At 62.4% G+C, this 55960-nt stretch carries 49 protein-coding genes and 3 pseudogenes; 35 read left to right on the plus strand and 17 right to left on the minus strand.

Annotated elements, in window-relative coordinates; genetic code table 11:
- The 10 genes and pseudogenes from modB to AC5P5V_RS15680 all read left to right on the plus strand — a co-directional run.
- On the plus strand, positions 1 to 678 hold a 678-nt coding region (gene modB / locus AC5P5V_RS15635; protein WP_495215940.1), incomplete at its 5' end, for a molybdate ABC transporter permease subunit.
- Positions 668 to 1327, plus strand: a pseudogene (locus AC5P5V_RS15640) (ATP-binding cassette domain-containing protein); the annotation flags it as partial. The gene modB and the pseudogene AC5P5V_RS15640, both read left to right, overlap by 11 nt.
- Positions 1328 to 1661: 334 nt before the next feature.
- Positions 1662 to 2684 carry a bestrophin family protein gene (locus AC5P5V_RS15645; protein ID WP_495215941.1) on the plus strand — a complete coding sequence of 341 codons (1023 nt, stop codon included), beginning with the start codon at positions 1662 to 1664 and terminating at the stop codon, positions 2682 to 2684.
- A gap of 85 nt (positions 2685 to 2769) precedes the next feature.
- Positions 2770 to 4167 (plus strand): sigma-54-dependent transcriptional regulator, encoded by a 1398-nt coding sequence (locus tag AC5P5V_RS15650; protein ID WP_134967714.1) that lies wholly within the window; start codon positions 2770 to 2772, stop codon positions 4165 to 4167.
- Between the two features lie 9 nt (positions 4168 to 4176).
- On the plus strand, positions 4177 to 6231 hold the full coding sequence (locus AC5P5V_RS15655; protein WP_134967713.1) for a sensor histidine kinase: 2055 nt from the start codon (positions 4177 to 4179) through the stop codon (positions 6229 to 6231).
- Complete coding sequence (locus tag AC5P5V_RS15660; protein ID WP_134967712.1) at positions 6228 to 7133, plus strand: DnaJ C-terminal domain-containing protein; 906 nt, start codon at positions 6228 to 6230, stop codon at positions 7131 to 7133. Before AC5P5V_RS15655 ends, AC5P5V_RS15660 begins: the two co-directional genes overlap by 4 nt.
- A complete protein-coding gene (locus AC5P5V_RS15665; RefSeq protein ID WP_134967711.1) occupies positions 7130 to 7408 on the plus strand; it encodes a chaperone modulator CbpM in 279 nt (92 codons plus the stop codon). Before AC5P5V_RS15660 ends, AC5P5V_RS15665 begins: the two co-directional genes overlap by 4 nt.
- 19 nt (positions 7409 to 7427) lie before the next feature.
- A complete protein-coding gene (locus tag AC5P5V_RS15670; protein ID WP_134967710.1) occupies positions 7428 to 8378 on the plus strand; it encodes a Dyp-type peroxidase in 951 nt (316 codons plus the stop codon).
- Between the two features lies 1 nt (position 8379).
- Positions 8380 to 8925 (plus strand): mechanosensitive ion channel family protein, encoded by a 546-nt coding sequence (locus AC5P5V_RS15675; RefSeq protein WP_231352722.1) that lies wholly within the window; start codon positions 8380 to 8382, stop codon positions 8923 to 8925.
- A 118-nt stretch (positions 8926 to 9043) separates the two neighbouring features.
- Positions 9044 to 9694 (plus strand): DUF1345 domain-containing protein, encoded by a 651-nt coding sequence (locus tag AC5P5V_RS15680; RefSeq protein WP_181357837.1) that lies wholly within the window; start codon positions 9044 to 9046, stop codon positions 9692 to 9694.
- Positions 9695 to 9712: 18 nt separating this feature from the next.
- Here the strand turns inward: AC5P5V_RS15680 and cls are convergent, their stop codons facing one another.
- The gene (cls, locus tag AC5P5V_RS15685) at positions 9713 to 11200 is read right to left on the minus strand and encodes a cardiolipin synthase (RefSeq protein WP_134967707.1); all 1488 of its coding nucleotides are present in this window, start codon (positions 11198 to 11200) and stop codon (positions 9713 to 9715) included.
- Between the two features lie 321 nt (positions 11201 to 11521).
- Between cls and AC5P5V_RS15690 the strand changes: the two genes are divergently transcribed.
- A complete protein-coding gene (locus AC5P5V_RS15690) occupies positions 11522 to 11947 on the plus strand; it encodes an organic hydroperoxide resistance protein (RefSeq protein WP_134967706.1) in 426 nt (141 codons plus the stop codon).
- Between the two features lie 50 nt (positions 11948 to 11997).
- Here AC5P5V_RS15690 and AC5P5V_RS15695 read toward each other — a convergent pair whose 3' ends face one another.
- Positions 11998 to 12867 (minus strand): hypothetical protein, encoded by an 870-nt coding sequence (locus tag AC5P5V_RS15695; RefSeq protein ID WP_134967705.1) that lies wholly within the window; start codon positions 12865 to 12867, stop codon positions 11998 to 12000.
- Between the two features lie 331 nt (positions 12868 to 13198).
- Here AC5P5V_RS15695 and AC5P5V_RS15700 point away from each other — a divergent pair, with 331 nt between their 5' ends.
- Both AC5P5V_RS15700 and AC5P5V_RS15705 read left to right on the plus strand, forming a co-directional pair.
- Positions 13199 to 15769, plus strand: a complete 2571-nt coding sequence (locus AC5P5V_RS15700) for an ATP-binding protein (RefSeq protein WP_231352723.1) — start codon at positions 13199 to 13201, stop codon at positions 15767 to 15769.
- Positions 15770 to 15906: 137 nt separating this feature from the next.
- Positions 15907 to 19164: a hybrid sensor histidine kinase/response regulator gene (locus tag AC5P5V_RS15705; protein WP_231352724.1), complete on the plus strand. Its 3258-nt coding sequence runs from the start codon at positions 15907 to 15909 to the stop codon at positions 19162 to 19164.
- 17 nt (positions 19165 to 19181) lie between these two features.
- Here the strand turns inward: AC5P5V_RS15705 and AC5P5V_RS15710 are convergent, their stop codons facing one another.
- Positions 19182 to 19835, minus strand: a complete 654-nt coding sequence (locus AC5P5V_RS15710) for a response regulator (protein ID WP_134967704.1) — start codon at positions 19833 to 19835, stop codon at positions 19182 to 19184.
- An 88-nt stretch (positions 19836 to 19923) separates the two neighbouring features.
- Between AC5P5V_RS15710 and AC5P5V_RS15715 the strand changes: the two genes are divergently transcribed.
- The 9 genes from AC5P5V_RS15715 to AC5P5V_RS15755 all read left to right on the plus strand — a co-directional run bounded on the left by AC5P5V_RS15715 (position 19924) and on the right by AC5P5V_RS15755 (position 28743).
- Positions 19924 to 20583: a LuxR C-terminal-related transcriptional regulator gene (locus AC5P5V_RS15715; protein ID WP_134967703.1), complete on the plus strand. Its 660-nt coding sequence runs from the start codon at positions 19924 to 19926 to the stop codon at positions 20581 to 20583.
- Positions 20584 to 20674: 91 nt separating this feature from the next.
- Positions 20675 to 20905: a hypothetical protein gene (locus tag AC5P5V_RS15720; RefSeq protein ID WP_134967702.1), complete on the plus strand. Its 231-nt coding sequence runs from the start codon at positions 20675 to 20677 to the stop codon at positions 20903 to 20905.
- Positions 20906 to 21059: 154 nt separating this feature from the next.
- Positions 21060 to 21998: a hypothetical protein gene (locus tag AC5P5V_RS15725; protein WP_134967701.1), complete on the plus strand. Its 939-nt coding sequence runs from the start codon at positions 21060 to 21062 to the stop codon at positions 21996 to 21998.
- Between the two features lie 69 nt (positions 21999 to 22067).
- Entirely contained in the window at positions 22068 to 22751 is a 684-nt protein-coding gene (locus AC5P5V_RS15730) for an outer membrane protein (protein WP_134967700.1), read from the plus strand.
- Positions 22752 to 22917: 166 nt separating this feature from the next.
- Complete coding sequence (locus AC5P5V_RS15735) at positions 22918 to 23442, plus strand: fimbrial protein (protein WP_134967699.1); 525 nt, start codon at positions 22918 to 22920, stop codon at positions 23440 to 23442.
- Positions 23443 to 23503: 61 nt separating this feature from the next.
- On the plus strand, positions 23504 to 24241 hold the full coding sequence (locus tag AC5P5V_RS15740) for a fimbrial biogenesis chaperone (protein ID WP_134967698.1): 738 nt from the start codon (positions 23504 to 23506) through the stop codon (positions 24239 to 24241).
- Positions 24242 to 24336: 95 nt separating this feature from the next.
- On the plus strand, positions 24337 to 26913 hold the full coding sequence (locus AC5P5V_RS15745; RefSeq protein ID WP_134967697.1) for a fimbria/pilus outer membrane usher protein: 2577 nt from the start codon (positions 24337 to 24339) through the stop codon (positions 26911 to 26913).
- Positions 26914 to 26929: 16 nt separating this feature from the next.
- Positions 26930 to 27994: a fimbrial protein gene (locus AC5P5V_RS15750; RefSeq protein WP_134967696.1), complete on the plus strand. Its 1065-nt coding sequence runs from the start codon at positions 26930 to 26932 to the stop codon at positions 27992 to 27994.
- 11 nt (positions 27995 to 28005) lie between these two features.
- Positions 28006 to 28743 (plus strand): fimbrial biogenesis chaperone, encoded by a 738-nt coding sequence (locus AC5P5V_RS15755; protein WP_134967695.1) that lies wholly within the window; start codon positions 28006 to 28008, stop codon positions 28741 to 28743.
- A 24-nt stretch (positions 28744 to 28767) separates the two neighbouring features.
- Here the strand turns inward: AC5P5V_RS15755 and AC5P5V_RS15760 are convergent, their stop codons facing one another.
- From AC5P5V_RS15760 to AC5P5V_RS15795, 8 genes are all read right to left on the minus strand, one after another.
- Complete coding sequence (locus tag AC5P5V_RS15760) at positions 28768 to 29472, minus strand: fimbrial biogenesis chaperone (RefSeq protein ID WP_134967694.1); 705 nt, start codon at positions 29470 to 29472, stop codon at positions 28768 to 28770.
- 46 nt (positions 29473 to 29518) lie between these two features.
- Positions 29519 to 30505 carry a fimbrial protein gene (locus tag AC5P5V_RS15765; RefSeq protein WP_134967693.1) on the minus strand — a complete coding sequence of 329 codons (987 nt, stop codon included), beginning with the start codon at positions 30503 to 30505 and terminating at the stop codon, positions 29519 to 29521.
- Positions 30506 to 30995: 490 nt separating this feature from the next.
- Positions 30996 to 31595, minus strand: coding sequence for a hypothetical protein (locus AC5P5V_RS15770; protein WP_134967692.1), 600 nt, complete (start codon positions 31593 to 31595; stop codon positions 30996 to 30998).
- A 19-nt stretch (positions 31596 to 31614) separates the two neighbouring features.
- Complete coding sequence (locus AC5P5V_RS15775) at positions 31615 to 32220, minus strand: fimbrial protein (RefSeq protein ID WP_134967691.1); 606 nt, start codon at positions 32218 to 32220, stop codon at positions 31615 to 31617.
- Positions 32221 to 32285: 65 nt separating this feature from the next.
- The gene (locus AC5P5V_RS15780; RefSeq protein ID WP_134967690.1) at positions 32286 to 32930 is read right to left on the minus strand and encodes a DUF1120 domain-containing protein; all 645 of its coding nucleotides are present in this window, start codon (positions 32928 to 32930) and stop codon (positions 32286 to 32288) included.
- 99 nt (positions 32931 to 33029) lie between these two features.
- Positions 33030 to 35447, minus strand: coding sequence for a fimbria/pilus outer membrane usher protein (locus AC5P5V_RS15785; protein ID WP_231352725.1), 2418 nt, complete (start codon positions 35445 to 35447; stop codon positions 33030 to 33032).
- A gap of 41 nt (positions 35448 to 35488) precedes the next feature.
- Complete coding sequence (locus tag AC5P5V_RS15790) at positions 35489 to 36190, minus strand: fimbria/pilus chaperone family protein (protein WP_134967688.1); 702 nt, start codon at positions 36188 to 36190, stop codon at positions 35489 to 35491.
- Positions 36191 to 36737: 547 nt separating this feature from the next.
- Positions 36738 to 37175 (minus strand): DUF3693 domain-containing protein, encoded by a 438-nt coding sequence (locus tag AC5P5V_RS15795; protein ID WP_495215944.1) that lies wholly within the window; start codon positions 37173 to 37175, stop codon positions 36738 to 36740.
- Positions 37176 to 37307: 132 nt separating this feature from the next.
- Between AC5P5V_RS15795 and AC5P5V_RS15800 the strand changes: the two genes are divergently transcribed.
- The 9 genes from AC5P5V_RS15800 to AC5P5V_RS15840 all read left to right on the plus strand — a co-directional run bounded on the left by AC5P5V_RS15800 (position 37308) and on the right by AC5P5V_RS15840 (position 42859).
- Positions 37308 to 37535, plus strand: coding sequence for a hypothetical protein (locus tag AC5P5V_RS15800; RefSeq protein WP_163353246.1), 228 nt, complete (start codon positions 37308 to 37310; stop codon positions 37533 to 37535).
- Complete coding sequence (locus AC5P5V_RS15805; protein ID WP_157806053.1) at positions 37532 to 37708, plus strand: hypothetical protein; 177 nt, start codon at positions 37532 to 37534, stop codon at positions 37706 to 37708. The genes AC5P5V_RS15800 and AC5P5V_RS15805 overlap by 4 nt, the downstream gene beginning before the upstream one ends.
- Positions 37698 to 38795 (plus strand): replication initiation factor domain-containing protein, encoded by a 1098-nt coding sequence (locus AC5P5V_RS15810; protein ID WP_495215945.1) that lies wholly within the window; start codon positions 37698 to 37700, stop codon positions 38793 to 38795. Before AC5P5V_RS15805 ends, AC5P5V_RS15810 begins: the two co-directional genes overlap by 11 nt.
- Before the next feature lie 15 nt (positions 38796 to 38810).
- On the plus strand, positions 38811 to 39113 hold the full coding sequence (locus AC5P5V_RS15815) for a single-stranded DNA-binding protein (protein WP_495215946.1): 303 nt from the start codon (positions 38811 to 38813) through the stop codon (positions 39111 to 39113).
- Between the two features lie 308 nt (positions 39114 to 39421).
- Positions 39422 to 39556 (plus strand): hypothetical protein, encoded by a 135-nt coding sequence (locus AC5P5V_RS15820; protein ID WP_051007159.1) that lies wholly within the window; start codon positions 39422 to 39424, stop codon positions 39554 to 39556.
- Positions 39557 to 39606: 50 nt separating this feature from the next.
- Positions 39607 to 39744, plus strand: coding sequence for a hypothetical protein (locus tag AC5P5V_RS15825; RefSeq protein ID WP_495215948.1), 138 nt, complete (start codon positions 39607 to 39609; stop codon positions 39742 to 39744).
- A gap of 6 nt (positions 39745 to 39750) precedes the next feature.
- The gene (locus tag AC5P5V_RS15830; protein WP_080052984.1) at positions 39751 to 40023 is read left to right on the plus strand and encodes a hypothetical protein; all 273 of its coding nucleotides are present in this window, start codon (positions 39751 to 39753) and stop codon (positions 40021 to 40023) included.
- 1140 nt (positions 40024 to 41163) lie between these two features.
- The gene (locus tag AC5P5V_RS15835) at positions 41164 to 41562 is read left to right on the plus strand and encodes a hypothetical protein (protein ID WP_412703390.1); all 399 of its coding nucleotides are present in this window, start codon (positions 41164 to 41166) and stop codon (positions 41560 to 41562) included.
- A 4-nt stretch (positions 41563 to 41566) separates the two neighbouring features.
- Positions 41567 to 42859 (plus strand): zonular occludens toxin domain-containing protein, encoded by a 1293-nt coding sequence (locus tag AC5P5V_RS15840; RefSeq protein WP_495215949.1) that lies wholly within the window; start codon positions 41567 to 41569, stop codon positions 42857 to 42859.
- A 455-nt stretch (positions 42860 to 43314) separates the two neighbouring features.
- Here the strand turns inward: AC5P5V_RS15840 and AC5P5V_RS15845 are convergent, their stop codons facing one another.
- Entirely contained in the window at positions 43315 to 43653 is a 339-nt protein-coding gene (locus tag AC5P5V_RS15845) for a DUF3653 domain-containing protein (RefSeq protein WP_101765456.1), read from the minus strand.
- Positions 43654 to 43857: 204 nt separating this feature from the next.
- On the opposite strand from AC5P5V_RS15845, the gene AC5P5V_RS15850 reads away from it, so the two are divergent.
- The 4 genes from AC5P5V_RS15850 to AC5P5V_RS15865 are packed head-to-tail and all read left to right on the plus strand — an operon-like array spanning position 43858 to position 49411.
- Positions 43858 to 45078 carry a site-specific integrase gene (locus AC5P5V_RS15850; RefSeq protein WP_032960048.1) on the plus strand — a complete coding sequence of 407 codons (1221 nt, stop codon included), beginning with the start codon at positions 43858 to 43860 and terminating at the stop codon, positions 45076 to 45078.
- 19 nt (positions 45079 to 45097) lie between these two features.
- Entirely contained in the window at positions 45098 to 46609 is a 1512-nt protein-coding gene (locus AC5P5V_RS15855) for a site-specific integrase (RefSeq protein ID WP_049449467.1), read from the plus strand.
- Positions 46606 to 48939, plus strand: a complete 2334-nt coding sequence (locus tag AC5P5V_RS15860) for a hypothetical protein (protein ID WP_032960046.1) — start codon at positions 46606 to 46608, stop codon at positions 48937 to 48939. Before AC5P5V_RS15855 ends, AC5P5V_RS15860 begins: the two co-directional genes overlap by 4 nt.
- Positions 48932 to 49411 carry a hypothetical protein gene (locus AC5P5V_RS15865; protein ID WP_005409644.1) on the plus strand — a complete coding sequence of 160 codons (480 nt, stop codon included), beginning with the start codon at positions 48932 to 48934 and terminating at the stop codon, positions 49409 to 49411. The genes AC5P5V_RS15860 and AC5P5V_RS15865 overlap by 8 nt, the downstream gene beginning before the upstream one ends.
- 37 nt (positions 49412 to 49448) lie before the next feature.
- On the opposite strand, the pseudogene AC5P5V_RS15870 reads toward AC5P5V_RS15865, so the two are convergent.
- From AC5P5V_RS15870 to AC5P5V_RS15890, 5 genes and pseudogenes are all read right to left on the minus strand, one after another.
- A pseudogene (locus tag AC5P5V_RS15870) lies at positions 49449 to 50073 on the minus strand (histidine phosphatase family protein).
- Positions 50074 to 50095: 22 nt separating this feature from the next.
- Entirely contained in the window at positions 50096 to 51097 is a 1002-nt protein-coding gene (locus AC5P5V_RS15875) for a restriction endonuclease (RefSeq protein WP_005409646.1), read from the minus strand.
- Between the two features lie 19 nt (positions 51098 to 51116).
- Positions 51117 to 54164 carry a type ISP restriction/modification enzyme gene (locus AC5P5V_RS15880; protein WP_495215950.1) on the minus strand — a complete coding sequence of 1016 codons (3048 nt, stop codon included), beginning with the start codon at positions 54162 to 54164 and terminating at the stop codon, positions 51117 to 51119.
- Between the two features lie 20 nt (positions 54165 to 54184).
- Complete coding sequence (locus tag AC5P5V_RS15885) at positions 54185 to 55159, minus strand: helicase-related protein (RefSeq protein ID WP_495215951.1); 975 nt, start codon at positions 55157 to 55159, stop codon at positions 54185 to 54187.
- Positions 55157 to 55825 (minus strand): annotated as a pseudogene (locus tag AC5P5V_RS15890) (IS3 family transposase); the annotation flags it as partial. The pseudogene AC5P5V_RS15890 and the gene AC5P5V_RS15885, both read right to left, overlap by 3 nt.
- Positions 55826 to 55960 lie beyond the last annotated feature (135 nt).

Genomic DNA, 55960 nt, shown 5'->3' on the forward strand with positions numbered 1-55960 from the left:
CTGGACTGGAGCGCACTGTGGTTGTCGCTGAAGGTGGCCGGCTGGGCCACCGCGATCAATCTGGTGCTGGGCGTGGCACTGGGCGCTCTGCTGGCGCGTCGGCGCTTTCCTGGCCGTGAGCTGCTGGATTCGCTGCTGACCTTGCCGATGGTGCTGCCACCGACGGTGCTGGGGTACTACCTGTTGGTGCTGATCGGCCGCAATGGCCCGGTCGGCGCGTGGCTGCAGTCGTGGTTCGGCATCAACCTGGTGTTCACCTGGCAGGCTGCAGTGATCGCGGCGGCGGTGGCTTCGCTTCCGCTGGTGTTCAAGCCGGCACGCGCGGCGTTCGAGGAAGTGGACAGGCAGTTGGAACAAGCCGCACGCACGCTGGGTGTGTCCGAAGTGGCGGTGTTTTTCCGCATCACGCTGCCACTGGCGTGGCGCGGCATCCTCGCCGGCCTGCTGCTGGCGTTTGCGCGCGCGATGGGCGAATTCGGCGCGACGCTGATGGTGGCCGGCAGCATTCCGGGCCGGACGCAGACGTTGTCGATCGCCATCTACGAGGCGGTACAGGCCGGCCAGGACGGCAAGGCCAATGCGCTGGTGATCCTGACCTCGGTGGTCTGCATCGTGATCCTGTTGCTGGCCGCGCGGTTGGTGGGCGGACGTCGCCGGGAGCTGCGTGATGTGGCTTGACCTGCAGGTGCAGCGCCGCCTGCAGGCGGCCGGCCAGGATTTCGTGTTGGACGTATCGCTGCAGTGCACGCAGCGGCAGGTGGTGCTGTTCGGCCCCTCGGGCGCGGGCAAGAGCCTGACCCTGAAGGCGGTGGCCGGGCTGCTGCGGCCCGGGCAGGGACATGTGCGCGTGCAGGGGCAGACCCTGTTCGATGCGGCCACCGGCGTGGATCTGCCGCCGCAGCGCCGCCAGCTGGGCTATGTGTTTCAGGATTACGCGTTGTTCCCGCACCTGAGCGTGCGCCAGAACGTGGCGTTCGGGCTGGAGAAGGGGTGGTTGAATCCACGGAACCGCCAGCGCTTCGATGCGGTGGAGCAGTGGTTGCAGGCCTTCCGCATCGACACGGTGGGGGATCTGCTGCCATCACAGATTTCCGGCGGGCAGCGCCAGCGCACCGCACTGGCGCGGGCGCTGGTGACGCAACCGCAGGCGCTGCTGCTGGACGAGCCGTTTTCCGCGCTGGACCACGACCTGCGCCAGCATCTGCGCCAGGAGTTGGAGGCAGTGCTGGACAAGACCGGGATCCCGTTGTTGTTGATCAGCCACGACCCTCAGGACATCCGCTTCTTCGGGCAGCAGGTAGTGCATATGGAGTCGGGCCAGGTGGTACACGGAAAGGAAGTCAGTGTAGATCCGGACAGTAATGTCCGAATGGTCCAGCCGGCAGCCCAGGCTTATCCACTCTTGCCGCCTTGCAACCTCTCGGTAGAGGCCTTTACACCCAACGCTTCCACGTGCCTTCCCCTGTCCGTCAATGCGCATGCAGGGTTTGGGGAAAGGTGTCGGGACGAACAGTGAATCCAGTTCCCTCAAGTGCACCTTACTCCTGCAACTGGTGCTTCCCAAGTGGCTCAATTGACATGATCATTCCGTCAACAAGCGAAAGCTCTCCCCAGGCTACCGGCCTGCACACCTGCCTGACCATCGTGGGAAGAGTGCAGCCATGTCGCTGACCACAAGCCCCTACTGTGGCGCGGGGCGTTACGGCAGTCCCATTGACGAGCAAGAGGTCGACATGAGGAACGTACGCCAGGACGTCGAAATGAGGATGCGGCGCCAACCGACGATGTGGGACATTGCGTTTGCGGTCAAAGGCACGATTCTTCCGAAGATCGCGAGGCATCTGATGCTGATCGCGTTGATCAGCATCATCGCCATTCTTGCGTCGCTTGAGCACCCGGGCATCTTCGCCCGGTTCGGCTCCGTCCCGTTCACGCTGATTGGCATCGCGCTGTCGGTGTTCATGAGCTTCCGCAACAATGCCTGCTATTCCCGATGGTGGGAAGCAAGGCATCTATGGGGAGAACTGATCATCGCCTGTAGATCGCTGGCACGGCAGACGGCGGCCTTAGCCCCTGAGGATCGAACGCAGATCATTCATGGCCTCTGTGGATTCACGGCAGGCCTGACGGCCAGGCTGCGGAGAAACAGCGAGGCCGACGCAATCAGCCTTTGGTGCAATATCGGAGCCGCCGCAAAGGGTCCCAATCCAACAAATGCGGTCCTTGAAAGTATCGGAAATCGATGCCTGCAACTCGTCAGGAGCGGCAAGATCGACTCGATCCAGTACTCTGTCCTTGACGGCCAACTCAGCACGCTAGCTCTTATCCAAGGGGGCTGCGAGCGCATCCTCAATACCCCGGTGCCGTTCTCATACTCATTGCTCCTGCACCGCACTGCCATCGTGTTCTGCACCATGCTGCCGTTCGCACTGGCTGGGTCACTCGGCTGGTGGACGCTATTGCCAGTGTTGATAGTGGCCTACACGTTTTTTGGTCTTGATGCACTCGGGCACCAGCTGGAAGAACCCTTCAGCCTTGCACCCAACGCGCTCCCACTGTATTCGCTGCGGCAGATAGTTGAGCGCGAGATGATGTCGATCCTGGAGCTCGCCAACACCGACGCCGGCAGCGCAAGCGGTGGCGAGGAACTTGCCAGCGAGCGGGCAGAACGATCACTGAGATGAGGCGACGAAAGTGGCAGGCCCCGTGGCACGTCTCCGATTGAAATCACACAGCGTTTAACGCAGCACATACAGAACCGAGGGAAATATGACGCCCAAGAGCGCCATTCATGCAGCCGAAGAGCACGCCGGTGGCGATGTCGCTTGGCCGGATCTTTCAGATTCGTCGATCCTGATCGTCGACGACGAGCCAGGTATGCGCAGTTTTCTGGTGCGTGCCCTGCGGCCAAGATGCAAGGCTGTGGAAGCGGCTGCAGACACTGAAGAAGCCGAGAAGCATCTGGCCGAGCGCCACTTCGACATAGTCGTTGTCGACAACGTGATGCCTGGGAAGAGTGGGATCGTCTGGTTGGAGGAGCAGCGCCGGGAGGGTACGTCGGCTGACTTCATTCTGATCACCGCCTACGCGGACCTGGACTCGGCCATCGGTGCGATCCGCGCAGGCGCCGCTGACTTCCTACTCAAGCCATTCCGAACCAGCCAGCTGCTGGCGGCCCTGTCTCGCTGTCTGGAGCGCGGTCGGCTGCAGCGCGAAAATGCTGTTCTACGCCACGAACTGCATGGATCGGGCGCGCCTTCACCACTGCGCGACAAGCTCACCGGCAGCTCGCGAGTGATCCAAGCCACTCGCGACCTGATCGCAAAAGTGGCGCCCTTGCCCAGCAGTGTTTTGTTCACTGGAGAGTCCGGCGTGGGCAAGGAGGTGGCGGCACGATCGTTGCATTCGCTCTCCACGCGCGCCTCCAACCCCTTTATTCCTATCAACTGCGCAGCGATCCCGGCCGAGCTGATCGACAGTGAACTGTTCGGCCATCTGAAGGGGGCGTTCAACTGGGCGCAAGCATCACGCCAAGGCCTGGTGTCATATGCCCAAGGCGGGACGCTGTTCTTCGATGAGGTCGCCGACCTGCCACTGGCGTTCCAAGGCAAGCTTCTGCGCATGCTCGAGGATAGGCGGATACGCCCGGTCGGCGCAGAGCGCGAGACTCCCATCGACGTCCGTTTCGTCTTCGCGACCAACAAGAATCTGGTCTCGGCAGTGAAGGACGGCACCTTCCGGTCCGATCTCTTCTATCGGATCAATGTCCTGGAGGTGCAGATACCACGCCTGCACGACCGGGGGACGGACGTACTGGAACTAGCGGCCGGATTCATGCGCGAACTGGGGCTGCAGCTTGGTCTACATCCCATTCCGTTCGATGAACGAACCCGTGCCTATCTCCAGCACTACTCTTGGCCGGGCAATGTCCGCGAACTGCACAACTACGTGGAGCGCAGCCTGATCCTGGGCCATTTTCCGTCGCATCTTGAACGGCTCGAATCTCTGTCTGATCCGCGCAGTCGACTTCTGTCCGAGGTCGAGCGTCGGCACATCCTGGCGGTACTACGCGAAACGGGTGGAGATCGCGAACAGGCAGCCGGCATTCTGGGGATTTCGCGGAAGACCATCGACCGCAAATGTTCCAGCTGGAACGTATCAGCTTAGGGAACCGCAATGAAACGAGTGCGCTCCGTCCGCCATCGCCTGCTACTGATCGCGATCCTTCCGATGGTCGTGATCCTGCCAATGATCGTTGGCGTGCTCATCTATAAGTGGGACAAGCGTTTCGATGAACTGCTGTCCTCCAAGGTCGGCAGTGATCTGAAGATTGCTGGGCAGTACATGAACCAGTTGCTGATCAATGACCGTGCATCACTTGCTGCCATCGCTGACTCGGAGAGCTTTCATAGCGCAGTTGGTGGTGACAGGGACGCTCTCAGCACATTGCTTGCATCGAAAGCCCGTCCAGGTGCATTGGACTTCATCGCGCTGCTTGATCGAGATGGCCATCTCCTGGCCAGCAGCGAACCGTCATCGCAGAAGGCCGTGTTGCTCAAGTGGCCAGTGATTGAGAAGGCCTTCAACGGCGTCTCCGACGTGCAGGTAGGCGTAGTGCAAGAGGATGACCTGCGAGCGCTCTCGCCCCAGTTGGCGGCGCGTGCCGAGATAGTCCGTCTGCCAGAGCCGGGAGAGCAGGCGCCGCCGAGCACATATGAACGGCGCGCACTGATGATCCAGGCTGCTACTCCAGTGAACTTGCCCGGCCAGCAGCCAGGAGTGCTGGTCGCGGGCACGCTGCTGAACCACAACACGCACTTCATCGACCAGATCACGGACTTGATCTATCGCGACAACGGCATGCGCACCGGAAGTGCCGGTATCGCGTCCCTTTTCCTTGGCGATACCCGCATCAGCACGAATGCCAAGCTGCCCGGCGGGCGCCCAGCGTCCGGCACAAGAGCGTCAGCGGAAGTGGCCGCAGCGGTTCTTGGTCAAGGCAAGACGTGGTTGGCAAAGGCCTTCGTGGTCAATGACTGGTATGTGTCAGGCTATATGCCGATTCGGGACGGTGAGGGTGTGCCGGTCGGCATGCTCTTCGTTGGGTTTTCGGACGAGCCATTCGCTACCGCGCGACGGAACGCCATCGGAATGATCGTCCTCGGTTGCCTGCTGGTTGCGGCAATTACCGTCCCTCTGTTTCTGTATATCGCCCGTGGCGTGTTTCGTCCGCTGGAAAAGATGGACGCAGCCATTGCGCGGGTCAACGCCGGCGATCGCAACGCCCGCGCAGGCGCGCGTGGTTCCAACGACGAGATCGGGCGACTGGCATCGCAGCTGGACCAGATGCTCAACCAGCTGCAGGACAACGAGCGGCAGCTGGTGGCCTGGAACGAGGAGCTCAACACGCGGGTAGAGGAGCGGACGGCGGGACTGCTGCTTGCCAACCGTCAGTTGGAGGAAGCAACGCAGCACCTGATTGTGAAAGAGAAGTTGGCAACTATTGGCGAGATCGCCGCAGGTGTCGCACATGAGATCAACAATCCGCTCGCAGTGATGCAGGGAAATCTGGAGCTCCTGCGTGAAGCCGTGCTCCAGGATTTCGGACCAGGCGGCAAGGACGAGTTTGACCTCATCGAGGATCAGATCCAGCGTATCAGTACGATCGTGTCCAAGCTGCTTCAGTTCTCAAAACCCAGCGAGCACGCAGCGGGATACGAGCTGTTGGAACCTTCATCCCTGCTGCTGGAAACGCTACCGCTGGTACAGCACCTGACCAAACGCCAGCCCGTCATGATCGAGAAGAGGTTTCATTCCACCCGACTCATCAGGGCCAACAGAGGGGAAATCCAGCAGATCCTGGTGAACATCATGATCAATGCACTCCATGCCATGCCGGGCGGCGGTGTCCTGGGACTAGCCACCGAGGACACGGATGACATCCACGGTGCACCTGGAGTGGCGCTGCGGATCTCCGACGCCGGCGGCGGCATCCCGCAGGACATCCTGGAGCGGATCTTCGAGCCCTTCTTCACGACCAAGCACCATCAGGGCACCGGGCTCGGCCTTTCGATCAGCCAGATGTTGGCGTCGCGGCATAGAGGAAACCTCTCTGTGGCGAGTACGGGGCCAGCCGGGACCGTCGTTGAACTGTGGATGCCAGAGGCGGCCGAGGACCGTCCCAGCGCGTTGAATTCCTCAAATGACATGAACGAATGGAGGTTGGAGTGAGCAGTCCATACGAAACACTGGGTGTTGCCAGTGACGCCACGACGGATCAGATCAAGAAGGCGTACCGGAGGCTGGCCAGGAAGCTGCATCCCGACCTGAACCCAGGCGACAAGGCCGCGGAAGAAAAGTTCAAGGATGTCGCCAATGCTTACAGGCTGCTCATCGATCCGGAGAAGCGGGCGCTGTTTGACCAAGGGGCGATCGACGAAACCGGAGCGGAGCGCCCGCGCCGCGAGTACTACCGCGACTATGCCCAGGCCGATGCCGGCTATGGCGACGGCGGCTTTGGTGGCTACGCGGACTTTGCCGAAGCCGGTGATCCGTTCGCCGAGTTCTTCCGCCGCACGTCGAATGCCCGTGCAAACCGCCGTGGCCAGGACCTCCGCTATCACCTCGAAATCAGCCTGGCGCGCGCCATCGAGGGAGGCGCTGAGCGCGTGGTCCTGGGCGATGGCGGCACCCTGGATGTGAACATTCCACCGGGCGTCACCCAGGGGCAAACACTCCGCCTCCGAGGCAAGGGCGCAAAGGGTGCTGGTACGGGGGGAGACGGCGATGCCTTCATAGAGCTGGAGATTGCACCAGACCCACGCTTCCTTGCCGAGGGCGACTCGCTCACGATTGATGTGCCCATCTCCTTGAAGGAAGCCGTGTTGGGCGCACGCATTACCGTGCCGACACCAACCGGTCACGCCGAGGTGGGCGTGCCGGCTGGCTCAGATGGCAACACCCGGCTTCGGCTGAAAGGGCAGGGCATGCCACTACGCTCCGGTGGCCGAGGCGATGAGTTCGTCCGATTGAAGATTGTTCTACAGAAGCCTATGGACGCGGAGCTGGCCCAGTTCGTGAAGACCTGGGAGTCGGGCGCGTCCTTCAATCCGCGGGAAGGAGGTGCAGCATGAGCGCATTGAATGAGGTTGTCAGTGTTCAGGATATCCTCGACCAGGCCGGCGTCGAGGAGGCTGTGCTGAGCCATTGGGTCCAGCTGGAGTGGATCTCTCCACAGCAGGGTGAGGATGGGCTGGTCTACACGCGTGTCGATCTCAGTAGAGCACTTTTGGTTCGCGACCTTATATTTGAAATGGAGGTCAATGAGGCAGGGGTGGACGTTGCGCTTCAACTGATCGAGCAGGTGCATGGATTGCGGCGGGTGCTGCTGGCCATGCGTGATCGGTGACCCACTCCAGGAGCGTTCAATGAGCTACGCGACGCCGCAATCCCCCGAACCGCAACCGATCGATGCACCACTGTCGATCGCTGCATCCTTCCTTGTTCTTACCATTGAGCGGGACGCCTCGTCCCTATCTACCGTTCGAACGGTCCTGGGCAGCCTGGACGATCTGATCAAGAACGTGCTCGTCAGAGATGTGACCGGCACCTTTACCTGCAACGTCGGGATTGGCGCGAACGTATGGGGCTCGCTCCTTGGCACGGCTCCGCCTGCTGAGCTACGTCCGTTCAAGGAGATCCGAGGCGCAGCGCATGCGGCAGTCTCCACGCCAGGCGATCTCCTGTTCCATATCCGCGCCAAGTCGATGGATCTGATTGTCGCGTTCCAGCAGATGCTCTTCGAGGGCTTGGATGGGGCAGTTGCAGGGCAGGACGAAGTCAGTGGATTCAGATACTTCGATGGTCGCGATCTGCTGGAGTTTGTCGATGGCACTGCCAATCCAGTTGGTTGGGCGCTTCCCGAGGCGACCATCGTCGGAAGCGAAGATCCCGCGCACGCGGGTGGAAGCTACGTTGTCACACAGAAGTACCTTCACGATCTCAAGGCCTGGAAGGGCCTTAGTACTGAAGTCCAGGAGCAGATCATCGGTCGCAGAAAATTTACGAACACCGAGCTTCCAGACGCATCAGAGGCAGATCAGAAGTCGCACAAGACGCTGTGTACCATTACAAAGGATGGGATCGAACACGACATTCTGCGGGACAATATGCCTTTTGCAAGACCGTCACATGCCGAGTACGGGACCTACTTCATTGGCTATTCAAGACATCTCTGGGTGGTCGAGCAGATGCTTGAGCGAATGTTCATCGGCAACCCGCCGCCGCTTCACGACCGAATTCTTGATTTCTCAAGAGCCGTGACTGGCAACGTCTTCTTTGTTCCGTCCAGAAGCGCACTCGCGGCAATGGCAGGTTGATATGCAGACTACTGTCAACGCTTTATTGGATCCGTCATCTGTCGTAGGCGCAGTAGCGATTGGGGCGCTCATCGCGCTTCTCGCCACGATCATTGCCGCATTTCTCAGGAGGTCAGCTCGTCGTATCGGTGCACGGCTTACGGATGGGACCACGCTCCAGTTTGCAAGCGTACTGGGACAGTGGTTGATCTACCTGCTGGCCGTCGGCCTCTATGCGCACCTTATCCCCGAGCTCAGGACCCTCGGGTCGACGATGCTTGCGGGGGCGGGCATCCTTTCGGTTGTAGTTGGTCTGGCGGCGCAGGACACCCTCGGTAACCTGATTGCAGGATTCTCGCTTCTCATGTCAAAGGCGATGCGCGTGGGGGATACCGTCCGCGTGTATGCTCCCAATGGGGTCATCGAAGCCCGGGTGGAGGGCATCTCTCTTGGTTTCACAACCCTTCGGGATGCGCAAGGGAACGAGGTCGTAATTCCAAATGGTGTCGCCATGGCCAGCGCCATTGTTCGAGTTGCGCATCCAGGCTCTACGAAACCAAGTGACTGAATGAGGCGCCAGTGATGGACTATCCCCGCAATCGCGGTCCAATGACGCTGGAAAATGACCAGCAAGCCTCGTCGAATCTCCGCCAGGTCGCTGGCTGGACATCAAAGGGAGCCAGAATGTGATCAAGCTTTCGCATGCCAGGGCAAGCTTCTACCTGGCCGCCGGAGCAGGGGTTCTCGCCTGGGGTTGGGCAGTTCACTCTGCGCCGTATCTGGCCCTGGTGGTAGGCGTGGATGTTTTCTTTGTTGCCTATCTGGCACGGACACTGGCTTCCGTCCCCACGTACGACGCTGAACGGCTCCGACAGAACGCAGGCCACCGGGATGAGCCCCTGTGGATGGTGTTCATCATTACATTGGCAGCGGCAGCTCTGGCGGTGGGGTTGGTCATCTCCGTAAGCGGGAAGCAACACAAGCCTCTGGAACTGGGGTTGACCTTGGCGTCGCTGCCTCTCGCCTGGGCCACCATTCACGCAATGATGGCCTGGCACTACGCGCACATGTATTGGAGAAAATCCGATAAGAACTGCGAGAACGAAGGTGAGCAGGATGGCTACCACGCGGGATTGCTTTTCCCCGGGAACAAGCCGCCTGGAGCACGCGATTTTCTGTATTTCGCGTTCATCATCGGAGTGGCTGCACAGACGGCTGATGTCTCCATCTCTTCGTCGAAGATTCGAGCCGTGAGCCTGCTGCACTCGCTCGTGGCCTTCGCCTTCAATACCGTACTACTGGCTGCAGTCGTGAATGTCGTGGTGACGCTGGCGTAGCTTGATGGCCCGGCGGCTCTAGAGAACGGGCGACATCATGCCGATGGCATTCTGAAGAAGCCGCATATGGAAAGGCCAGGCCTCCACCGTCTCCAGTGCTACCTGCTCAGACACGCGTACGTAGCCTTCCTGCCGATTCGTGATGGCCGACGTTGCCAGTGGATCCATGATGAGGAGGTTGTTCTCGAAGTTGAGTTGCAGGCTACGACGATCCAGATTGGCGGATCCAACCAATGAGAATTGCCCATCTGCCGTCAGTGATTTGGTGTGAAGTAGCCCAAGCGGATACTCGTAGATGGATACGCCTGCCTGAAGCAAGTCACGGTAGGTACTGCGGCATGCGTTAGCCACCAATAGTGAGTTGTTGCGTTTCGGAAACACCATCGTGGTTCTTACACCCCTGCGCGGCGCAGCGCATAGTGCCCGTAGGAGGGCCTCGTCTGGAACGAAGTAGGGGGTGGTGATCAGCAGTTCGCGCCGTGCGGCGTACACCGCGCCGACAAATGAATCCGACATGGCGTCGCCAATTGTTGACGGACCGCAGCCATACATCTGGGCCACCGCACCTTGGGCAAAGAAGGCCGGCAAGGGGTGTTGAGACGGTAGCGACTCCAGCTCCTCCCCGGTTTCGGCCATCCAGGTGCTCAGAAACAGCCACTGTGCCTGTCTCACTACAGGGCCTTCGCATCGCAGGAAGATGTCTACCCAGGGAGCGAACTTTGCAAGCACCCTGAACTCAGGGTCCGCGCAGTTCTGACTGCCACAGAAGGCAATGGCATTGTCGATGACGACCAGCTTACGGTGATTGCGCAGGTCAAGTCGCCCCAGCGCCAGATGTCCTATGCGAGGGATGTCGTCCAGCGTTGCAAGCAAGCGAACTCCGGCCTCCCGCAGTTGTCGCCAGCGTCGGCTACGGATGAATGACCGTGACCCCAGAGAATCGACCATCACCCGGCATGCCACGCCTCGGAGAGCTGCTGCGGCAACGGCATCGGCAACTCTGCCACCATTGCCATCGTCCAGCCAGATGTAGAAGCTGATATGTACGTGATCACGCGACCCGGCAATATCGGAGATCAGTCTTTCGATGGCTGCATCGGAGTCGAGCATCGGCTCGTTCGGTGAAGCGGAAGGCGAGCCCAACAACTCGATCCTGTTGCCGCCGACCGGCCCCAGTCCATTGGTGGTCGCGCAGAGATTGGACAGTAATTGCGTGGCAGGGGGCAGCAGTGGCACCTGGGGTGTCGGGATGGTTCCAAGCATCCGTTCGGCCCGATGAAGGCGTGATATCCGACCGCGGCCAATGCTGGTTTCGCCCAGGAGGAGGTAGGCGATTGTGCCCAGCGCAGGAAGGGAAAGAACGACCGCCACCCAAGCGATTCTTGAGGCTGGAGTTCGGTCACGCCGGGTGATCGCGCGTGCCAGAACCGCGACCTGGAAGGCCAGCAACAGCCAGAAGATCGTGACTCCGAGTGGCTGCTGAAGCCATCGCAGGGTCTCTGGCATGGAGGTTCCTCAGGATTCCGACGTACCGAGTCTAAGAGCAATGCCTATCGCCAGTCACGCAATGGCCGGACATGCTACCTCCCTTCGCCGGGACGCCCTGAGTCATCCGCGGCCAGGGGTACATCCGGGTGTCGCCGGCCACCCTGGACAGAAAGTTGGCAGATCTCCATTTCGCCCTCCATGTCACGTATCCACCTCCAACCACGCAACAATCCGGAAGCGCTATCGTCACTGTCCGATGGAAGATGTACCTGGCGGCGCAGAGGATGAGCGGGTGACCGAGCTGAATGTCACGCATTCATCCATCATCCGGAGCAATCAATGAGCATCGAATCCATCCTGTACTCGGCCCAAGCCACTGCTGTTGGTGGTCGCGAAGGCCGCGCCACCTCGTCGGACAAGGTGCTGGACATCGCGCTGTCCACGCCGGCCGAACTGGGCGGCACCGGCGGCACCGGCACCAATCCGGAGCAACTGTTCGCCGCGGGCTACTCTGCGTGCTTCCTCGGAGCTCTCAAGCACGTGGCAGGCCAGGAGAAGATCACCATTGCTGACAACGCCTCGGTGACCGGTCGCGTCGGCATCGGTGCGGTCAGCACCGGCTTTGCCATCGACGTCGCACTGACCATTTCGCTGCCGGGCGTAGCCTCCGCGCAGGCGGAGGAGCTGGTGCGGAAGGCGCATGTCGTCTGCCCGTACTCGCATGCCACCCGCAACAACATCAACGTGGCGCTGATCATTGCCTGAAGACAGAAGCCGCAGCAGGCAATCTGGTCTGCTGCGGCCTGGCGCTCCGGCTACCGGTCCAGATCGCGCCAGTCATGCGGCGCGGCGGCCAGGAATGCATGGGCGGCGGTATAAAGTGCGGTTGCGCCGCCGGCGATGCATTCGGCACTGTACTCTCCCAGTACATGCAGGGTACCAACCGCCGGGCCATCGCAGCGATGACCGAGCAGCAGTACCGGCGCCCTCGCCAGTCTCGCCAGGCGCAGTGGGGCTGGCTCTGCGGTTTCACCGGGCCTGCACCACGGGTACGGGTCGAGCACGGTCACAACTGCAGCCCCGCGCCGCAGCATTCTCCAGGCCTCCCCGCCGCGAGGGGCGCGTCCGATATCCAGGCGATGCCCCTGTCGTTGCAGCGCCAGCAGCGTCCGGTGAATGGGTGAATCGTCGTGATGCATCGAATTGATGAAGTAATGTGCAGGCGCACCTGGGCGATCCAGCAGCGCGCCCACCGCCAGGTTGATATCACCGCTGGGCAGCAGACAGATCACACGTTGCCTTCCAGCGGATGCGGTCCATAGAGCGGCCGGGTCGCGCCAGGTCATTCCGCGCAGCACACACTGCAGGGCAGGGAACGGCAGCGATTGCAGTTGGCGCGCCCGGGCGATGTGCAGCCAGTGCCGTGCCCTGAAGCGGGTTGCCAATGCATGGGCAAGCGACGGCGCATGACCCAATTGCTCGAGGGTCCTGGCGGCACGGCGTTGCCGCACTGACGGAAGCAGCAACCCGAATAGCGCGAAGGCGGCTTCGGCGATGAAGACCTGGGCCGATGCAGGGAGCAATGGCAACAGGGCCGCGCCGATCCGGAGGCTCGCGCGATGGCACCCATGACGCGCTATCAGGCGTAGCGCCCACAGGCGTTCGCCATTGCGGACAGATGTCATCACGGGGTCCTCGTCTAGTGGAGACGCACAGCGTCTCCAGCTCGGCTCAGCTTCGATACCGGACAAGTTCGAAAGGCGGATAAATCTGTCTGGCGGGAAAATGCGTCATCCGCGGGCGCGTTTTTAGATCTTGTCCTACATCGGCCGCCGCCACGGCCCCTCATGCTGGCGTTCCCCCGGACTTCACGCCGAGCGCTCGCCGCCATTCAATGCCATGCCACCCGTCTCTCCTTCCATCGTAGAGTCGCTACGCCGCTTGCACCCCTGTGCAGGGACGGCACCTGCCGGGGCGGGAGAACTGCATGCACTCAGGCGCTACCCGAAGCGGCTCATGTTGGCATGTGGTGCGGTGCTGAGCCTGCTGTCATTGAGCGTACTGGTCACCCTCATCGTGGTCCAGGTGAACAGCTTCGAGGCGCGCCGAATCGCCGACTTCCGCCGCGCTCACGCTGCATTGCAGATCCAGCTGGCGCGGCAGGATGCAAGCCATGCGCGGCTGGCGAACATGGCCGAATATGCGTGGGATCACCACGTGCAGCTGGGCCGTATCCCTGCCGATGTCATGGCCAGCGCCTACCTGCAGGGCGGTCAGCGGCTGGTGGTGGCTGCTGACGAGTACAGCCGGCCACAGATGGCACTGGGGCTGGAGACCACGCAGTGGCGCCCGCAGGAACTGAAGCGCTACCTGCAGCTCAGCACAGCGGTGTCGCTGATCCAGCGCCTGACCCGCACCGCCGATGACGGCGAGCCGGCCAGTGCTTCGTACTTCTTCGACCCCAGCGGCCAGTATCTGTCCCTGGACAAGGGCCTGACCGAACGCGGCCTGATCGAGGCCCTTGCCGCAGGCTCGCGCAGCGAGGTCTTCGCGCATCTGCGTGCCCCAGCGCAGCTGTTGGTTCCTGCCTCCAGCCGGGACCAGGTGCCGCTGCTTGAGAGTGTCGCACGCAGCGACTCCCCGCAGCGCACGTTTGGCCGCCACCCGCTCAACGGCGAACCGTCACTGGTGTCAGTCTTCCAGGCCAGTGCCGGCGGCGTTCCGATCGCAACGTTTGTGGCCTACGAGCCCATGTCGCGGCTGCAGGCGCTGCTCCGCCGCAACAGCCAAGGGCACATTTCGCTGTTGGATCGTGATGGCCTTCGGGTTCTGGCCAGCCAGGACACGGGCGCTGCAGGCAAGGCCGCGGCGCCCGACAGCGACTGGGTGTTGCTGGGTGACGCCACCCGCGCGCGCTTTCACAACGGCCGGTTCACTCTGGCATTGCCGGTGGCTGGTACACCTTGGACGTTGGTGGAAACCTACCAATGGACCGATATCCTGCGTGGCATCGCTCCCATGCTGTTGTCCGGTGGTGCACTCCTGGTTGCCGCGCTTGCGCTGCTGTGGGTGCTGCTGCTCTGGCTGCACCGGCGCATGTACACTCCGGCGTTGCGGCAGGTGAAGGCGATCTACGCCCGCGATGCGCGCCTGCGCCTGCTGCTGGACCACGTTCCGGTCGGCGTGGCGTTGCTGGATGCCCGGACCGGCGATGTGCAGGACTGGAATGGCCCGCTGCAGCGCATGGATCGCTTGACCGGCGCGCGCTTGCTGCCGCAGTTGCGCGCCGCTGCACTGCAGGCGGATCTCAGCGGGGGGGCGGTGACCCTCACGGGTGACCTCCGCTTCGCCGCCCAGTCACAGCAACGGTTTTTCCACCGGACGCAGGTGCATGGCGGTGGCCAGGCCTGGCCGGGAGGCGTGCTGCTGATGGTGGAGGACGTGAGCGAGGCCATGCACGCACTTCACGAAGAGCGGGAAAGGACTGCGCAGGCGGAGGCCCGTAGTCGTGCCAAATCGAATTTCGTTGCGGCGATGAGTCACGAGATCCGCACGCCACTGCACGGCATCATCGGCCACCTGGAGCTGCTGGCGCGGGCGCCACTTTCGGCCGAACCGCTCGAACGCGTGTTGCGCTTGCGGCAGTCGGCTGATTCGTTGATGGACATCATCACCGATGTGCTTGACCTGTCGCGCATCGAGTCCGGGCAATGGAGCCTGGTACCGGAGCGTTTCGCGCCAGGCTGCCTGCTGGAGCGCGTGGCGGTGCTCTACGCACCGGTCGCCCAGGCCAAGGGCCTGCAGCTGGATTGCGTGATTGCCGAGGATGTCGCCGCAAGCGTGGTCGCACCGATGGCCGCCGTCGAGCGCGTCCTGCGCAACCTTGCCAGCAATGCGCTGAAGTTCACCGCTTCCGGCCGGGTCCAGCTGGGTGTGTCGAGCTGGCGCGCGGACGGCCAGGCCTGGTTGCGATTTGATGCCACTGACTCGGGCATCGGCCTGAGCGCAGACGAATGCGAGCGACTGTTCCAGCCCTTCGTGCAGGCCGATGCCAGCATTCTGGTCCGCTTTGGCGGTTCCGGGCTGGGGCTGGCACTGTGCCAGCAGCTGTGCGAACGCATGGGAGGGCGCATACAGGTGCAGAGCACGCCCGGGGTGGGCAGCCGCTTCCTGTTCGATGTGCCGCTGGTACCGGCACCGGCCTCCCCCGTGGCGGTGCCGCTTGCCGGTCGATGTGTCGGATTGGTTGCCGCGCCGGGGCCCTGGCGCCGTGAACTGGAGCGACGCCTCCAGAGGTGGGGCGCACAGGCCAGGCTGCCATCCGCGAACGACGATCACCAGCCTTGGGCAGACCTGCCGATGGAGGCGCCGATCGTGATGTTCGAGCCCAGTCCGGAGTCGCGCCAGCAGGTCCTGCATTCCGGCCGCGCCTGGGTGGAGGTCTGCCGCTATGGCCCCCTGCGCGCGCAACCCCATGAGGGAGGACACCGGGTTTCTTGTTATGCCAGTGAGGCATTGTGCCGGGTTTTGCTGGGTCCGGTCGCGGGCGGGATGTCGAATCGGCCACATACTGACGTAATCGGATAAATTGCATGGGTACCCATTTCAGGATCGTTGTGATGGCGGACTCTGACGCGACGTCTACGCCTGACCGGATCGCGACTGCCACACGGCTGGATGACCTGCGCCGGTTACGGCGCCGCCTGCTGTTTGGGGGAGGGGCCTTGATTACAGCCCTGGTGCTGCTGGCGACCGTCGTCAGCTCTTTCGCCGACGTCGAAGAGTTCCACGCGCGTGAGCGCCAGTCCTTCCTGGAAGCCCGCGCGGCGCTGGACTATTTCCTGTTCCAGCGTGACCGCGCATATGCCACCTCCATCAATGGCAACGATGTGCTCTGGCGCGACCAGCAGGCCCTGCTGCAGCAGGGTGGCATGCCGCTGGTCAAGCGTTTCCACAGCCAGGGCGAGGAAGTGGTGGTGCGTGCCGAAGGGCGTACCGCTGTACCCTGGCTGGTGCTGGGGTTGGCGGACAACCCGTTGCCGGATGCCGACCTCGCCGCTTACCTCGGCATGATCGACGTCTACTCGGCGTACACCGCCGACTCCATCACCTCGCAGGATGCACCCGGGCCGGTGGCGATGTATGCCTACGAGCCGCAGGGGCGCCTGTTGGCGGTATCCAACGTGCGCGACGAAGCGCAGCTGTTGCAGACGCTGGGCGTGGCGACGCGGCAGCAGGCCTTTGCCCGCCTGCTGCGCAACGAACCGGAGGTGCGCCGGCAGCCGCCGCGGCCCGGGCCGGTGAAGGCGGCTTCGCGCGAAGGACGCCTGATGTCGCGGTTTGCGGTCAACCCCCTCAACGGGCAACCCTCGCTGGTGGGCGTGGTGACCATGGCCGAAGGCACCACGCCTTACTTCCGGCGCGTGGTGTTCGAGTCGATCGACAACATCAAGTCGCGGTTGGAGGCGCGCGAGGAGGGGCGCTATCTGGTGGCGACCCAGGATCACCGCGTGGTCTTCAGCAGTGGCGGCCTGACCCGCAAAGAGCAGGGCGTGCTGCTGGGGGCGGTGGGCAGTGAGGTCGGCGCGCGGCCCGTGCGGCAATACACAGAGGGCCGCTTCATCCTCAGTTGCAACCTGCCGGGCGTGGACTGGACGCTGAGCCATGTCTATGACTGGACCGACGTGTGGGGTGCCCAGGGCCCGTACCTGCTGGCGCGCTGGCTCAGCGCGCTGCTGATCATCGGCCTGCTCTGGTGGCTGCTGCAGCGCATCGACCGCCGCGTGTTCACGCCCGCCCTGGCTGACGCCTCGCGGGTCTACGAAAGTGAGGCGTTGAGCCGGGCGATCATCGGCACCGCGCCCATCGGGCTGGCGCTGTTGGCCCGCGACAACGGCCAGCCTCTGCTGCAGAACGAGACGGCACGTGCGTTGGTCGGCCATGAACCGGACGACGGCGCTGCCGTCGCGCCGCTCTACGCCAGGCTTGCGGAACTGGGCCGGGGTGAAACAGGCGAGGATGCGCTGGAGCTTCAGTGGTCGCCCAGTGATACCGGCAGCACCACCCAGTTGCAGATCAGCCTGGCCAAGGCCAGCTACCACGACCAGGCCGTGTGGGTCTGCGCGCTGCGTGATGTCACCGCGCAGGTCGAGCTGGAGGAAAACCTGCGCCGTGCGCGCGAAGACTCCGAGGCTGCGCGGCAATCGGCAGAAGCGGCCAACCGGGCCAAGTCCGCCTTCGTGGCCACCATGAGCCACGAAATCCGCACGCCGCTCAATGGCGTCCTGGGCCACCTTGAGCTGCTGGGGCGTTCCTCCCTGCAGCCCACTCAGCGCGAGCGCCTGGAACGCATTCGCTTCTCCGCCGATGCCCTCATGCGCATCATCAGTGACGTGCTGGATTTCTCGAAGATAGAAGCCGGCCAGCTGGACGTGGAGGCGGCCCCGTTCGCGCTGCGGCCGTTGATTGAGGGTGTCGCCCTGCTGTATGCCCCCGAGGCACTGCGCAAGGGCGTGCGATTGTATTTCGCCGTTGAGGCGCCGCAGGCCGTCGACTGCATCGGTGATGCCCACCGCATCCGCCAGATTCTCAACAACCTGGTCAGCAATGCAGTGAAGTTCACTGCGTCAGGGCGCATCGCGCTGCGTGCCGAACTGGACGATGACGAGGGCAAGGGAAGCTGGCTGCGTGTCCAGGTGGTGGACTCGGGCATCGGCATGACCAAGGAGCAGGCTGCGCAGCTGTTCCAGCCGTTCCAGCAAGCCGATGCAAGTGTTTCGCGTCGTTACGGCGGCAGCGGCCTGGGCCTGGCGCTGTGCCAGCAGCTGGCACATGCGATGGGTGGCGACGTATCGGTTGAGAGCACGGTAGGCGTGGGCAGCAGCTTCACCCTGAGACTGCCCTTGCGCACGCAGGCCGCTGCGCTTCCAGCAACGCAGCCGCTGCAGGACATGCACATCACCGTACTGTCGTCTTCGCCGGAATGGCGTAGCGAAGTCGAGCGCCTGTTGCTGGGCTGGGGGGCGCACGTGCAGGTGCTCGGTCAGCCACAGCCGGACATCGATGGCGATGTGCTGGTGGTCGTGGGCGACCATCGGCCTTGGGAAGAGGCTGAAGAACATGACCTCGCAAGCTGCCATCAACGCTGGGTGTTCGCCCATGCACAGGGGCCGTTGATTCCAGAAAAACGCGCGGAGTTCACCAAGGTCACCTGCTATGCCAGCGAGGCGCTGCTGGCCGCCATCGGTGCACAGGAGGAGCGCGTGGCGAGTGCGCCGCCGCAGCAACCACCGGTTGCCGACAGGCGTGGGCGCGTGTTGCTGGCCGAAGACAACGCGGTCAACCGCGAGCTCATCCAGCAGCAGTTGGAGGAACTCGGGTTCGCCGTGGATACCGCCGAAGACGGGCAGGCCGCTTTGGCCCTGTGGCGAGACGACACCTACCTGGCCGTGCTGACCGACATCAACATGCCGGTAATGGACGGCTACGCATTGGCACGCGAACTGCGCGAGCGCGGGCAATCCCTGCCGATCCTGGCGATCACTGCCACCGCGCTGGCCAGCGAGCGCGAACGCTGCCTGGCTGCAGGCATCGACGACCTGCTGCTGAAGCCACTGAATCTGGATCGCCTCGAAGCTGGCCTGCTGAAGGCGCGGGCGCTGGCGGCACCGGTGCCGCCGCCAACGCCGCGGCCGATCTCTGCAGCCATCCGGGAACTGTTCGTCAAAACCGGCGACACGGACCTGCTCGCGATCAGCCAGGCCCGGGCCGAACAGGATGATCATCGCCTGCTGGATCGCGTGCATGCCTTCAAGGGGGTACTGCAGATGTTGGGCGAGGAGGCGTTGGCCGCGCGGTGTGGTGCCATCGAGCAGGCGCTGCGGGAAGGCCGCGGCGTACCTGCGGACGAGCTGGACGCCCTGCAGGCGGGTCTGCAGGCCTGCGTGGACAGCTATCGCCGTGGGCTGGCGCCTGCGCCATGAGCCCGCAGTTGGCGAATTCAGTCGTGGCCAGGCCCGGGTTCCAGGCCGAGGTCGGCGGCGAACGAGTACAGTTCTGCGTCGCGCTCGATGCCAAGCTTGCGCATGGCATTGACCTTCTGGGTGCTGACGGTCTGCTTCTTGAGATCGAGCTTCAGGGCGATCTCGTTGATGCTCAGCCCGCCGATGAACAACGCGACAACCTCGGTCTCCCGCGGCGACAGCTTGATCACGCGCCGCTGTTCCTTGCGTCGCAATTGCTCGAGCACCCCCGGCGAGTGGTAACGGCGTTGTGCGTAGACCGCCATTACCGCCGCCTGCACGTGCGAGAGATCGTCGGACTTGCTGACGATCCCGGCCACGCCGCTGGAGTCCAGCTTGTGGATCAGGCCGGGCTGGTCGAGGCCGGTCATGACCACGATGCGCAGCAGCGGAAACTGCCGCTGCAGCACCGCCAGCATGTCCAGGCCATCGCCATGGTTGCCGCCCGGCATGGCGTAGTCGGTCACCAGTACATCGCAGGGTTCGCGCTGCAGCAGCGCCATCAGCTCAGTGGAATCGGCCGCCGTGCCAACGCACTGGATGGCAGGTGCTTCATCAAGCGCGCTCTGCACGCCCAGGCGGATCACCGGGTGGTCGTCGGCAAGGGCAACACGAATGGCCAGCGAGTTCATCAAGACGGGATCCGTTGAGAGCAGGAAAGGGCAGGGGCACTGAGCATGGGTGCGGAACAGTTATGAAGAACAGCAAGGAAACAATGTCATGAACATCCGCGTCATCATCGCCGATGACCATCCTGTCATCCTCGCCGGCGTGCGCGAATCCCTCGCCTCGGTGGCAGGCATCGAGATCGTCGCCACTGCCGGAAATTCTACGTTATTGGTGGATATGCTGAGCAAGCTCTCCATCGATGTGGCGGTTACCGATTTTTCCATGCCTGGCGGCGAGTATGGCGATGGGGTCACCATGCTCGGCTTCCTGCGCAGGCGCTTCCCGAACATGCCACTGGTGGTGCTTACCAGCATATCAGGGGTGCAGGTTCTGGCTGGTATCGAGCGCGCCGGGGTGGCCTGCATCGTCGGCAAGCTCGACCCCATCGCCGAACTGACCACGGCCATCGAAGCCGCTGCCAGGGGCGAGCGCTACCTGTCCGGCAGCATCGCGCAGCAACTGGAGATGACCCGCGACGTGGCATTGACCAAGCGTGAGATCGAAGTTCTGAGGATGATCGCGCAGGGCATGACCCAGAAGGAGATTGCCGAGCAGCTCAAGCGCAGCCGGCAGACCGTCAGCACCCAGAAGAAGTCGGCCATGAGCAAGCTCGGCCTGAAGCGCACCAGCGAAATATTCGATTACGCGGTTGACCAGGGCCTGGTGTCTGCCTCGCAGGTGGCGCGCAAGGGGCCTGCAGGTGGTCGCTAGCAACGGTGGCGCAATCAGGCATTGTCCGATGGAATCGCCCCACCAGGTCACTATGGTTGAAGCTCCTATTGCCCGCCCGCAGGGAGCAGCCGTGCCGCCACTACTTGACGCCCGCCTCGCATCGCTGATGTTCCGCTTCAGCCAGCTGACACCGCATGGGCAGAAGCGTTACATGGCGCTGTTGAACGACTACCTGTACGCATCGCCGCTGCAACGGCGGCAGCTGCGCCAGGCATGGGAGGCCCTGCTTGCCCAGCCCTGTGGCGATGCAGATGACGCCCGGCATTGGATGCGGGCGCCGCGCAGGAAAGGGCGCCCCTGAATTGCGCGGCGTGGTTGCGGCGTGATTGTGATGTGAAAATTCGGACGAGTCAGACAGCTTGAGTGGAACGGATCGGTCAACGTGACCGGACCGGGAACTGTGCGGATGCGCTGTGCACCGCAGACCCGGTTTTCCCTTCAAATGAGCTGCTTTCATGAAGAACACGCATCGCAATACCCTGCTGGCCGCCCTGCTGGTGTGCCTGGCCCCGGCCGCCGCCTCTGCTGCAGAAGGCTACCTGACCCCGGCAACGAACAACGGCAGCGGCTACATGCCGTCGGGCTATACCAAGCTGTACTTCGAGCTGGGTGACGGTGACTGGGCCGCAAAGCTGAAGCTGCCTGGCAAGCCGCAGCAGGGTGATCACGTCGTCCTCAGCTCGCTGTCTTCCAAGTACGCCACGCTGGACGCGGCCAAGACTGCGTTCGCCAACCAGGTGTATCTGCCGGTGCAGGACCTGAGCAACATGGATCTGCGCTGGACCGCGAGCGCCCAGCGCTGGGACGTGGTGGGCGGCGAATCGGCGCGTGTGGTCTATGGCCGCAACCTGCCCAGCCAGGAGATTGAATCGTCCAACCACCTGGTGACCCAGGTGGGCCTGTACGACACCAAGCGTGCAACGTCCCTGGGCCTGCCGGCCTGGGCTCCGCAGGGCGCTGTGCTGGTGATTGCCAATGGTTCCAGCAACGATGTGCAGGTTCGCCCGTCGTCGTTGGTCGGTAATGCTGGCAGCGTCTGCAATGCCAACCAGAACTGCGGCTTCGTGTATGCCGCCGATGGCAAGTGGCATGCCCGCCAGGGCCATGCGCGCGTGGCCGCGCAGGCACAGCTGCCCGCGCCGACGGCGCGTTGGAACGATGTCTTCCTCGGCGACCCCGCCGAGGACATCGGCATGCAGCCGACGATGCGCCTGCCGGCACAGGGTGTGGAGGGTGACATCTACCAGATCACCAATCTGCATGGCGCCCGCTTCACCCGGGTCCTGGCTGACCACACCGACATGCCGAGCGGCATCTACGTGACGTCTGCCCATCGCCTGGTGCTGCGTTACGACTCGGCCCGCGGCCTGTGGATCCGTCAGGCGCTGCGCTGACAACACTCGTCCACCACGGCATGGCTCCGCTTCATGCCGTGGTGGCACTTCCCTGCAAGAGAGACACGCATGAAGACCCCGATCCTTGTTCTGGCACTGGCCACCGCCAGCGCCTTGCCGCAGGTTGCCCTGGCCGAAGCCGCGGATGGCTACTACGCCACTGTTCGCATCATTGATGCCGACCACCGCGCGCGCAACATGGACGCCAGTGCCCGCCCCGGCGTTGGTCGCTTCATTGCCGGTGATGAACACCAGCGCTTCGTGACCGGTGCCATCGGCGTGGGCTACGCACATGGCAATGGCTGGCGTACCGAAGGTGAATACACCCTGCGCCGCAGTGACACCTACACCAGCGGTTCCAGCCTGTTCGCCTCCAGCTTCAACAATCATGACGTCACCTCGCAGCGACTGATGGCCAACGCCTACCGCGATTTCGCCATCAACGGTGCGTGGTCGCTGTATGCCAGCGCCGGCGCCGGTCTGGCCCAGCTCAAGTCCGGTGGCTGGCAAGGCAACGAAAGCCGCCGCTATGGCAGCACCACCCGCGTCGGGCTGGCCTGGTCGGTGGGTGCTGGCGTGTCCGTGGCCGCCTCTGATCGCATGCACATCGATCTGGGTTACCGCTATGTGGATATGGGCAGCACCGAAAGCGGCTGGAATACCTTCGGCAACGCGCGTGGCCTGCAGGACGAAAAGATGAAGCTGGATCTGGCCTCCAGCGAGCTGCATCTGGGCGCGCGCCTGGCGTTCTGAACGGATCGCCCCGGCACGGCGGGCGGAATCATAACTCGTCGTTGTCCTATGCCTGCCGAGCCGGGGCCTACGTAGCATCTCCTCTCGAAGGCGATGCCCTTCGCTCAAGCCCATCAACGCGCGGCTTGAACTTAGAACCACCAACCCTAAACAGGAATTCAACAACATGAACAAGCTTGCAATTGCTTTGTCCGCCGCGCTGTCGCTGGGCGCTGCTGCGTCGGCCAATGCGGCCGATGCCACCATCAACTTCAGCGGCACGATTACCGCCATGACCTGCACCATTGGCGCAGGTACTGCCACCGGAACCTCGGTCGCCCTGCCGGAGCTGACCACGGATTCGATCAACAGCGGCGCCGCCAATCGCCAGACGGCTTTTGATCTGGTCATGGGTACCGCTTCTAACGGCTGCTCTCCGGGAACCGTCAAGCTCCAGTTCAAGAACAGTGGTACCACCACTGACGGGATGCTGAAGAATGCGGCCGCCACCGACGCGGCCAGCGGTGTTGCGCTTGCCATCATGGACGCCGGCACGGCCCTTGATCTCACCAAGGACACCCTGGATGCCACCTTCGATGCGTCCAACACCACCAAGACCTGGCCGCTTGTTGCGAGCTACGAGAAGGAGGGCACCGGCGATGTCGGCGCCGGCAACTTCTCTGCCGATCTGGTAGTCGACGTTACTTTCTGAGTTCCGCCTGGAGTGCCCAAGGTTGTTCCTTGGGCATCTCCCAACCAAACGGAGGCCCTTCATGCTGAAAATCAAGCCCACCCTGATGATGGCAGGCTGCGCAGCTGCTCTCATGTTCTCTACGCTTGATGCGCATGCCAGCGTGGTCATGAATGGCACGCGCGTGGTGTTTGCCGCTGAGGAGCGTGAAGCAAGTCTGCGTTTGCAGAACGTTGGCACCACCGCCAACCTGGTCCAGGCGTGGATCGATGATGGCAAGACGGTGAGTGAAACCCCAGGTGCTGCCGGTGCTGTGCCCTTTGCCATTCGTCCGCCGATCTTCCGCATGGAGGGCGGGCGCAGCCAGCTGCTTCGGATCTTCCACACCGGCGAAGCCATGCCCGGCGATAGGGAGAGTCTCTACTACCTCAACATTCTGGCTGTGCCGGGAAAGCCGGCTGGTGTAGCTGACGGGCGGCACCTGAACGTGGTGGTGCGGACCCGCATGAAACTCTTCTATCGACCGAAGGGCCTGTCCGCGGCGGGTGCGGCAGCGGCCCCCAGCAAGCTGCAATGGTCACTGGTGAAGGACCAGAAGGGTTGGGTGCTGAACTCGACCAATCCAACGCCTTACCACGTAAGTGTCGATTCCATCCAGGCGGGGGAGAAGGTCACGGCGGATGTAGCGTTGCCATTGGCAACGACGAGCTATCGACTTTCCCACGCCCAGGCCAATGCACTGGGACCGCAGGTGAAGTTCCAGTACATCAGCGCTCACGGCGCAAAGATTGAGATGACATCCCCACTGGCTCGGCCCTGAGTCCCGCCAGAACGAAGTAACCCGGTTTTTCCCCGTTCACCAGGCCCTGTCGCGGGGCTTGCCGGCCCCCTTTTGCCCACGTGTTGGAGTTCGTCATGATGAGCCCCCAGTCGCCAATGCGGTTGCGCCCGAGTCGTCTTGCGACAGCGGTGCTTGTTGCATTGCTGCCGATGGCCGCTTGCGCAGCCCCGGCACTTGAGTTCAACGCCGACCTTCTGCACGGCGGTATCGGTGCCAACCTCGATATGAGCCGCTTCGAGCGGGACGGCCCTCTGCCCGGTATCTACAGCGCCGACATCCTGGTCAATGGCACGAACATGGGCCGCCAGGACGTCGAGGTGCGCGCCCGGGGTGACGCGGACCATATCTGCTTGTCTCCCGAACTTTTCCGCCTGATCGGGCTGGAAGTGGACAAGCTCGAAGCCGCGCGCGAAAAGAGCGCAGATGCGGATTGGCTGCAGTTGCCGGAGTCGCTGACGTGCGAAGACATCTCCCGGTACATTCCATCGGCAAGCGTGCACCTGGACTCCGGCGAGCAAGTCCTGGAGGTCAGTGTGCCGCAGGCCTATCTTCGCGCAAACCGTCACGGTTGGGTCGAATCAGATCGATGGGATCACGGCGTCAATGCCGCGATGCTGAACTACAACATCAACCACAGCCGCAAGGAGTACGAAGGGCGGACGAGCCAGCATACCGGCGTCACCGTTGACGCAGGGCTCAACCTTGGCGCCTGGCGCTTCCGCCATGCGGGCTACTTCTCGCAGGATGGCAATGGAAACCGCGGCTACAGTGCCAACCGCAGCTATGCCCAGCGGGAGATCCGCGCGTGGAACGCACAGCTGACCCTGGGCGAGGCAACCACCAGCGGCGACGTGTTTGATGGCGTGAACTATCGCGGTGTCAATCTGCGTACCGATCCTCGCATGTTGCCGGAGGTGCTCGGCAATTACGCGCCCGTGGTGCGCGGCGTGGCGCAGACCAATGCACAAGTCACCATTCGCCAGCGCGGCCAGGTCATCTTCGAGACGACCGTGGCCCCGGGTCCGTTCGAAATCGATGATCTGCGCAACAGCTCCGGTTCCGGCGACCTTGAAGTTGAGGTCTCTGAAGCGGACGGTCGCGTGGAGACCTTTGTCGTGCCTTACGCTTCGGTTCCCCAGCTTCTGCGCGAAGGGCAGCAGCGCTTCAGCCTGACAGTGGGCGAGCTGAACAATGATGGCCTTTCGGAGGCGCCGACCTTTGTTGAGGCGACCCTGCGTCGTGGCGTGGGAAGCGCGTTCACCGCATATGGTGGTGCCACCGTCGCCGATGGCTACCATGCCATCGTACTGGGCGGCGCGCTCAATACACGTATCGGGGCCTTTTCGGGGGATGTGACGTTCTCTGATACGCGGTTGCCGTCGCCGAGCACAGCCTTCGGCGAGCGCATGCGCGGCCAATCGTATCGCTTGGCCTACAGCCGGAGCTTCGACTCGGCCACCAACCTGACGGTGGCGGCCTACCGCTACTCCACCGAAGGATATCTCTCCTTCAGTGACGCAGCGCGCTTGCGCGATGACCTGATCAGTGGCAATGGCGATCCCAGGCTGCAGCGACAGCGCAGCCGGTTGGATCTGACGGTGACTCAGCGCTTGGCGAAGGGCGCGCTGTTCCTCAGCGGAAGCAGCGCGGACTACTGGAGCGATAACCGGCGGACCACGAACTTCTCGCTGGGTTACAACGGCCAGCTGGGGCGCGCGTCCTACAGCATCAGTGCGCGCCGCTCACTGGAGTCGTCACTGCTCAACAGCGGCTCCCAGAAGCAGACCACCGGCGCCTACCTCAGCGTGACCGTACCCTTGGGACGTGCGCCTGCGGCGCCGCGACTGAGCGCGAGCGCGAACAGCGACTCCAGCGGTGGCCGGTACCGAGCGGGTGTTTCCGCTGGCTTCGGTCGGGATATGCAGGGTAACTACAATCTATCCTACAGCCAGGCTGGTGCGAACCGAGATATTGGCGCGAACGTGGCCTATGAGGCACCAATGGCCAGCCTGGGTGCTTCATGGAACCGCAGCCAGAACGGCCAGCAGTTTGGCGTGACGGCATCCGGCGGCGTGCTGGCGCACGGCGACGGCATCACCTTCTCGCAGCGCCTCGGCGAAACCATTGGCCTGCTGCACGTGCCAGAGGCAGCGGGCGCCAAGGTAGGGAATCAGCGCGGTGTAAAGACCGATAGGCGCGGCTTCGCTGTGGTGCCGTACCTGAGCCCTTATCGCCTGAATGAGATCTCCGTTGATCCCATGGGCATGACCTCGGACGTGGAGCTGAAAAGCGGGTCCGCCACAGCGGTACCGACCGCGGGTGCGGTGGTGAAGGCCGTCATTCCGACTGCAAGCGGCCGCAGTGCCCTGATCGAGGCGCTCGACAATGAGGGGCAGCCGTTGCCGTTCGGTCTGGACGTATACGACGAAGACGGACAGGTGGTCGGCGTGGTCGGGCAGGGCAGCCGCCTGTGGGTGCGAGGTGTCAGCGAGAAAGGAACGCTGTGGGTCAGATCGAACGAGGCCGCCGGTCACTGCGCCATTGCCTACGACCTTTCCGCGGCGAACGAACAGCTCTACATCAGCCAGTGCCTTCGCTCCACGGTTGCCAACATTGCCGCGACAGGCGCAGCTGATGGCGACCAGAACTAACGTTGGGAGATACGGGATGAACAGTCTGACGAACTTCAAGCAGCGGGCCTGGTGTGGCGCTCTGCAAGGGGCGCTCGCGCTCGCGCTCCTGACAGGCGCGGCCGAAGCCAGCGCGGCGTGCATCGCCGGATCCGAGCACTTTCTGAGCACTCCAACGACCGTGCTGCATGAAGGTTTCAGCTATGGCAGCCGAGTGACAGCGACGGGAGCCAGGGCCACAGTGCTCCGGGAATGCGACAGGTTCAGTGGCGCCGACCTCAGCATCTCGACCTCGCTTGCATATGTGGGTGAAGTTGGAGGTGTGCCGACTTTCGAAACATCAAACAGAGCCATCGGTGCCCAGTTCAGCTATCGCTACATAGAGTCGGCCGGGTTGGGTACCGAGGTCTGGTCTTCCTGGTTGAATCTGGATGATGGAAGTGACGACTTTCACGCGAAAGCCCAGTTCGACAGGAACGTGGATCGGACAGGCCTGCCCATTGAGGTCGAGGTGACGTTCGTTGCATTGAGGGACATCGGAGGCAACGAGTCGATCAGCGTTGCAGATCTGAATCCTGCGTTCCAGCTGGAAGACAGAACATACGGAGAGGACCTGCCCGCCGCGATGACGACAGGTTTCTCGATGCGCCCCAGGCGGTATGCATTCTGCGCTTTCACCAGTGCACCCCCCAGCTCGCAGCGGCTCGCAACGACAGCCATCAACATGTTGACGCGGGAAGGTGAAGTTGGACCCGCGGTCGACTTCTCTTTTTCCTGGAGTTGCGTTGCAGGCGACGACCATGCAGGAGGCGCGGACTTCCAGTTCCTGTCGAGCAAGGCGCTGGGCACGTCGAACGGCCTGCTGGCCGTGGATGGAGATGCCAAGGGGGTCGATATGCTGGTCACGATGAAGGATAAATCAGGGAAACAGATGCCGGTTCCCTTGGGCACGCACTGGTGGGCCTCGCATCATTATGGCAGAGGCTATCCCCTGCCCAGTATCGGCAGCCAGGAGATGCAGGTTCGATTCCGCAGGAACAAGGACGCTATCACGCCGGGCGATGCGACCAGCACCATGACGGTGCGTCTGTCGCTCTTCTAGAGACTATCGAAATGCGCACTTTCATTCCCGTCATCTGTGTACTGATGCTGGCGATCACGTTCCCCGCTGCGGCTGACCTGAAGGTGGAAGGTACCCGCGTGGTTCTTGAAGGCGGCAAGCAGGCAGGGTCGGTCCGGATCAACAACACGGGTGAGGCACCGGTGGTGGTGCAGAGCTGGATCGATGATGGCGACGCGGATGCGAAGCCGGAGCGTCTACGCGTGCCGCTGGCGACAACCACACCCCTGTTCCGGCTGGATCCCGGCGCCCGTCGAGACATCGAGGTGCGCGTGGCTGAGCCGACACAGCTGCCGCTGGACCGGGAGTCGATGTTCTGGCTCAACATTCTCGATGTGCCCCGACGGGAAGCGCATGGCAGGCGCACGGCGATCGAGCAAGCGGTGCACTGGCGCCTGAAGGTCTTCCACCGGCCTGCCGGTCTGCCCGGCAAACCGGACACGGCCATCGATGCGGTGAAATGGAGCATCCATCGTTCCAGCTCGGGTACGCTGGCGCTGCACGCACGCAACCCCTCGGCGTACTTTGTCAGCCTGCGGAAAGTGGTGCTGAACGGACGCGCGGTCGCCGTGAGTGCGGTTGATGCGGCGGTCGCTCCCTATGCGGAGTGGAGCCTTGCGCTGGACGAAGAGCAGCTGGGGCTCCCCGCGAATCCGGTACTGCAGATCACCTGGATCGATGGCGAGGGACGGCAACATCAATGGAACGGGCACGCAGCGACCGGTGCGTGAGCGGGATGCAGCAACGGGGCGGTTTCAGTCCGCGCGAGATACGTGGGCCTGGATCTGTTGTTCAAGGCCGCGTGCATCGACCCACCGCACGTCCAATGGAACGACTGCCGGGCGTGGCGCGGGCGCGTCAGGGAGCACCTGTGTCCAGTGCCCCATGGGGGGGACCTGTGCGGTGCTCGCATCCAGAGCGATCGGCTGCCCGCTCAGCGTGAGTCGGGCCAGGCTGACGAAATAGGGGGTCGCATTGCTGGCCCGCAGGACGGCGCGCCCTTGCGGATCCGTCTGCAGCTGCCATCGCAATGCGGGCGGTGCAGCGTCAGGGGAGCCGGGAAGGCCAGCTGGGCGATGAAAGACCTTCAGGCGCCAGCGCATGGCGAACTCAAGAGAATGCGGGGTTGCCCCCCTAGCGCGGGCGGGCACATCCACGATGTTGAGCCAAAGCAATGACTCCCGGTCGTTGGGCAGCTTCAATGTGTCGGCGGCTCGGATCTGGATGTCTCGCTTGCTGCCGGCGTCCAGCCGAAACGCGGGCGGCGTGACGAACAGGGCCGGGCGCAGGTGCTCCAGCGAAGCATCCTCATCACCGTCGTCGATCCAGGCTTGTATGAGCGACGGCCGATTGCCAACGTTCTGGAGACGGAGGCTGGGGGGGACTGAGCTGCCCTGTTGGTAGATCACCCGCGTGGCGTTGACCCGAAGGTCGGCCCATGCGGCCGTCGGTACGGCCATCAGTAGCAGCAAGGTCGATGTTCGCAGGAGTGACAACGTGGCGCGCCTAGTAGGGAATGGCTTCGATGGTCAGTGTGCTGCTGGCCACCCCCGGTACGATCGGTTGAGCGGTGCGGACGAAGCGCACCTGCATTGCCTGGCTGCCATTGGCAGGCAGACCACCCGTACCAGGGCTCAGGCGGTTTGCATACCAGGTGTCGAACACGATGGGCTCCTGGCTGCCGTCCTTCCGCTCAAGGGTGACCAGCATGTTCACACCTCCGGCATCGCCGGTGGTGGAGAGCTGTCCGGGGCTGCCAGAGACCGCAGCGGCGGACTTGAAACGGAAATCTCCCTTGCCACTATGGCCCTGATTGCCGGCACGGCAGCTCCAGCTGAAGGAGAAATCGGCGGCTGGCCCCACGTCTCCAGGCGCGCGAAGGCTGGAGGCAGCCGTCAGCGGCAGCTGCAGCCTCGCCGGAGGCCGGGCACTGAACTCGCAGCTCGCCTCCACCCGCGGACTCTGGCGAACCCCTTCCACGATCAACTGGTTGAGTGACAGGCCATGGCTGCCGTCGGTCACGCGCAAGGGTTCGATATCGCCCATCGCAATCGATTCATCTGAGAAATCGCGCAGCGCGATAAAGCGGTAGTCCACTTCGATGGGAATCGACGCGGTCGGATTATCCCGCATGTACTCCGCCCGCGCGATCAGGGATGAAGCGGCAGTACCCACTTCCTGCCATTCCGAGTAAACGGGTTGCCCGGAGCCTGCGATGGACTGGATGTAGCGGTACTCAAGCTGGATGCCGACGCCATCATGCTCTGTCTTGAACGTAATTCGCCCATCGTGCACACCTGCAAGGCCGGTTGCCGGCCCAATGGACAACTGGGCGGAAGCAGTCGGGCTGCAGTCGACGTAGTACGGCACGACTGCACGTGCCCAGCCCACCATGACATCGCCCGTCTTGAACGAATCGTAATAGCCGAAAGACGTTGGCATCCACTTCTGCGGGCCAGCGGCGCAGGCAGCGGCGGTAGCTGGTGCGATCACGCAGAGCAAGGCCAGCAGGGGCAGTAAAAGCCTCCGCGCTCCCTGGGCTGATTCGATGGCTCGCTGATGCAAAGTGCGCCTCTTGAAGAGTGTGTCCCTTCTACCGGGGCAGGTTCCAGCGCAAAGAGTAGGGCAAGCGCAGGGCGCTGCCAATGGATTGGTACGGTCGCGCGTGACGTGGCGGGGCCATGCTGGACGGCACCTATGGAAACAACGGGCTCAGGCTAGAATCACCGTGAAACCTGCGTGAAAGTCCGAGGCAGGATCTTAAGTGCCATACGCAGGCCAGCCAACCAGCAATGCATCTGGTGGTGTTCGGACCCAACGCGGGCCGTTGGCGGGCGCGTCGTGGATGGAGTGCGGGGCAGGGCCGTGGCGCTGGACCATGGCTGCCCAGCAGCTGGAGCGGGAACAGCAGGCCGGATCATCCGCAGTGCGGAAGGCCGGGGCCGAAGGTGGCGTCCCTTCGGCCCCGGGTTCTTTACTTCACTCAGAGATAGTTGAGCTCGATACCGATCCGGCTGGTCAGCTTGGTTGAATCGGTGAGCTCGGCAGGATCAACCGCATCTCCGATCACGGAAATGTTGAGCATGCCGGTGACGCGGCTGAAGGCCTCCTTATTCCAGCCCATCTGCATGAAGCCGTCGGGGTCATCAGCCCTGACGCCATTGGAATTGCCAGTCGCATTGACGAAATCAATGGCCTTATCGTCGGCCTTTCCTCCGCTCATGGCGATCTGCACCCTTCCCATCTCATTCCCGTCGTCCTTCAGCAGATAGAAGAAGTTCTTCGGCGGCATCGGTGCGCCCGTGAGGGCCTGGTCCGAGAAGTGCATTGTCAGAACGGTCGCGTTGGGGCATTCGATCTCCAGCGGCGCGTCGATGATGCCGCGGAATGCCAATTTACCGTCGGAGGACGGAGTCGGCTTCAGATCGCCAAAGGACGGCAGCAGGCCGTCGGTGAAGGTCAGCGAGCACGGGCTGGGCTCGATGCTGCCGCCAATGCTGAGGTCAGCGGTGGCGGCCTGGCTGGTTGCGGAAAGGGCAAGTGCAAGCAGCACTGGCATTGCAAGAGCGTTGCGCGGGTTCATTGGCGTTTCTGCCTTGTCATTAGATATAGATGAGATTGATGGTGAAACTACCGATCAGGTCGATCTCGTCAGCGGGTGAAAACGCGGCCTGGGACAACAGGCGTGGCTTGACATTGATGTTGAAGCTCGCATTCTCCACTGCCTGCAGGAAGCCCATGCCGCTGCCCGGGGTATTGGCCCAGGCCTGATCGCTCAGGTGGGCGTCGTTTTTACCGTCAAATCGCCAGATGCCTGACAACCTGCCCTGGTTGACTCCGTCCATCAGCCGGACGATGTAGACGCCGGCCAACTTGCTGGTATCTGTCCTGTCCTTGATGGTGAAGCTGGCGCGCATCGTGAGGGGGTCCATGTTGTCGACGAACGACATCTGGACACGCCTGGCGCCGTTCGGGCAGGTGAGCGTGGCGGGCAGGGTGACCGCTGCCAGCTCTGTCATCTCGCTCGGCTTCAGGTTCTCGTAGGCGATCTGGCCAAACGCAAGCTTGTCCTGGTCGGCGATGCTGATCTCACATGGCGCGGCCTTGACCGTGATCGTGCCGCTGATGTCCAGAGTGCTTGTTGCGGCAGCAGCCGAACAGGCAGGCAGCAGGGTGGCGCCGAGCAGTGCACGGAGGGTTGGATGCATGGAAAGGTCCTTTCAATGAAATGCAAGGGCCTGCATCTGCGGATGCAGGCCCCTTCCAGAACTGCTTACAGCACCGTCAGTTCAATGGTGGCCTGGCCCTGGATGTCGATGCTGTTGCTGAGGTCCAACTCGCTGAGGGAAGCAATGGCGGCGTCCACGTTGAGCGTAACCTTGGCGTCCTTCGTTGCCGTCACCGCCTGGTTGTTGCCCCAGGCGGTCTGCTGGCCGTCGCCCGGCTGGAGCACCGTCGCCGCGCTCCAGCTGCCACCGCTGGTGCGCGTGATCATGCTGGAGCTGCCATTGTCAGTGATCGGGCTGGCCAGCGAGATCACGTACGCACCCACGTCCTGCCCATCCTCGCTGCCCAGCCCGAACGCCTGATCGCTCGTTGCACCGGTCTTGGCCACACCCACGGCAGCGTCAACCAGGTTTGCGCTCCGGGCATCGACCGCACTGATGGCGAACTGGCTCTTGCCGGGGCAGCTGACGCTCAGGTCGATCGACTGCGTGGTCAGCTTGGTCGGAACGGTGGTGGACAGCGATTCGGTTTTGATCTCGCCGAGGTTCACCATGCCGGTGCCGTCCAGGCCGATGGTGCAGGGGGGCGGGGTGATGGTGCCGGTCACTTCCAGCGTGGCCGATTCCGCCGCGCTGGCAGAGGAGGACGCGGCCAGCAGAGCGACGGCCAGGGTAAGCATTTTCTTGTTCATGCAATCAGATCCGATCAATGATCCTGCCAATGCGGGCGGGGACCGGGGGAAAGGCCATCCAGGTTGGCTGGCGCCGCATTGCGCCACGGTTGCAACGGGTCAGGTTGAGCAGCGCGCCGTGCCCTCCTGGAAGAACGCGTCCTCGGCGACCTGTTCGGGCAGGTCGACCTCGAGCTCGCATCTGCGCCCGCCCCCAAGCACCAGCTGCAGCCGCTGCTGTGGCTGGTAGGAGGGCAGGTAAATGCGGCCGCCTTCGACTGTGGCCGTGAGGAACTGGCCATCGGCCAGGACAGTGAGCCCTTTGGGAACGGGACTGCCATCACCGTAGGTGGCGGCAAGGAACGCCCGCTGGTTGAGTTCAACCTTGAATGACACGTAGCTGACCGAGCCGCGCGCCGCGCGCAGCGTTCGCGTTCCGTTCTGCACGTCGGCGCGGCGGGGCAGGCTGCCGCCCTCGATATTCACGCGGGTGTCGGCATAGGCGCGCAGGTTCGGCAGGACGGCCCGGCCTTTGCGGTCGGTCCAGGCGCTGCCGCCACCGGTGCTGAGGCGGACGCCCTTGATGGAACCGACCGTGGCGATACCGAAGGTGTCCTGCACCCGGGTCGGCGAGAAGGTCAGTCCCTGCGGGTGCAGCACCATGCCGCCACTGAGCTGGGTATTGAGCGTCCGGCTTGACTCGCCCAGCGTCATGCTGGCGGCAACGCGCGCCCGTGGCAGCAGCAGGCCCGTGCCCGCAGAGAACTGGCGCGTAGTTTGCCGGCCGCCGTGCTGCTGTGCCGAAGCGCGCCAGTTCAGCTGCGGCGTGGCGCGGCCGGCGGCGTCCAACGCCATGGTGTTGCGGCCATTGCGCTGGCGCACGTTCGCGCGCAACGAGGCGCCGTTGAGTGGTACCGACAACGACAGGTACGCGGCGCGATCGCGCCTGGCGCCCGGTTGCAGCCGGCCACTCACGGATTCGAGGGTGGCACTGAGCGTGCTGCGGCCGATCCTTTGCGACCAGCTGCCCGTCATGCGGCTGCCGCGCCGGCCGTCGAATGTGGCCAATGGTGCCCAGTGCGCGCTGAAACTACCCCAACGCTGGGTGGCGCCCGCGAGCCCGGCCGCACCCTGCCACTTCACCCGGCCCTGCAGGGTTGCAGAGGGCTCGCCAGGATCCAGTTCGTACAGATCGCGATAGCCCCGGGTACGCCGGCTGCCCCCCAGGTTCAACCGCAAGGGTCCCCATTGCGTGCCGAGCCGCAGGTCCATGGAAAGGCCATACCCGTGCGCCGCGCGCGCGAACGTTGTGCGGCCACTGATGATGGCGCGGCTGTTGCCTTGCAGTACGTGGTCCAGGCCCAGGCCGACCGCTTGATAGCGCTCGCTCAGCAACGCACCGCCGCTGAGGACCGCGTCTGCGGCGGGCAGGCGCCAGGCGCTGCTGGTGGTCAGCAAACTGCGGCTACCGCCACGTACGCTATCGAATCTACGCAGCTGGCCGGCAGCGAGAGTGGCACCGGGGCGTGCCAGGCGGGCACGGTTGAAGCTGGTTGCCGGGACCTGGAAGCGTCGTTCGCCGTCCTGCTCATGGACCGTGACCTCCAGGTCGGCCGTGGCACTGCGTGGCGAGATGGCAGACAACGCGAAGGGCCCAGGTGGCACCAGCGTGCTGTGGATCAATACGCCGGATTGGCGGACCTCGACCCGTGCCTCACTGTTGGCAAGGCCTTCAACCACGACGCCCCCAGCCTCCGGCGCGGGCAGCGCGTCCTCCGGAAGCAGCTGGATGCCGGTAATCAGCGCGCCGCCAAACAACGGGCCGGCCACAGCCAACTCACCGATCTGCAGCAGCTGGCGGCGGTGCACCATGCTGCGCTGCGCAAAGCTCTCCACCACCTGCAGGTGCGAGGCGCTGCCCGAGTGGCTGAAGGACTGCCGGCTGCGCAGGATCCAGCCGCCGGTGTTGACCCCGACTTCGGTGAAGGCGGTGTACGACGTCTGGCTGCGGCCAGCGGCCACCCGGGTATTGGACGAGACGTCGTAGTTCAGCAACGCAGCGCTGCCGCCTTGATGCCAGTCATCGGGAGTTCCGTTCGCATCGTCCAGCGCCTCCACAGGCAGCACCAGGTGCAGCGCCTGCTGGCCAGGCTGCGGGCGCACGACGGCCTGTGGCCACGCCTGGCGCAGGTCGAAGGTTGCGTCTTCGCCGAGGTCCGCGACCGAGCGTGGCGTGTGCAGCCGCGCATCGCGCAACAGCGCCAGAGTTGCGCGCAGCTCGCCGGAGGTGCTGAACTGCGCGTCGACCGAACCGCGGCCACGGCCATTGACCTGCAGGGCAACACGGTGCGAACCCGGTGTGAATTGCGGCGCTTTGCGGAACAGATCCGCCAGTTCCGGAGCCAGGCCCCGGCTTATCAGCATCTGTCGGTCGAATTCGGCCTCGACCGGTATGTCCTGTGCCGATGCCGCAGGGGCGTGCAGCAGGCCGCTCACGGCCAACGCCAGCGCCGAATGCCGCAGCCAGGCGTCGTTCATTTCATTCCGCTGGCAGCCCGTTGGAGGAGGGCTGCGAGAGATCATTTCAACGGCGCGTCATAGCTGCCGGCAGCGAATCCGTAAACGCTGGCGGGTTCCAGGCGGACGACGGTGTCATTGCCTGCGTTGCCAGAAACCGGCAACGTCAATGACTCTCCCGGGAGCACGTAGGGCCGTTGCAGCGTGACCACCGTCGCCGAGGGCTGGAGGGTTACGGACGGTGTCAAGCGGACAACGTACGGGCTGTCGTTTGTGACCCGCAGCGCGTCGCCCTCGCGGGACCACTGCAGCAATGTCCACGGCGTGTTGTTTCTGGCCAGCCCCTTCGGATGCAGCAGCAATGGCAGGTTCTGGCGGATACCGATACCGACCACCGCCTGGCCATCAGCTTCCAGTGAATGGCCAATACCCTCGAAGGTGACCCGCTTCAGGCGCTGCGTACGCAGCGGCGGACCCTGATAGATGAAGCGGACCATCTGCTGTTGCCCGGGGTCGACGCGCGCGACGGGGGGCGTAGCGATCACCACGGTATCGGGATCTTCCGGAATATCCAGCACCACGGTATGCAGCAGTGCCGGCGTCGCATCTGTGTTGGTTACATCCATTGCCGCTTCGCCTACCGCCTCGTCGAGAATCACGATGGTCGACTGGGGTTGCATGCCATTGGCTGACGCATTGCTGGCAATCAATGCGCAGGAAATGGCCAGGATGCAGCGGTGCAGTACGGGTAGGCTGGCGGACATGAAAAGGTCACCTGACGGTCGCCACACACGACCTTGGCCGTTGCAACGAGTGAATCGGACGCGTCCCTTGGCGCGGATATAGCCTCGGGTTAGCCTGCATTCTTCCGGCAGAGAGGGGGGTGAAAAATAGGACGATGCCGATAGTTGAGTGGCGGCGTGGCGCGTGCTTCGCCCGAGTCGGGACGAGCAACTGGGCCGGCGGGTGGTGGGAGGCCGACTGCTGGCTGGCTTCCTGCACAAGGGTCAGGCCGTGCACAAGGATCTTGGAGATATCCAGATGGGATGTGACGCGCTCGAGGGGCAGCTTTCAGGGCTTCGAGATTTGCCAGCTCAGCTGGAAGTGGCGCTCAAGCGATCCAAAGAAGTTCGCGTTGCTACGGCTGTCAAGCCCAAACGCAGGCGGTCGAATCAATGATCGCCTGGCTGCGATCCCGGCGAGTGACACGAATAAGGGGCAAATTGGCCCTGATTGTTGTCAGTGGATGGACTGGGGACCTCAAGAATCCCTTGGGGCTCAAGAAGGGGCGCGACCCAGACACAAATGCCATCAATTAGGGACACCGACAGAGGCAGGAAGCGCGGCAGCCCCTTGCTGCGCTTTGAACATAATATACATACCGCCGTTGTCAGCAGCGCTAACCGCCTGAATTTGGGCGGTTTTTGCGTTTGCGAGACCCGGCATCGACAGCGCTACCAGCGCGACGACCGCAGCCGCCGCGCCCATTCGGTCCAGCATCAACCGCCATAGAGCACGTTCGGTTGCCGTGGTGGCGCGTTCTGCATGAATCATGGCGATCCAAGTCGGGCCATCGAGCTTCGCCAGCGCGCAAATCTGCGCAATTCGTTCATCTGAGAGCGGCTTTTCGCCCGCGCGAGCCTTCGACAGCAGCTGCCTCTGAATTCCCAATCGAGCCGCCAAAGCATTGTCAGACGGGATTCCCGTGCGTTCGCGGGCGGCATCGAGCAGTTCACCTACGGCGGTCATGGTGTCCTCATGGTTGACAACGTGTGGTCCTTTTAGATTACATGCTCCGCGTGGTCCAGATGGACCACACCCGCCACCGGCACCCCAAGGCCGCTGGCGGGTTCTCTTGGGGCTTGGGGTAGGGGATCACAGATGTTCGACGCCATCTCATCCTTCGCGCTGCTGGGGGCCATTGCGGGCATCTCCATTGGCGGCGCTCGTATCGTTTCGTGGCTGCTCGACCGGCGTGACTACACCGCCGCGCAGCAGTCCCGCGAAGCCCAGGTCATCGCACTCGCACGCGCCGAGATTGCCGCCACCAAGCGCGGCGACCTGCTGGCCGCAGCCGCCTTTGCCGAAGAGCAGGAGCGCGCCGCATGAGCAGGTTTCCCTCATTCGCCGAGATGGCGGAGTTCGATATGGGTCTTGCGGCGTGCGCCGCGCTCATCGCCGTTTGGCTGGGAGCGGCATTGCTCTCCATCGTGATCGAGCAGGCATGGCTGGGGCTTCGTCGCCTGTGGAAGCTCGGTAAGGATCGCTCCAATGGCCGGTGATCGCGCGGTGCTGGCCGGGTCGGGACTCCCCTCGTCTAACAGGGGAGTCAGTGAATTCAGGAACCCCGAGGGAACCCTGACGGTCGGCATTGACTGGTTTTCCGCTTCGGTGGACATGTTCGCCGTCCTCAACGAGCTGGCCTTCCGTGACGGCGATTCCTTTGAGGAGGTCCGCAACTGGATCGACTACAGCGCCGAGAATGCTCGGGTGGTCGCCCTACAGATGTTCTGCTGGTTCTTCGCCGGGCTGGGCCTTGAACTGGATGAGGTAGCAGGGGGAGGGCGCTTCTACCTGTGGCGCGTCAAGATCATCAACGCCGAAAAGAAATTCGTCGGCATGATCGAGCTGGGCGGTGATCACTGTCGCCGCGCCGATGGCACGTATACCGCCCGCATTGAGCTAACCGGCGATGGTTGCAAGGCGGTAGCCGCTGCGCGCTGCGGCCATGCGCAGCGGTGGCTGGAGCTTCGAGCGAAGCTCGAAAGCTGCGGCGGACGCCTAACCCGAATTGACGCCTGCGCTGATGACCTTCTCGGGCAGTACCCATTGCGCCTGGCACAGAAGTGGTACGACGAAGGCGAATTCGACAACCGTGGTCAGCGCCCCAAAGCGCAGTTGGTTGACGACTACGACAGTGGCGACGGTAAGACGTTCTATGTCGGCGGCAAGAAGTCCGAGCGCCAGCTGCGCGTCTATGAGAAGGGCCGCGAGCTGGGGGACAAGGGTTCGCCGTGGGTGCGCTACGAAGCGCAGTTCCGCGCTTCAAACCGTAAGGAGCTGCCGCTCGATCTGCTCCGCGATCCCGCCGCATATTTGCTTGGCGCATATCCCGTTCTGCGGTTCCTGCGCTGCATTTCCTCTCGCATTGACGTCACCAAGGCTGCGGCTGTCGCCACGTTCAAGAGCGCATGTCGCCATTTCAAGCGCCAATACGGCGGCTTCGTCAACTTCGTTATCCGCACATGCCCCGATGAAGAGGTGGCCTTGGCGGTCTTCAAATCCTGCACTTCGCCAAAGCTGCCGAAGTGGGCAACAGGAGACGTAGCAGCGCACTGGGCCACAAGCGTGGCCGTACAACCAACCTGATAGGGGTAACTACACATGAGCGTCAAGGTCACTGTCCTGAAGAACGAAATCGACGAACGCGGCGGCAGCTTCAAGAATGACGCTGGCGAGAACGTCGAGTACACCACCCGCAAGCAGAAGGCGAAGCTTGAAACCGGTGGTTTTGCGTATCCGTTCGACGTGCGCCTGGACAAGGGTCAGCCGGGCTATCCCGAAGGCGAGTACGAGCTCGACGTGGAGTCCATGTTGCAGGTCAACAAGGGCGTCGCGTCGCTGAGCAAGTTCACCGTCCTGCGCATGGTGCCGAAGGGAGCACCTCGCGCGGCTGCTCAGGCCTAAGTCATGGCCGTGTGCGTGTCTCTGACAGCTGAGGGGACGCTTGTACCCACCGGGGAGCCTGCATCGCAGTGTGGTGGGTATGTGCTTGTGTCGGCGGCAGAACACGCACAGGCCTCAATCCTCATCGATCTATTCCAGTGGCCCGAACCGGAAGTGGCCACTGGTTGGTTCTCGGGGGTGTTCACGCTGGTGCTCGCACTGAACGTGCTGGGCTACATCGTGGGCTCCGTCGTGAAGTCGGTCAGTACAGAACGGGATTGACCAACCCATATCCCGCGCAAATCGCGCATCACAGAAGGAGTAGTGCAATGGATTTCGACAGCATCTTGACCGGCCTCGCAGCAACCAGTGCCGTGACCGCCATCATCGGTGCAGGTGCCATCAAGGCGTCGCCCGGCTTTGCCCGTTGGGCGACCAACAAGGTCGCGACCTTCTTCCGCTGATCGCGGAAGAATCGTGACGGGGAGGGGCTGGGAAACCGGCCCCGATTCCTATGCAGATGCAGCCCGATGACGTCAACACCGACGAATACCAGGACGACTGGTGTCCCGAGTGCGGCGGCGATGACGTGATCGTGTTGGACGACGGCAACCTATGGTGCACGGAGTGCCGCGCTGTCATCGATTACTAGGGGCTGATGATGGATTTCAGTGGGGTTTTTCTCGGGCTGTCCGTTGCTCAGGCTGTCGCCGCGATCGTTGCAGCGGGGACGCTCATGGCGCTTCCGTGGTTTGGCCGTTGGTGCGTTGACAAGATCGCCGGCTTCTTTGAGGACCGGGAGGATCAGGACGCCGACGAGCATGCCGACGAAGAAGCGGGCGAGGTTGAGGAGGCCGTCTGTGGCGACACCGGCCATGACTACGACGGCGGCGAGTGCGTCTTCTGCGGCCAATCAGAAAGGGAGGATTGACGATGCTGGTTTGCATGGTTTTCGCGTTTATCGGCGGGCTCACAGGTCACGCCGTTGCCTTGGCCTTCAATGAGGCCAGCCAGTGATTCGACTCGCTTTGCTTGCTCTGATCGTGTTTGGCGGCCTGTGGCTTCCCGGCGAAGTCCGCGCCGCAGCGGACTGCCCCAGCAATGGCACTTGCGATCAGGGCACGGCATACGCGATGTGCAAGGCGGCGGTAGAGCGCACAGTTCAGGCATTTGATGTGCCGGGCAATCCATGGGGGAAGCCGCAGGTTCGCGCTGACTGTAGGCAAGGTGGTACGCCTGCTAGTGGCTCGTATACATGCGCTGTGGCTCAGGGACCGAACGGTGGCGCGGTCCGCTGTTACAACGCGGCGGGCGACGACAATACGCAGTCCTTCTACTACAGCGGCGCATGCTCTGCTCGGCCAGAGCAAACCGGCTGGAAGGGCGGCGGAAACAATGGGCTTGAAAGCGTGTGTAGCAACGGTTGCGCATACAGCGGCTCGCTCTATGCACAGGCGCCCACGGGACGCCTCTTTACGCCCACTGGCGCCACGTGCACGGAGAACGATCACCCTGCGCCTACTACGCCCGATCCGGGTGAAGGCGGGGGCGATGGAGGTGGAACCGGCCCCGGTGACGGCGGTGGTGATGGCGGTGGCGACGGTGGAGGTGACGGCGGGGGCGGTGATGGTGGGGGCGGTGATGGCGGCGGTGGCACCGGGCCCGGTGATGGTGACGGTGATGGGGATGGCGACGGGGATGGCGAATGCAAAGACCCGGACGGCTGTGCAGGACCTGGGCCGGGCCCGGGAACGGGCGAGGGCGGTGACGGAGGGGCGCCGGGACCTACGACAGGGCGTCTCTACAAGAAATCCGGCAAGACGGTTCAGAAGGTGCTAGCGGAGTTCAAGACGGCCATTGAGGGCGCCCCGATCTTGTCGAAGGTCAAAGGCTTCTTCGGTAGTTGCACTGGCGGTGGTAGTTGCCCGACCGCAACATGGGACGGTGGGCAGTACGCGGGCAAGTTTGACCTGGCCTCGCTGTGCTCTGGCCCACTACTACAGCTATTCCAATACGCCGGATTCGTCTTCCTTGCGGGCATGGGCATCGTGGCGCTGAGGTGGGCACTGCTATGAAGCGTAATCATCTGATCGTGCTAGCTGCTGCGCTGCTTGTGCTTGTGCTGTCAGCTTCGTGGGCATATGCCGATGGGGTAGGGCCGGTCACCGCCCTCACCACGTGGGCAAAGGAACAGATCACGTCGTTGTGGGCGGACTTCTCCGACTTCATGACGGATCTGCAGACCGACTTCATCGAGCTGGTGCTGTCGTTCGTCAAGGCCATCGTGTACCTGATTCCAGCACCTGATTTCCTGTCGCAGATCAGCTTCTGCGCAATGCTCAACGCTGCGGGGCCGTGGACCGCGTTCATCGTTGCCCAGTTGCGTGTCGGTGAGGCTATCGCGGTACTGACGGCTGCACTTGTATTCCGCCTTGTGCGGGTGTTCCTCACTCTCTTCCAGTGGACGTAACGAAATGATCTTCGGCCATGAAGGCTTGCCGCGCAGCGGCAAGAGCTACGAGGCGGTTCTGCATCACATCCTTCCTGCATTGCGCGCTAAGCGCCATGTCTACGTGCGCCTAAACGGGGTAGGGGAGAGCCTCGACAAGATCGCCGCGCACCTGGGCATGCCTGAAGAAGAAGTGCGCGAGCTGGTGCACGTGATGGGCGACAAGGAAGTGGTTGATTGGTGCGTATGCGACACCGACAACGATGGCGCCATTTCGTTTCCGCATATCGAGAAGCACGCACTGATCGTGATCGATGAGGCACACGAATACTGGCCTACCAATCGCGCCAACCTGCCCGAGCGCACTGCAAACTTCTTCGCCAAGCACGGCCATATCAGCTTGGACATGGTGATCATTTCGCAGGACTGCAAAGACCTGCACCGCCTGATCATCCGCCGCATGGCGAAGAAGAACACGTATACCAAGCTCGACGCGCTGGGGTCCGATCAGCGCTACTCGGTGCGGTTCTACGCTGCCACCGGCACGGGCAAATACGAAACCGTTGGCACCGAGGTGCGGAAGTATGATCCGGCGATCTGGGAGCTTTACCACGGCGTGCAGCCGGGCATCGAGACCAATGAGGTTTACAAGGGCAACACGCGCACGCTCTGGAAGACTCTGCGCGGCCCGTCAATCCTGATGGTGCTGGCGCTCGTGGTTGGTGTGGTGATGTTGGGGCGATTCTTCTTCGCCGGTGGCACCACCGGAGAGAGCGGCAAGCTGAAAGAAGTTGTCGCTTCCCAGAAGGCCGCAATTCCCGCGATAGCGCACGCGCCGGGTGCTCAGCCGGCCACGGTGGTCACAAAGGTTGTCGAGGCACCCACGACGAAGGAAAAGCTTCCTGCGGGCGTTCAGTACATCCTCGACATGGCGGCCAATGCCAGGGCGAGGCACGCCGGGTGGTACGGCCAGCGCGATATCGTGGAGTTTCGCGCGTCAGGCGGCGGGCAAGTGCTCGATCGTTTCACCACTGAGCAGCTGTGGGCGCTGGGCTGGTCTGTGAAGCGAACCGAGTTTGGCGTGCTGCTGAGCGCTAAGGGGCACGAGATCATTGCCACGACTTGGCCCGTAGACCCGTTTGGCGAGCAGTCCGATGCTACGACCGCGCGCATAAAGGCTGCGGCGGGGTCGCCTGTGACGAGCGCGAGCGAGACACAGCCGACCACCGCCGCGGCGAACGGGAGCACCCTAATTGCAGTTGGGAAGCGCCCTTTGGGCACGTTCCCAGAGACGCCCCCTTATCCGGCCAGCTTCTGATTAAGGTGATGCATCACGGACAGGGCTGGCCCGGTACATTCTCCCAGCCACCAGGTATGCGGCGGAACGTGATTCCGCCGATGCACCTTGTCTCGCTGCGCCGCTGCTGTGCTTCGCGTTCTGCCTGTTCCCGTCGCGCGCGCACTTCGGCCAGCACTACTTTCTGATCCGCTATCGGTTCGGGCTGGGGGCCGCGATCTACGCTGGTTGGCGCGATTTGTGCAGGTGCGGCCTGAAAGCGCGCATCCCAAGCGCTGCCGGTCTTCAGGTGCAGCCAGATCCCAGCACCGGCCATGCCCAGTAGTAGAACGGCCCACAAGGCCATCCACGGAAACTCCCAGCGTGAGCGTGGGATAGGTTGCAGGTACTCCGGTCGTTCGCGTTCCATACGGCCCCCAAGGCGTCCTGCGAGCATTCTAGCCGGGGTGTAGGGGCAGCGCCCCTACGGAAGCGCCTCACACGCGCTGGCGGCGTTTCGGCCCCGGTACTGGCAGGACTGCTGCGGGAGGCTCGGCGTCGGGGCCAGCCATCGCCACCGATGACCGCTTTTTCCGGCGCTGTGCCAGGGCATCGGAGAGGTTCACCACGCTGGCGGCGTTGAAGGACAAGGGTTTCCGGGGCTTTCCGATCGCGCGGCCGCTCTCCATCATCCGACGCCATTCCTGTGCCTGCGCAGCAGTGAGCGACAGCCACGCGAGATCCTGCGGCTCCAGCTCGCGGCCTTCGGGGGTGACCAGTCGGCCAGCCTTAAACGAAAAACCGGCCCAAGGGCCGGTTAGGTTGCGATCACGCACAATCAGGCTCCATGCCACAGCAGGGCCGAGGGTCGAGGCAAGATGCGTGCCAGCCACTCCCGGATCGCCTTGAACATAATATACATTATGCGCAAAAGTGGTAGTTATTGAGGTGTTGCGTTGAGAAGGCCTTCTAGGCCTACTTGACCGCAACAGTGACGTGATAAATGGTACAAATCATGTTGCTCTCTCCAAGAGTTCCTTGTGCTTAGACTGCTGAATGATCCTCAAGTCCCGAGCTCACTCCGAGGCGCATTGATTGTCGATGATCGCTACAGGCTGCCGCGCTACTGGGCCAGCGTCTGGACATCGATGTCGAGTTCTGAGCTTGCCGCATCCACTCAGGTCAAGCGGCTACGCTATGTGGAGAACCTCTACGCCCACGCAGACAGCCTATTTGGAACCAGTTCTCTAGACGATGCATTGGGCGACCTGGATGACGTACGGCTTGCCGAGATTCTTGAGTCTTGGTTCATATCCATCCGAAACCAAGCCTACGTAGGGTCCGCCGACGAGACACGTTGGAGAACCGGGTTGTCCTTCGTCACGGCCGTAGTCACTTGGCTGTCGAAGACAACCCTGCCAACGGATCGATTACGGCATATCGAGGGTCGGCTGCATCGCCTGTCCAATCTCTATGGGCAGCTACATGTGCGAAAGAGCAAGCACGCGAGCCAGATCCGTTCACTGCCGGCCAGCGTGGTTGAAGTGTTATACGAAATGTTGGACCCAGCATCTGCGACCAACCCATTCCCCAGAACGCATACCAGGTGGCTAACCTTCGTGGCCTTCTTGTTGATGCTTCACCAGGGCCTCCGGCGCGGTGAGCTGATGCTCCTCACGGCGGATGTTGTCAAAAGCGGATTCGATGATCGTCAACAACGACCCCGGCACTGGTTGAACGTGTCGGAAAGCAAGTATTCCGATGACGAGGTTGATCCACGGTATTCGCGACCCAGCATTAAATCTGCGGATTCCGTTCGTCAACTGCCAGTGAGCAACACGATTGCTGCGTTGGTGCAAACCTACGTCGAGAACTATCGAGGAAAGCCAAGTCACGCCTTCCTGTTGAACACGCAGCAGAACACGCCGTTGTCAACGGAGTCTTTGACGAAGATGTTCGCAAAGATCTCCGTGAGCCTCCCACGCGCTGCCCTTAAAGAGCTAACGGACAGAAATCAGAAGACGACCATAACACCCCACGATCTGCGTCATACATGCGCCGTGGTAAGACTGAATCAGCTGCTGCAGCAGGGTGATCCAATGGAAGAAGCGCTCCAGAAGCTCAGGGCGTTTTTTGGTTGGTCCAGAGAGTCACAGATGCCAGTTCGCTATGCCCGGGCAGTGTTTGAAGATCGTCTCTCGTCAGTCTGGAACGACGCGTTAGACGAGAGAGTTTCCGTTCTAAGAGCGATCCCCTCCTAGGCCTCGCTTGGAGCGCGACATGGCTAGAAATGAAAATATTCAATGGCAGCTGGAAGCTGGGGCTTGCGAAATAGTTGCTCAACTACCGTCGTTGCCTCCGGTGATTCGGTACTACGACGATTTCGACGGAAAGCAACGATCAATTCGAGATCCAGCCAATGCCAGATGTTTTGCGGTTCATATCGATGGCCGGGTTGTGAAAGTTGGCTTTGATCATCTGTCCGAGCAACTCGCCTTGTTGATAAAACACGTCTTCTTGTACCTCCTGGGTGAAGGCCTGGCTCCATCGTCGGCAAGCAAGTACGCCCGTGGCAGCAAGGCAATCGGCGAGGCAGAAATCGTCAGGTTGTTGGGGGTAGCACCAACAGGAATAGGATCATTCTGGGCGACATTTTTTGCACGCGACCTGCCGGCGGAAGCGTACGCGTGCGCGAAATCTATCCTGCGACTGCTATGCAAATATCGACTCAACCAATGGGCTGACTCCTATCACGGTGTGATATCCGCCCTGCCCCTTCCCTTCAACGACAAGTACGCCGTCGTCCGGTCTGGCGAAGCGTTTCTCTCGGTGGATGATGAAGCGGCGGTAGTTCGTTTTTTGGACGAAGCGGCAATCCAGGCCAAAGCGTCGTCGCTGACCCTCGAAGATGTGCAAGACGCAGCGATGCTGCTGTGTGCGTACCAGTTCGGGATGCGACCGGTTCAGATCGCAATGCTCACGTTTCGTGACGTCAAAGTTCGTCACGAATCCGTCGACATGTTCGCTTCCGTCCACATCACATTCCGCATGGCGAAACAGCGGAGTTCTAGTGCCGCCAAGCCGCTGCTTAGACGAGTAAAACGCGAGTGGACACCTCTTTTCGTCGAGATCGAACGGCGCTTTCAGGTTGATGGCGATGACGCGGGCGCTAGGGTGTTCGGCGCCACATCCGCAAATGAAGCAAGTCGTCGCATCAGCTCCCTACTCCGCGATCTGCTCGAGCTTGGCGCGACTGCCGTCAATCTACGACATACAGCCGCTCAACGCCTCGTTGACGCCGGCGCAAGCCAAGAGGAACTGGCCGAGTTCCTTGGGCACTCGGATATGACGACTGCGCTCGTGTACTACGAAACATCGGCCAACCAGGCTGAGCGGGTGAACAAAGCCCTGGGAATCTCCGAGATCTATCAGCGCGTGGCTCGCATTGCCCACAATCGTTTTATCGGTCCAGAAGAACTCGCGCAATTGAAAGAGTCCCAGCAGATTGGCGGAGCGCCACATGGTGTTCCGATCGCGGGGATCGGTGGGTGCACCTCCGGGCAGGCTGCGTGTCCCTACAACCCGATCTTGTCCTGCTACGGCTGCAGGAAGTTCATGCCGATTCACGACGTTCAGATGCACTCGAGAGTTCTAGCCGACTTTCGGGATGTGGCGCGGTTTTTCCACGACTCGTCTCGTGGCGACGCGGTTTCGCCGGCCTATCTACAGCTTGAACGGACGATCGCAGAGGTTCAGGCAGTGGTGGTTGAGCTCGAAGGTACGCCGTCTTGAATCCCCACTTCGCCGCTTTCATCAAGCTCGGAATGGAACTGGCCGCGACGCATGGGGTTCCTTGGGGAATTCCTCTGGACCAGAGCGGCACGGCGATCAAAGGGTACGACTGGGACCTCACTGCGCTTGCAGGAGGCGTTGCACCTAAGCATCGCTTGCGCCACTTCAGTTCGGAACCTTCGGCACTTGATGCGCTCAACGCAGCCCACTCTTCGAACGGGCTACCGGTTCTGCATGCGCGCACTTTTTCGCCCGCATGGCAAGACCTCATCAAAGCTGCCGTCATGGAACAGCTGTTTGTTCGCCGCAACTCGTTCGGTCACATCGCCAACAATGTGGCACGCCCCTTGCGCGTGATCGCTACATGCGCGGGGGACGCTGAGCCGTGGAGTGTCACCGTCGACGAGATGGCTCTCGCGGTTCGCACCGGCAACAGCATCCAGGCGTCGGGCAAGCTTGGCGACTTGATCGCGGGTCTGACCAAGGTGGTGTTTGATGCCAACCATTTGGCCGATGTGGGGCCGCTCTACCCTGCCCTCGCCGCCGCACGTCTCCAGCCTAGAGCCACTCGGCGGTCCAAATTTCTCAATTCTCAAGCGGAGATTCGGCACAACCTGGAAGATCGCAAGCGCGCTGAGCGCCTACCAGAACGTCGCGCGTTCTGGGAGTTGGTCCGGATCGTTATGACCGAGCAGCCCCTGACCTTCATGGACGAACTGCGCTTTGCGGCCATTCGCATCATGATCTTGACGGGCTTCCGAATTGGTGAGGCCACGCTCCTCCCCGCTGAGTGGCGGACGGACCGGCACTATTATGACTCGAAGCAGCGGCCTGCAGGGGAGCTAGGTGGCTACTCCAAATCGCTCATGATTCGGCACTTCGCCGAAAAGCAGCAGGCAAAGAATGCAGATAGCAAGGTGCTAGTCGCCAAGACTCACTACGTTCCCCAGATGTTCGAGGAGATCGTGAGCGAGACCCTGACCCGTGCTGAGGCAATCACAAATCCGCTACGAAGCACGCTGAGGAAGCAAACTGAAACAGGGCGCGTTCTGCCAGACTTTGCGCTCGGTGAGCTGGTGCCGACCACGCAAATCTACTCTCGCCTTTCCGGAAACGCCTTCTGGCTAGACCTGGCCGAGGACAAGAAACAGTATTGGATGCAGAAGTGCCGTCAAAACTATTCCGCTGATTGCTTCGACGAGCTCCAGAAAGTTCAAGAGAGCTTGAATGCCAGTCTTCAAGGTGAAATGAGTGCGACCGCTCGCATGTACTTTCGCCGGATGGCGGGATTCGAGGGCAAAGATGGTGGCGCATTGGTGCTGAGAGACGTCGAAGGCAGGGCGGTCTCACCCAACGGCAAGCGCGACATGAGCAAGGTCTTCGTAAGAATCGGAGATCTTGAAAGTTACCTTCGTGTCGCGGCCAGCTCAAAGTTGCCGGACACCGAGCTTTTCAGTCTGACCGATCGCAGCTTTGCTTCCTGGGAATTCCTTTTCCTGCATCCGAAACGGTCCCTAGCCGAGGAGCGAAACAATGGGGTCTGCGATGTCACCCGATACATCTCCGTTGGTCGGCCCGATACAAGCTTGGTCAATCTTTCCCTCGGCGAGCAGAAGTCCCGCGACACGCTTTTCAAACGGTATGGGCAATCTGACGACGACAAGGACCTGGTACTCACCTCCCATACCCTGCGTCACCTACAGAACACCGAGCTTTTCCGTCTCGGCGTAGCCGACACCGTCATCTCCAAACGCTTCAATCGCCGCAGCGTGGCCCAAAGCTACGAGTACGATCATCGCAGCTTGGCGGAAGAGTTGGATCAACTCGAACTGCCTCCAGACGTGGAAATGGCACTCGGCGAGAAAGCCAGCACTGTCGCGAAGATGATCCAATCCGGCAAAGCCAGTGGTCCAATCGTGGATGCGTTCAAGAAGATCCAGAGCGCGGAGGGTGACACCGCAGCGTTCGAGTTTCTGAAGGTCGAAGCCGATGGCTTTCACGCGACTCCATACGGACATTGCTTGAACAGCTTCACTGTCGATCCGTGTCCAAAGCATCTGGAGTGCTTCTCCGGCTGCCGTCATCTGTCGGCAACCAACTTGCCGGAGAACCGCCGTCACCTGCGGACGCTCGAACTCAAGTTGGCCGCGGCTGTCGAGATCGCAGAAGCCAGGCCATCAAAGAGCATCGGCCGCACGAACCAGATTCAACATGCCAAGGTCAGACTTGACGGCGTGCGCACGCTCCTGGCGACCAAGGAAGGCGATAAGCCATTCCCTGATGGTCCCGACCTCTCTCTTCCTCGCCGCAGCGGAGTCATGGATGGATAACGACAGCTTGCAACAAGCCACACGCGATTGCGATCCGGAAATGCGCCGAGTGCTGGACGACCTGCTATCGCGCGACGAGGACATCACCGCGCGGGCGGTTGCACGCTTGCATCCGCAAATCAAAGCCGCATCATCGATCACCCGCAGCAAAGAACGCAGCCGCATGCTTGCGCAGTATCAGGAGCGGCAAGCCGAATTCCGTCGTTGGCGAGGCAGGCCTGGAAAGCTCTCTGGTGATGCCGCGGCCAGCGCCCTGGCAGATCGCGATGTGCGCATCGCCGAGCTTGAATCGCAGGTCGCTCTGCTCACGGCATCCCACGTCGCGATGATCCGCGCAGTAGGCGAACTGGGCGGCTTCAGCAAGTGGGCACAGTTCTATGAATCGTACAGCGGCTCAAGGGACCAGCTTGCGCAGCTGGGCGCGCTGCCAGAAGCAACGGTGGAGTCACTTCCGCAGCGCAGGCCAAAGTAATCGGCGATGCTTCGACCGCGGTGCGGAAGCGTGTGATTCACGCGAATCTATTGAGGAGTAACCACTGAGCGGGCGCCAATTCCTCAAGCGCGTAGACCGCGCCGTTGGGCAGCGGCAGGCCAGTCTGGAAACGCCGGAAGCGGCGCATGTCATCACTGGTGTCTGCGCCGAACCCCAACAGCTTCCACGCCACCATGCCGATCCAGATGCCGTGACCGAAGCAGACCGTTCCGTCGGGTAGCAGCGGGAGCCGGTCGGTCATGAACGCGGATACTCGGCTCGCGAACTGCCCGAAGCTTTCGGCCTGCTCGCCCATCTGCTTTGTGGGATCACCCTCTTTCCAGAACGCATCGGCGATCGGGCGCCGTTGGTCTTGGTCCATGCCGGCGATCAACACCGGGTCGATCATGTCGAATTCCTGCAGCAACGGCTCCTGCTCGATCTTGACCTGCCTTCGCTTGGCGTAAGGCTCGGCGGTGTCCAGCGCCCTGATAAAGGGCGAGGCAAGAATCCTGGGGGGGCTGAGCTGGCAACCGAGCCGATAGCGCCTCTGCCTGCTTGCGCCCCGCTTCTGTTAGTGGAATCAAGGCATGGGGCATGGTGATGCCACCCGCATTGGAGACACTTTCTCCGTGGCGTACCAGATAGATGGAGCGATGCATCAAATTCGCAGCCCTGCCATTGTTAGTCCGCCTCCAGCACCTGCGGCACGTAGATGCGGCGCAACGGCAGCAGGCCCTTGTGGCGTGAATCGAACTGCTCGTAGTGGGCGAAGATCAGGTCCACCAGTTCATCTCCGTCGATCAGGCGCAGGTTGCCCTTGCCCTGTTCGAAATTGCGGCAGGACGGGCTGTAGCTGCCCAGGGTCACGAACAGCCCGTATTCGCCGTGGGACAGCTTGCCGTACAGCGCCGACACGTCCTTGTCGGTCACGGTGTTGGGGCTGCTCTTGACCTGCACCTTGATGATGGGCGGCTCGATGCCCAGGTGGTCCTTGTGGGCGATCACGTCCACGCTGGGCTCGTTCACACGGGTCTTGCGCGCGTGGTAGCCCATGCACTGCAGCAGGTGCACCACGAAATCCTCCAGCGGCAGGCCCTTCAATTCCTGCGCCAGGCGCTTGAGCACGAAGTCGCGGGTGGTGTCTTCCATGTCATCGGTGACCAGGCTCACCGAATGGTCCTGGTCCACCGGCAACGGAGGTGCGGACTTGCCGCCCACCGCCGCGCGGAATTCGTCGGCATAGCTCTTGACCTGGAACAGGCTGAGCGCCGAGCCGATTTCGTACAGCGCGCCCTGGGTGAACTGCAGGCGCGGCACGTGGCTCAGCCATTGCACGCTGCGGCGGTGCGGGTACCCGTGGGTGGCATCGGCCACATGCTGGTACGGGCCAGTGACGCGGCCAATGTGTACCTGCTTGTCCTGCTTGGAGGGGTACACCACCAGGTCACCGGCCTTCATCTCGTGCAGGAACCGGTAGGGAATGCCGGACACCGTGGCAATGCCGCCCTTCTTCGCATCCGGGTAGGCCTGCACATAGCACTGCCGGAAGGCGTCGCGGTCGGCTGCCAGTACGGACAGGTCGCCCATGGCGTCCCAGCCGATGGCAATGCAGCCTTGCTTCAGGAACAAGGCATCGGCATCGCCGGTGCGGCCTGCGTGGATGCCCCACACCACTTCATTCATAGGAATGTCCTTGTGGGGGTCAGCCGTCTTCACGGATATCCAGCGGTGGCAGCGCAGCGACGATCTTCTGCGTTTCCAGGCTGACGGTGACCACGCGCTGGAACAGTTCCAGCGGGTACTTCGGGTTGCCCATGGTTTCGATGGCCCAGTCGTTGGCGTCGTTGACGATGCCGCTGGCCTTGTCCACGCGCAGGGCCTGGCGTTCCATCACCCAATCCAGCGCGGCCTTGCCGTTGACGATGTAGCCCCATGCGGTTTCGGGAATGTCGCGCAGTGTGATTTTGCCGTTGTAGATCACGGTGCCGCGGTCGTTGACGGACTTGCCGGTGTCCGGGTCTTTCTTCTTGGCGAACTTCATCTTCTCGACGCGGTAGTCGGCATCCAACAGCTTGCCCTTGGTCTCGATGGTGAGCGGGTACTTGTCCACCGTTTCGTAGTTCAGGTGCAGCGCGGCGAGGTCGCGGCCGGCGCGGCTGAAATGCCAGAAATCCTGTGCCGTGCGCACACGCGGGATGCGCGGCAGCTCCTTGCTCAGGTTGTCGGCATAGCGTTCGCGGTAGTCGGGGGAATGCAGCAGGCCGTAGATGTAATAGAACAGGTCTTCCTTGCTGATCGTCTCGCCCGGATAGGCGGACTGGAAATGCGCGAGGCCGGCATCGGTGATGGCCTCGCGTCGGCGTGGGCCATCATTGGGAATGCTCGCGAACAGGCCGTCATCGGATTGTTGGGCGGCTTCATCGTAGAGATAGAGCGGAAAACACTGGCCCTTCTCAATGGTGTCAAGGGACGGTATATGGCCAGAAATAATCGCGGAAAATCCAGATCGTGCTCCAGCTCCGCTTAGCTGAATTACTACGTTTTTTGCAGCAGCATCTGGGAAGATGCGCGGCATCTGCAGCACCATCTCGTTGAAAGTCCGATTGAAGTACAGCCATTGTTTGGTGAACGGGCGATACAGGCTGGGAACGATGCACTCGGCATCGAATGTGTAGGTGCGATTCTTGGTCAAGTTCTGCTTGAGCGCGCGAGTCCAACTGATGCGGAGTGGGTCGCTGTCAATGAATCCGTCCACGCGCTCCTGCCGCGCCTTGGTGTCCAGTCCAATATGCGCGGCATCGAAGCGCGCCACTTCGGCGTTGTAGAAGCCGATCATGTTGCGCATGTTTTCCGCAAGCTTGGCCTTGCTATGGCTGTAGGCCCAGGCATCTCGGTTGGTGGCCACGCCTAGCGAGAAGTTGTCGAACATCTTGGACGCGTCGCCCTTCTTGTCGCCCAGCGAGATGAAACGCCCGAAGCTGTCATCGCGCTGCTTCAGCCAGTCGCCATGCGCATCCGGGATGATGTGCTGCCATTCCTGTTCGAGAATACCGTCGACGCTGGCATAGGCTTCTATCCTGCCCAGCTTCTCATCGCGGCTTAGATCGTCACCAATATCGTGGTAGTAGACGTGACCACGCTGATTGGCTTCAGGATTTCTGATCAGAAGTGAGATGGCAATGCCCGCCATGCTGCCGCTTCCGAAAATGTTCTGACCTTCCTTCGCTTGTCCTTTGCTCAGCATGTTCTTGCGGATATCGCCGCGGAGATTGAATACATGCAGGCTGGAGAACTCGGCCACTAAGCAGCGCCGCACCCCGTCCATGGCGGCCTTCTCTAGATAGCCACCATTGGTGACGAAACCGATGATGCCGGCATTGCCGATGCGGTCGCTGGCCCAGCGGATGGCACGGACGTAGCTGTCGTAAAGCCCCTTGGACAACGCCGCGCCTGAGCGTGCGGCATAGGTTTCCGCGATGCGTGCATCCAACGCCGGATAGCCGATGTTCTGATTGTTGTCGTTTTGGCTGCCTTGTCCGATCGAATACGGCGGATTGCCTACAATCACGCGAATGTCGAGCGTCTTCTGCCGCCTGCGCCGCTGGCTGTTGTCCACCAGCAGCGCATCGACCAGATCCTCCTTCTCGTACATCTGGAAGGTGTCGGTCAGGCAGATACCCTCGAAGGGCACGTAGTCGCCGCCGGCGATGCCGTGATACGTGGCCTCGATATTGATCGCGGCGATGTAGTAGGCCAGCAGCACAAGTTCGTTGGCGTGGATCTCGTGCCGGTACTTGTGATCCAGCTCTTCCGGCTTGATCAGGCCGGACTGCAGCAGACGGGTGATGAAGGTGCCGGTGCCGGTGAAGGGGTCGAGGATGTGCACGCCATTGCTGCCGAGGGTCTGCCCGAACTCCTGCTCCAGCAAGTGATTCACGCTGTGCAGGATGAAGTCCACCACTTCCACCGGGGTGTAGACGATACCCAGGCGCTCGGTCATCTTCGGGAAGGCGTTGCGGAAAAACTTGTCGTACAGCTCGACCACGATCTTCTGCTTGCCGGCGGCGCTGTTGATGCCTTCGGCGCGCAGCTTCACGCTGTCGTAGAACGCCTGCAGGGTGTCGGCTTCCTTCTCCAGGTGCAGTTCGTCGAGTACGTCGAGCACGGCCTGCATCGCCTTGGACATCGGGTTGTGGCTGGCGAAGCTGTAGTCGGCGAACAGCGCGTCGAACACCGGCTTGGTGATCAGGTGCTGGGCCAGCATCTCGATGATCTCGGCGTCCGAGACCTTGTCGTTGAGGTCGTCGCGCAGTTCGTTGGCGAAGGCGCTGAAGGCTTCGCGGGCCTTGGCCTGACTGGGGTCTTCCAGCAGCGCCTTGATACGGTCGATGTGGGTCTGCGCGATTTTGGCGATGTCGTTGGCCCAGTCCTCCCAATGGTGGCGGTTGCCGCACTTCTCGACCACTTTGGCGTAGAGCGCGCGCTCGACTTCGCCGATCTCGAACTCGAATTCGCTTTGCACTTCGGCTTCGTAGCCGGGCTGGGCTTCACCGATACTGTGCCTGCTCTTGGCTTTGGCCGCCTTGCGGGCATTGCCGTCCAGCAGCCGCGCGGTCTTGCGCTGCACCGTGTCGGCGACGGCGACGACTTCCATCCGGCTGCGGTCCGGGCCGACGAGGTCGAGCTTGTTGACCATCGCGTCGAAGCGGTCGTCATGGCTGCGCAACGCCTGCAGCACCTGCCAGACCACTGCATAGGTGCGGTTATCGTTCAGCGCTTCGTGCGGCTCGATGCGGCAGGGATCACCACCGGCAGCACCACGTAGCCGCGCTGCTTGCCCGGGGCATTGCGCATCACCCGGCCGACCGACTGCACCACGTCCACCTGCGAGTTGCGCGGAGTGAGGAACAGCACCGCGTCCAGCGCCGGCACGTCCACGCCTTCGGAAAGGCAGCGCACGTTGCTCAGCACGCGACAGGTGTCCGGTGGCGTGGGTGCCTTGAGCCAGTCAAGCTTCGCTTCCTTCTCGCCGGCGTTCATGCTGCCGTCGACGTGCTTGGCCTCGCAGGTCATGCGCGCGGCGTCTTCGATGTCCTCGGCGTCCTGGTAGGCGTCCACGACCGCCTTGAACATGTCGGCGATTTCCTTCGAGCTGACCTTGTGGGTCTTGCCACCCCGGCTGGGCTCGATGACCTGGCAGAACGCGACCGCGCGCTTCATCGGTTCTGCGCTTTCGCCGGCACCCTCGTGGATGCCGAGCTTGGCCAGCGCCTTCCAGCAGCCGACGATCTTGGCGGCATCGTCCACGCGCAGGCTGTTGTTCTCGTCCTTCAGCAGAGTCTGGAGGCGGCGATTGATGTGGCTTTCCTCGACTGCCAGCACGATGACCTTGTAGTCGACCAGCAGGCCGCGCTTGACGGCTTCCGAGAAGGTGATGACGAACAGCTGTTTGCCGTACCAGGCCTCGTTGTCCATCGAGTACAGCGCCACGTTGTCGCGCTCGGCCACGGCCTTGGCCTCGTTGCCGTAGATGCGCGGGGTGGCGGTCATGTACAGGCGCTTGCCGGCGCGGATGTAGGCGGCGTCGTGCACGCGCACGAAGGCGGATTCGTCGTCGCCTTCGAAGGTGGCGCCGGTGGTGCGGTGGGCCTCGTCGCAGACGATCAGGTCAAAATCGGCCAGCCCCTGCTGCTGGGCGTCGTGGATGACCTCGATGGAGTGGTAGGTGCTAAACACCACGGTCATGTGCGCGTTATGGAACCGCTCGACGTATTCGAACACATCAGTCTTCGCTGCATCGAGTGTCAGGTACTTCGTGCGGTAGATCCGCTCGCGCTTGAGCACGCCGAAAAACCCTTCGCAGGCCGCGTTGTCGCCGCAGTGTCCCACCGCGCTCATCGAACAGACCAGGCCGTTTCTCGACAGATACCGCTGGTAGTCGCCGCTTCGGAATTGACTGCCGCGATCGGAATGCAGGATCACCGGCTCCGCGCCTTGCCGCTGCCATACCGCCATCTGCACCGCCCGGATCACCATGTGCCGGTCCTGCCTGTGGTGCATCGACCAACCCACCACGCGCTGGTCGAACAAATCCAGCACGATGCATAGATACAGCTTGCCTTGTCCTGTTTTGATCTCAGTGATGTCGGTGACCCATTTGGTCTCCGGCTCCAGTGCGGTGAAGTCCCGCTCCAGCAGGTTGCGCACGCCCGGAGGCGTGAGCGCCGGCCGTCCGCGCTGACCGCGCCGCTTCGGGCGCGGCCAGCCCTGCAAACCCTCGGCCGCCATCAGTCGCGCCACGCGGTTCAAGCTGGCCGACTCGCCCTGATCGACCAGGTCTTCGTGCATGCGACCGGCGCCGAGAGTGCCACGGCTGTCCTCGTGCATCTCGCGGATTCGCGCGGCTGACCTGCCCCCACTGGCCATACCAGTGATTACTGATAAAGCCCGGGGTTGAAGGTTACTGCGTTGTCGGCTTGTTGTGCTCGGTGGTTGGCAGCGAACTGGGCAGGCGGGATTCGACCGCAGCTGCTGTGTGGTCGCACC

The sequence above is a fragment of the Stenotrophomonas sp. YJH_SMC_130 genome (assembly GCF_059369035.1).

Excerpts from the sequence above, each read along its gene's own strand:
- AC5P5V_RS15710 (WP_134967704.1), bottom strand. The coding sequence starts at position 19,835 with ATGAACTCGCTGGCCATTCGTGTTGCCCTTGCCGACGACCACCCGGTG.
- AC5P5V_RS15735 (WP_134967699.1), top strand. The coding sequence starts at position 22,918 with ATGAACAAGCTTGCAATTGCTTTGTCCGCCGCGCTGTCGCTGGGCGCT.
- AC5P5V_RS15715 (WP_134967703.1), top strand. The coding sequence starts at position 19,924 with ATGAACATCCGCGTCATCATCGCCGATGACCATCCTGTCATCCTCGCC.
- AC5P5V_RS15820 (WP_051007159.1), top strand. The coding sequence starts at position 39,422 with ATGGATTTCGACAGCATCTTGACCGGCCTCGCAGCAACCAGTGCCGTG.
- AC5P5V_RS15785 (WP_231352725.1), bottom strand. The coding sequence starts at position 35,447 with ATGAACGACGCCTGGCTGCGGCATTCGGCGCTGGCGTTGGCCGTGAGC.
- AC5P5V_RS15650 (WP_134967714.1), top strand. The coding sequence starts at position 2,770 with ATGACGCCCAAGAGCGCCATTCATGCAGCCGAAGAGCACGCCGGTGGC.
- AC5P5V_RS15770 (WP_134967692.1), bottom strand. The coding sequence starts at position 31,595 with ATGAACCCGCGCAACGCTCTTGCAATGCCAGTGCTGCTTGCACTTGCC.
- AC5P5V_RS15805 (WP_157806053.1), top strand. The coding sequence starts at position 37,532 with ATGAGCAGGTTTCCCTCATTCGCCGAGATGGCGGAGTTCGATATGGGT.
- AC5P5V_RS15670 (WP_134967710.1), top strand. The coding sequence starts at position 7,428 with ATGAGCTACGCGACGCCGCAATCCCCCGAACCGCAACCGATCGATGCA.
- AC5P5V_RS15760 (WP_134967694.1), bottom strand. The coding sequence starts at position 29,472 with ATGGCCGTACCGACGGCCGCATGGGCCGACCTTCGGGTCAACGCCACG.
- AC5P5V_RS15885 (WP_495215951.1), bottom strand. The coding sequence starts at position 55,159 with ATGACCGTGGTGTTTAGCACCTACCACTCCATCGAGGTCATCCACGAC.
- AC5P5V_RS15750 (WP_134967696.1), top strand. The coding sequence starts at position 26,930 with ATGAACAGTCTGACGAACTTCAAGCAGCGGGCCTGGTGTGGCGCTCTG.
- AC5P5V_RS15835 (WP_412703390.1), top strand. The coding sequence starts at position 41,164 with ATGAAGCGTAATCATCTGATCGTGCTAGCTGCTGCGCTGCTTGTGCTT.
- AC5P5V_RS15655 (WP_134967713.1), top strand. The coding sequence starts at position 4,177 with ATGAAACGAGTGCGCTCCGTCCGCCATCGCCTGCTACTGATCGCGATC.
- AC5P5V_RS15830 (WP_080052984.1), top strand. The coding sequence starts at position 39,751 with ATGATGGATTTCAGTGGGGTTTTTCTCGGGCTGTCCGTTGCTCAGGCT.
- AC5P5V_RS15825 (WP_495215948.1), top strand. The coding sequence starts at position 39,607 with ATGCAGATGCAGCCCGATGACGTCAACACCGACGAATACCAGGACGAC.
- AC5P5V_RS15700 (WP_231352723.1), top strand. The coding sequence starts at position 13,199 with ATGTTGGCATGTGGTGCGGTGCTGAGCCTGCTGTCATTGAGCGTACTG.
- AC5P5V_RS15665 (WP_134967711.1), top strand. The coding sequence starts at position 7,130 with ATGAGCGCATTGAATGAGGTTGTCAGTGTTCAGGATATCCTCGACCAG.
- AC5P5V_RS15725 (WP_134967701.1), top strand. The coding sequence starts at position 21,060 with ATGAAGAACACGCATCGCAATACCCTGCTGGCCGCCCTGCTGGTGTGC.
- AC5P5V_RS15810 (WP_495215945.1), top strand. The coding sequence starts at position 37,698 with ATGGCCGGTGATCGCGCGGTGCTGGCCGGGTCGGGACTCCCCTCGTCT.
- AC5P5V_RS15755 (WP_134967695.1), top strand. The coding sequence starts at position 28,006 with ATGCGCACTTTCATTCCCGTCATCTGTGTACTGATGCTGGCGATCACG.
- AC5P5V_RS15745 (WP_134967697.1), top strand. The coding sequence starts at position 24,337 with ATGATGAGCCCCCAGTCGCCAATGCGGTTGCGCCCGAGTCGTCTTGCG.
- AC5P5V_RS15865 (WP_005409644.1), top strand. The coding sequence starts at position 48,932 with ATGGATAACGACAGCTTGCAACAAGCCACACGCGATTGCGATCCGGAA.
- AC5P5V_RS15740 (WP_134967698.1), top strand. The coding sequence starts at position 23,504 with ATGCTGAAAATCAAGCCCACCCTGATGATGGCAGGCTGCGCAGCTGCT.
- AC5P5V_RS15780 (WP_134967690.1), bottom strand. The coding sequence starts at position 32,930 with ATGAACAAGAAAATGCTTACCCTGGCCGTCGCTCTGCTGGCCGCGTCC.
- AC5P5V_RS15775 (WP_134967691.1), bottom strand. The coding sequence starts at position 32,220 with ATGCATCCAACCCTCCGTGCACTGCTCGGCGCCACCCTGCTGCCTGCC.
- AC5P5V_RS15840 (WP_495215949.1), top strand. The coding sequence starts at position 41,567 with ATGATCTTCGGCCATGAAGGCTTGCCGCGCAGCGGCAAGAGCTACGAG.
- AC5P5V_RS15645 (WP_495215941.1), top strand. The coding sequence starts at position 1,662 with ATGTCGCTGACCACAAGCCCCTACTGTGGCGCGGGGCGTTACGGCAGT.
- AC5P5V_RS15875 (WP_005409646.1), bottom strand. The coding sequence starts at position 51,097 with ATGAATGAAGTGGTGTGGGGCATCCACGCAGGCCGCACCGGCGATGCC.
- cls (WP_134967707.1), bottom strand. The coding sequence starts at position 11,200 with ATGCCAGAGACCCTGCGATGGCTTCAGCAGCCACTCGGAGTCACGATC.
- AC5P5V_RS15695 (WP_134967705.1), bottom strand. The coding sequence starts at position 12,867 with ATGACATCTGTCCGCAATGGCGAACGCCTGTGGGCGCTACGCCTGATA.
- AC5P5V_RS15790 (WP_134967688.1), bottom strand. The coding sequence starts at position 36,190 with ATGTCCGCCAGCCTACCCGTACTGCACCGCTGCATCCTGGCCATTTCC.
- AC5P5V_RS15730 (WP_134967700.1), top strand. The coding sequence starts at position 22,068 with ATGAAGACCCCGATCCTTGTTCTGGCACTGGCCACCGCCAGCGCCTTG.
- AC5P5V_RS15795 (WP_495215944.1), bottom strand. The coding sequence starts at position 37,175 with ATGACCGCCGTAGGTGAACTGCTCGATGCCGCCCGCGAACGCACGGGA.
- AC5P5V_RS15855 (WP_049449467.1), top strand. The coding sequence starts at position 45,098 with ATGGCTAGAAATGAAAATATTCAATGGCAGCTGGAAGCTGGGGCTTGC.
- AC5P5V_RS15800 (WP_163353246.1), top strand. The coding sequence starts at position 37,308 with ATGTTCGACGCCATCTCATCCTTCGCGCTGCTGGGGGCCATTGCGGGC.
- AC5P5V_RS15675 (WP_231352722.1), top strand. The coding sequence starts at position 8,380 with ATGCAGACTACTGTCAACGCTTTATTGGATCCGTCATCTGTCGTAGGC.
- AC5P5V_RS15815 (WP_495215946.1), top strand. The coding sequence starts at position 38,811 with ATGAGCGTCAAGGTCACTGTCCTGAAGAACGAAATCGACGAACGCGGC.
- AC5P5V_RS15690 (WP_134967706.1), top strand. The coding sequence starts at position 11,522 with ATGAGCATCGAATCCATCCTGTACTCGGCCCAAGCCACTGCTGTTGGT.